At 66.4% G+C, this 43,215-nt stretch carries 43 protein-coding genes and 1 pseudogene (1 of these 44 running past the window's edge); 17 read left to right on the forward strand and 27 right to left on the reverse strand.

Annotation, left to right across the window (positions count from 1 at the left end; genetic code table 11):
- The 3 genes from NK1_RS15750 to NK1_RS15760 form a co-directional block, all read left to right on the forward strand.
- Positions 1-395, forward strand: partial view of a gamma carbonic anhydrase family protein gene (locus NK1_RS15750; protein WP_174552725.1) — the 3' portion only. Its footprint begins 124 nt before the window's first position; 395 of the gene's 519 nt are visible here — the last part of the coding sequence; its start codon lies off the left edge, out of view; it ends in the stop codon at positions 393-395.
- A 129-nt stretch (positions 396-524) separates the two neighbouring features.
- Positions 525-704: a hypothetical protein gene (locus tag NK1_RS15755; RefSeq protein WP_062999387.1), complete on the forward strand. Its 180-nt coding sequence runs from the start codon at positions 525-527 to the stop codon at positions 702-704.
- Between the two features lie 103 nt (positions 705-807).
- Entirely contained in the window at positions 808-1,428 is a 621-nt protein-coding gene (locus NK1_RS15760; RefSeq protein WP_063009354.1) for a TetR/AcrR family transcriptional regulator, read from the forward strand.
- A gap of 16 nt (positions 1,429-1,444) precedes the next feature.
- Here NK1_RS15760 and NK1_RS15765 read toward each other — a convergent pair whose 3' ends face one another.
- From NK1_RS15765 to NK1_RS15775, 4 genes and pseudogenes are all read right to left on the reverse strand, one after another.
- The gene (locus tag NK1_RS15765; RefSeq protein ID WP_245660561.1) at positions 1,445-2,953 is read right to left on the reverse strand and encodes an Eco57I restriction-modification methylase domain-containing protein; all 1,509 of its coding nucleotides are present in this window, start codon (positions 2,951-2,953) and stop codon (positions 1,445-1,447) included.
- A gap of 168 nt (positions 2,954-3,121) precedes the next feature.
- Positions 3,122-3,391 (reverse strand): annotated as a pseudogene (locus NK1_RS36055) (N-6 DNA methylase); the annotation flags it as partial.
- 212 nt (positions 3,392-3,603) lie between these two features.
- On the reverse strand, positions 3,604-5,280 hold the full coding sequence (locus NK1_RS15770) for a bifunctional metallophosphatase/5'-nucleotidase (RefSeq protein ID WP_245660550.1): 1,677 nt from the start codon (positions 5,278-5,280) through the stop codon (positions 3,604-3,606).
- 103 nt (positions 5,281-5,383) lie between these two features.
- A complete protein-coding gene (locus NK1_RS15775) occupies positions 5,384-6,625 on the reverse strand; it encodes a cytochrome P450 (protein WP_063009358.1) in 1,242 nt (413 codons plus the stop codon).
- 536 nt (positions 6,626-7,161) lie between these two features.
- Here NK1_RS15775 and NK1_RS34550 point away from each other — a divergent pair.
- Positions 7,162-8,682, forward strand: a complete 1,521-nt coding sequence (locus NK1_RS34550) for a nuclease-related domain-containing protein (RefSeq protein ID WP_157104291.1) — start codon at positions 7,162-7,164, stop codon at positions 8,680-8,682.
- Between the two features lie 264 nt (positions 8,683-8,946).
- Here the strand turns inward: NK1_RS34550 and NK1_RS15790 are convergent, their stop codons facing one another.
- From NK1_RS15790 to NK1_RS15815, 5 genes are all read right to left on the reverse strand, one after another.
- Entirely contained in the window at positions 8,947-10,404 is a 1,458-nt protein-coding gene (locus NK1_RS15790) for an amidase (RefSeq protein WP_063009452.1), read from the reverse strand.
- 500 nt (positions 10,405-10,904) lie between these two features.
- Complete coding sequence (locus NK1_RS15800; protein ID WP_063009366.1) at positions 10,905-11,315, reverse strand: hypothetical protein; 411 nt, start codon at positions 11,313-11,315, stop codon at positions 10,905-10,907.
- On the reverse strand, positions 11,315-12,598 hold the full coding sequence (locus NK1_RS15805) for a WXG100-like domain-containing protein (RefSeq protein ID WP_063009368.1): 1,284 nt from the start codon (positions 12,596-12,598) through the stop codon (positions 11,315-11,317). The genes NK1_RS15800 and NK1_RS15805 overlap by 1 nt, the downstream gene beginning before the upstream one ends.
- On the reverse strand, positions 12,595-12,870 hold the full coding sequence (locus NK1_RS15810; protein WP_167354268.1) for a WXG100 family type VII secretion target: 276 nt from the start codon (positions 12,868-12,870) through the stop codon (positions 12,595-12,597). Before NK1_RS15810 ends, NK1_RS15805 begins: the two co-directional genes overlap by 4 nt.
- A 37-nt stretch (positions 12,871-12,907) precedes the next feature.
- Positions 12,908-13,219: a WXG100 family type VII secretion target gene (locus NK1_RS15815; protein ID WP_063009372.1), complete on the reverse strand. Its 312-nt coding sequence runs from the start codon at positions 13,217-13,219 to the stop codon at positions 12,908-12,910.
- A gap of 108 nt (positions 13,220-13,327) precedes the next feature.
- Between NK1_RS15815 and NK1_RS15820 the strand changes: the two genes are divergently transcribed.
- Positions 13,328-13,735, forward strand: a complete 408-nt coding sequence (locus tag NK1_RS15820; RefSeq protein ID WP_245660552.1) for a Uma2 family endonuclease — start codon at positions 13,328-13,330, stop codon at positions 13,733-13,735.
- The gene (locus NK1_RS35760; protein WP_245660554.1) at positions 13,732-13,938 is read left to right on the forward strand and encodes a hypothetical protein; all 207 of its coding nucleotides are present in this window, start codon (positions 13,732-13,734) and stop codon (positions 13,936-13,938) included. The genes NK1_RS15820 and NK1_RS35760 overlap by 4 nt, the downstream gene beginning before the upstream one ends.
- A gap of 22 nt (positions 13,939-13,960) precedes the next feature.
- On the opposite strand, the gene NK1_RS15825 is transcribed toward NK1_RS35760, so the two are convergent.
- Genes NK1_RS15825 through NK1_RS15840 form a run of 4 tightly spaced genes read right to left on the reverse strand, consistent with a single transcriptional unit; the run spans position 13,961 to position 17,064 of the window.
- Positions 13,961-14,767, reverse strand: a complete 807-nt coding sequence (locus NK1_RS15825; RefSeq protein ID WP_063009374.1) for an ESX secretion-associated protein EspG — start codon at positions 14,765-14,767, stop codon at positions 13,961-13,963.
- A gap of 3 nt (positions 14,768-14,770) precedes the next feature.
- Positions 14,771-16,093 (reverse strand): hypothetical protein, encoded by a 1,323-nt coding sequence (locus tag NK1_RS15830; protein WP_063009376.1) that lies wholly within the window; start codon positions 16,091-16,093, stop codon positions 14,771-14,773.
- Positions 16,094-16,105: 12 nt separating this feature from the next.
- Complete coding sequence (locus tag NK1_RS15835) at positions 16,106-16,483, reverse strand: hypothetical protein (protein ID WP_063009378.1); 378 nt, start codon at positions 16,481-16,483, stop codon at positions 16,106-16,108.
- A gap of 11 nt (positions 16,484-16,494) precedes the next feature.
- Entirely contained in the window at positions 16,495-17,064 is a 570-nt protein-coding gene (locus NK1_RS15840; protein ID WP_084461011.1) for a DUF3558 domain-containing protein, read from the reverse strand.
- A 139-nt stretch (positions 17,065-17,203) separates the two neighbouring features.
- Between NK1_RS15840 and NK1_RS15845 the strand changes: the two genes are divergently transcribed.
- From NK1_RS15845 to NK1_RS15860, 4 genes are read left to right on the forward strand one after another with little or no spacing between them, the layout of a single operon-like run.
- The gene (locus NK1_RS15845) at positions 17,204-18,442 is read left to right on the forward strand and encodes a flavin-dependent oxidoreductase (protein WP_063009382.1); all 1,239 of its coding nucleotides are present in this window, start codon (positions 17,204-17,206) and stop codon (positions 18,440-18,442) included.
- The gene (locus NK1_RS15850; RefSeq protein WP_063009384.1) at positions 18,439-18,900 is read left to right on the forward strand and encodes a MarR family winged helix-turn-helix transcriptional regulator; all 462 of its coding nucleotides are present in this window, start codon (positions 18,439-18,441) and stop codon (positions 18,898-18,900) included. The genes NK1_RS15845 and NK1_RS15850 overlap by 4 nt, the downstream gene beginning before the upstream one ends.
- Positions 18,897-20,582 carry a CocE/NonD family hydrolase gene (locus tag NK1_RS15855; protein WP_063009386.1) on the forward strand — a complete coding sequence of 562 codons (1,686 nt, stop codon included), beginning with the start codon at positions 18,897-18,899 and terminating at the stop codon, positions 20,580-20,582. Before NK1_RS15850 ends, NK1_RS15855 begins: the two co-directional genes overlap by 4 nt.
- Positions 20,579-21,043, forward strand: a complete 465-nt coding sequence (locus NK1_RS15860; RefSeq protein WP_084461017.1) for a DUF3237 domain-containing protein — start codon at positions 20,579-20,581, stop codon at positions 21,041-21,043. Before NK1_RS15855 ends, NK1_RS15860 begins: the two co-directional genes overlap by 4 nt.
- Here NK1_RS15860 and NK1_RS15865 read toward each other — a convergent pair.
- Complete coding sequence (locus NK1_RS15865) at positions 21,040-22,302, reverse strand: cytochrome P450 family protein (protein ID WP_036509390.1); 1,263 nt, start codon at positions 22,300-22,302, stop codon at positions 21,040-21,042. The genes NK1_RS15860 and NK1_RS15865 overlap by 4 nt on opposite strands.
- A gap of 379 nt (positions 22,303-22,681) precedes the next feature.
- Positions 22,682-23,224 carry a hypothetical protein gene (locus NK1_RS15870; protein ID WP_063009388.1) on the reverse strand — a complete coding sequence of 181 codons (543 nt, stop codon included), beginning with the start codon at positions 23,222-23,224 and terminating at the stop codon, positions 22,682-22,684.
- A gap of 602 nt (positions 23,225-23,826) precedes the next feature.
- Between NK1_RS15870 and NK1_RS15875 the strand changes: the two genes are divergently transcribed.
- A complete protein-coding gene (locus tag NK1_RS15875; protein ID WP_063009390.1) occupies positions 23,827-24,144 on the forward strand; it encodes a helix-turn-helix domain-containing protein in 318 nt (105 codons plus the stop codon).
- Positions 24,145-24,520: 376 nt separating this feature from the next.
- On the opposite strand, the gene NK1_RS15880 is transcribed toward NK1_RS15875, so the two are convergent.
- Complete coding sequence (locus tag NK1_RS15880; protein WP_063009392.1) at positions 24,521-24,856, reverse strand: cupin domain-containing protein; 336 nt, start codon at positions 24,854-24,856, stop codon at positions 24,521-24,523.
- 71 nt (positions 24,857-24,927) lie between these two features.
- Between NK1_RS15880 and NK1_RS15885 the strand changes: the two genes are divergently transcribed.
- Positions 24,928-25,878, forward strand: coding sequence for a GlxA family transcriptional regulator (locus NK1_RS15885; protein WP_063009394.1), 951 nt, complete (start codon positions 24,928-24,930; stop codon positions 25,876-25,878).
- Positions 25,879-26,129: 251 nt separating this feature from the next.
- On the opposite strand, the gene NK1_RS15890 is transcribed toward NK1_RS15885, so the two are convergent.
- The 6 genes from NK1_RS15890 to NK1_RS15910 form a co-directional block, all read right to left on the reverse strand.
- Positions 26,130-27,383 (reverse strand): cytochrome P450 family protein, encoded by a 1,254-nt coding sequence (locus tag NK1_RS15890; RefSeq protein ID WP_063009396.1) that lies wholly within the window; start codon positions 27,381-27,383, stop codon positions 26,130-26,132.
- A gap of 13 nt (positions 27,384-27,396) precedes the next feature.
- Positions 27,397-28,650 carry a cytochrome P450 family protein gene (locus NK1_RS15895; RefSeq protein ID WP_063009398.1) on the reverse strand — a complete coding sequence of 418 codons (1,254 nt, stop codon included), beginning with the start codon at positions 28,648-28,650 and terminating at the stop codon, positions 27,397-27,399.
- Between the two features lie 172 nt (positions 28,651-28,822).
- The gene (locus NK1_RS15900) at positions 28,823-29,557 is read right to left on the reverse strand and encodes a MerR family transcriptional regulator (protein WP_063009400.1); all 735 of its coding nucleotides are present in this window, start codon (positions 29,555-29,557) and stop codon (positions 28,823-28,825) included.
- A 28-nt stretch (positions 29,558-29,585) separates the two neighbouring features.
- Positions 29,586-31,007, reverse strand: coding sequence for a serine hydrolase domain-containing protein (locus NK1_RS15905; RefSeq protein ID WP_218023124.1), 1,422 nt, complete (start codon positions 31,005-31,007; stop codon positions 29,586-29,588).
- 67 nt (positions 31,008-31,074) lie between these two features.
- The gene (locus NK1_RS35390) at positions 31,075-31,254 is read right to left on the reverse strand and encodes an NADAR family protein (protein ID WP_218023125.1); all 180 of its coding nucleotides are present in this window, start codon (positions 31,252-31,254) and stop codon (positions 31,075-31,077) included.
- Entirely contained in the window at positions 31,235-31,426 is a 192-nt protein-coding gene (locus tag NK1_RS15910) for a hypothetical protein (RefSeq protein ID WP_063009404.1), read from the reverse strand. Before NK1_RS15910 ends, NK1_RS35390 begins: the two co-directional genes overlap by 20 nt.
- A 753-nt stretch (positions 31,427-32,179) precedes the next feature.
- Between NK1_RS15910 and NK1_RS15915 the strand changes: the two genes are divergently transcribed.
- Positions 32,180-32,629 (forward strand): hypothetical protein, encoded by a 450-nt coding sequence (locus tag NK1_RS15915; protein ID WP_157104292.1) that lies wholly within the window; start codon positions 32,180-32,182, stop codon positions 32,627-32,629.
- Between the two features lie 449 nt (positions 32,630-33,078).
- On the opposite strand, the gene NK1_RS15920 is transcribed toward NK1_RS15915, so the two are convergent.
- Complete coding sequence (locus NK1_RS15920) at positions 33,079-33,879, reverse strand: nuclear transport factor 2 family protein (RefSeq protein ID WP_063009408.1); 801 nt, start codon at positions 33,877-33,879, stop codon at positions 33,079-33,081.
- Positions 33,880-33,979: 100 nt separating this feature from the next.
- Here NK1_RS15920 and NK1_RS15925 point away from each other — a divergent pair, with 100 nt between their 5' ends.
- Complete coding sequence (locus NK1_RS15925; protein WP_245660556.1) at positions 33,980-34,846, forward strand: class I SAM-dependent methyltransferase; 867 nt, start codon at positions 33,980-33,982, stop codon at positions 34,844-34,846.
- A gap of 127 nt (positions 34,847-34,973) precedes the next feature.
- Positions 34,974-35,921 carry an NADP-dependent oxidoreductase gene (locus NK1_RS15930; RefSeq protein WP_063009410.1) on the forward strand — a complete coding sequence of 316 codons (948 nt, stop codon included), beginning with the start codon at positions 34,974-34,976 and terminating at the stop codon, positions 35,919-35,921.
- Between the two features lie 8 nt (positions 35,922-35,929).
- Here NK1_RS15930 and NK1_RS15935 read toward each other — a convergent pair whose 3' ends face one another.
- The 3 genes from NK1_RS15935 to NK1_RS15945 all read right to left on the reverse strand — a co-directional run bounded on the left by NK1_RS15935 (position 35,930) and on the right by NK1_RS15945 (position 39,293).
- Positions 35,930-37,234, reverse strand: a complete 1,305-nt coding sequence (locus NK1_RS15935; RefSeq protein ID WP_063009412.1) for an NtaA/DmoA family FMN-dependent monooxygenase — start codon at positions 37,232-37,234, stop codon at positions 35,930-35,932.
- Between the two features lie 125 nt (positions 37,235-37,359).
- Positions 37,360-37,698, reverse strand: a complete 339-nt coding sequence (locus NK1_RS15940; RefSeq protein WP_063009458.1) for a 4Fe-4S dicluster domain-containing protein — start codon at positions 37,696-37,698, stop codon at positions 37,360-37,362.
- On the reverse strand, positions 37,698-39,293 hold the full coding sequence (locus NK1_RS15945) for an FAD-dependent oxidoreductase (RefSeq protein WP_063009414.1): 1,596 nt from the start codon (positions 39,291-39,293) through the stop codon (positions 37,698-37,700). The genes NK1_RS15940 and NK1_RS15945 overlap by 1 nt, the downstream gene beginning before the upstream one ends.
- A 244-nt stretch (positions 39,294-39,537) precedes the next feature.
- On the opposite strand from NK1_RS15945, the gene NK1_RS15950 reads away from it, so the two are divergent.
- Positions 39,538-40,866 carry an LLM class flavin-dependent oxidoreductase gene (locus tag NK1_RS15950; RefSeq protein WP_063009416.1) on the forward strand — a complete coding sequence of 443 codons (1,329 nt, stop codon included), beginning with the start codon at positions 39,538-39,540 and terminating at the stop codon, positions 40,864-40,866.
- Positions 40,867-40,894: 28 nt separating this feature from the next.
- On the opposite strand, the gene NK1_RS15955 is transcribed toward NK1_RS15950, so the two are convergent.
- Positions 40,895-42,271 (reverse strand): lipase family protein, encoded by a 1,377-nt coding sequence (locus NK1_RS15955; protein WP_245660557.1) that lies wholly within the window; start codon positions 42,269-42,271, stop codon positions 40,895-40,897.
- Positions 42,272-42,723: 452 nt separating this feature from the next.
- On the opposite strand from NK1_RS15955, the gene NK1_RS15965 reads away from it, so the two are divergent.
- Positions 42,724-43,215: MFS transporter (locus tag NK1_RS15965; protein WP_245660558.1), on the forward strand; the 492-nt coding region annotated here is incomplete at its 3' end.

The raw sequence follows: 43,215 nt of genomic DNA on the forward strand, positions 1-43,215 counted from the left end.
TCCGCGGCGATCTGGAGGACATCGAGATCGGCGCCGGCACCAACATCCAGGACGGGTGCGTCCTGCACGCCGATCCCGGTTTCACATTGCGGGTCGGCAGCGGAGTGTCGGTGGGCCACAACGCGATCCTGCACGGTTGCACGATCGGCGACGACGTTCTCGTCGGCATGGGCGCGACGGTCCTCAACGGCGCGGTGATCGGCGAGGGCAGCCTGATCGCCGCCAATGCCTTGATTCCCGAGGGGGCGACGATCCCGCCCGGCTCTCTGGTCGCGGGCGTACCGGGCAAGGTGCGGCGCGAACTCGGCGATGCCGAACGCGATCGCATCAAGCTCAACGCGGCGGTCTATCTGCACAATATGAGCACTCACCGCGAGACCGGCACCCAGCTGTGAGACGAGCCACACTGGTCAAGCGTCCAGGTTGATCTCTTGGTAGCATCGTCGCAGCATGTTCGCGGTCCGCGGCAGTGAATCATCGCCTCGGGCGGCGTACTGCGACGTGGGTATGCAGGAGGTTAGACGGTGTCGTACGAGCAGTCCGGTATGCACCGACCCAAGGGGCGGATCAGTGTGGCCGATATCGCGGCCCAACCCGGTGGCATCGAGGCGCTACAGCGCCGGGTCCACGAATTACGTTCCAGCGGAAGCGATTTCGCCGCGAACGCGATAGAGCAGGAAATGGCCGCGTTCAATCTGCGGTGAGCGCGGGCGGTCGGGGACGTCGGTGGCGGTCCGGCGCGATGAGATAATGATCGTCAGCCTTCCGCATCGACGCGGTCCTTTCGCCGACTCGACTGGAGACCCCATGCCCCCTGTTCCGTCCATCCTGGCCCGCATCCTCGAGAAGCCCCGCTCCGACGGTGAGCAGCTGCTCGAGAGCGCCCTGTCGGCCTTCCTGGACTTCGGGATCAAGCGCACCAGCATGGGTGAGATCGCGCGCCGCGCCGGCATCAGTCCCGCGACGCTGTATCGCCGCTTCGAATCGAAGAACGATCTGGTCGAGGCGGTGAGCGTGCGCGAGGCGCAGCGCTTCGTCGCCGATATCGAACAGCGGGTCGGCAGTATCACCGACAACGAGGATCAGCTGGTGGAGATCTTCGTCGTCTTCATCACCGCGCTCGCGCACAACGAGCTGCTGCAACGTCTGCTGCGCACCGAACCCGAGCTGATCCTGCCCCGACTGACCACCGACGCCGGCCCGATCCTCGCGGTGGGCCGCGCCTATCTGGGCGACAAGCTGCGCGGATTGCAGAAGACCAACGCCGAGTTGGATTTCGACGCCGACCTCGTCGCCGAAATCATGGCCCGGCTGGCGCAATCGCTGGCGTTGACGCCCGACGGGCTGATCCCGCTCTCGGACGCGGAGGCCGCCCGCGTCTTCGCCCGGCGGACCTTGCTGCCGATGGTCGGCGGCCACACCGCCTGACCGCCTCCGGGCGGGCCTACCCGGTCTCGCCGAGCCCGAACGCCGCTCCCACTCGCCTATCGAGCAGCGCGGCATCGGGTTCGGCACCGCCGTTCGCCAGTTCGCGAGCCAGATCGGTGAGCTGCTGTCCCGCATCGGTATTCGGGTCGGGCAACGGAAGCCGGGTGACATACTGCGTGATCCACCGTCGCCGCCCGGCATAGAGCCGATTTCCGCACACGGCATCGTAGAACCGCAGCCCGAGCGTCGAATTGGCCACTCCCATCAGCAAATAGGCGATCCGCTCGTCGCCGATATCGGCCAGCGACATCCAGTAGCAGTCCCCGTTCACCACCGCACCGCTGCGATCGAGCGCGAACCGCGGCGCCACACTGATATCCGGAAACACCACCTTCGGCCGGCACCACAGATGCGGCCGCTGCGGCACCCAGATCTCGAACCACTCCCGCCCGGTGCCGGTGAGGTACTCCCGAGCGGCCAGAGCGTCTTTGTGCTGAGCGAAATACGCTGCGGCACGCGGATATTCGTTCAAATCGATCGGTGTGCGGCACGAACAGGAAGCATCGTAGGGATACAGCACGCGGGTATCGTGGGCGCGGTCGATGCGCCACGGAACGAGATCGTGGTGAGTCAACAACCCCTGGAGCAGTTCGGGCTCCGGACAGCAGGGCCGATCCTCCCATTGATCCGAGATGAAGACTCGATCCGCATTCGTCTTGATTCCCACCCTGATGCGCGCGACCTCACCGAACGTGCGCCACGTGCCGGCGGCGATTCGCGCCAACCATTCATCCGTATCCGGTCGCGACATGCGCCACGGAGTAGCGGGATCGAAAGTGCGCCGCGGGTCGATCGGCGCCGCCTGCCCAGTCATCCCGGATTCATCCTCATGCTCGCGGCCGATCACGATGCTGCGATGCACCGGAACACCACCGGCATGTCGACTCGCGCCCGGATTCCCGCTTCGGCCTGTGTTGTCGTGTGCACCGGTCCACAGTGTTCCGGTCTCCACCGCAATGCGGCGCCCGGCGTGTTCGACCACGGAATCGGCCGGGCCGACCAAGGCATCGAACAGGTTGGCATCGCGTGCCGGTGCGCGCTCGGACTCGTAGGCAGTGACAAACCGGCAGGTCCGCTGCTCGTGCCCGCGCACAGCGATCGTCACCGCGGGTAGCACCGCCGCCTCGAACAGCCGAGTATCGCCGAGGTCGTAGAGCTCCACCGGCGTCAGCTCCGCATACAGCAGCGCCCGCAGATTCGCCCCCGCCTTCGTACTGAGAAACCGGTTGGCGCACAGCAGACCCAGCACTCCGCCGGGCCGCAACAACCGCGGAATCGTCGCGACGAACGGATGGGTCAAATCGATACGTCCCGACAGCCCGAACTGCTTGCTCAGCAGCTGCGCCGTCGCGCCGCCCAGCTGCTGAGTCCGCACATACGGCGGGTTCGTGATCACGGCGTCGAAGTGCGCGTCGGCCAACTCGGTTGCGGCACAGAGGAAATCACCCACCCGCCAATCGATCACGATACGATTCGACGTCGGCGTGGTATCCGCAGCATCGAAACATGCATCGACCGCGTCCGGCACCCGCGATTCGGCGGCGCCCTCCTCCGGCCAGACCTGCGGCGGGCTCCTGAATCGGCTGTTCCATGACACTCCCCTGGCCCGAGCTTCGTGAACCGCCGCGGCATTCAGGTCGTACCCCACCAGATGCAAAGAGGTACCCGGAAAGCGTTGCGCCGCAATGTATGCCACCGCCGACAACAACTCACCGTCCCCACAGGCGGGGTCGAGCACCGACAATTCACGTCCCGGCCGCACATGCGCGAGCATCCGCTCCGCGAGAAACTCCGCCAACCGCGGCGGCGTGTAATGCCGCCCGTGCCGTTTCCGCGCCCCACCCCCGCCCGGCTCCCGTCCCGCCCGGCGGTCTGCTGCTGGCCGCTCCCGCCCGCCGCGCATGTCCGCATTGTGCCTGCTGCGAGCACAAATGTGGGCGAACTCGACGTATCGCGCCCCGAAGGTCAGCCTCTACCGGCGCGATCAAGACGACCTGCGGCGTTGCCGTAGCGGTACGAGTCGTCCGTGGTCGCGCTGCGCGATCTCGGATTGGAAGCTCATGAAAACAAGATACGGCTGGACAGCACGCGGTGCTACGGCGTGCTACCCCGCACTCACCGGCGTTGGACGCGCTCCTCCGGCGGGCCGACCGCTCCCCGCTGACGCAGGTAGGTCTCCAAGGCGTCCAGGTCGGTCGGGCCGACGGTCGTGTCCGTTCCCCGCGTGAACACCGCGAATCCGTCGCCGCCGGAGGCGAGGAAGTTGTTGGTGGTCACCCGGTAGGTCGCGACCGGATTCACGGGCCGGTCGCCGATGCGGACGGAGTCGGCGATCACCTTGTGCCCAGGCGCGGCCTTGTCGTCGTAGGCGTAGGAGATGCCCGCGACCGAGAGCACGGCCGGTTTGCTCTTGTTGTCCCACTGCTGTTCCAGCAGATCCATGATCTGGCGGCCGGTCAGGGTGACGGTGACGACCTGATTGCCGAACGGTTGCGTCTCGTAGATGCTGCCGTAGGTGATCGGCCCGGGACCGATATCGGCGCGCACCCCGCCCGGATTCATGAACGCCGCCACGGCTTGCGCCGACTCGTGGGTGACGTCGAGCATCGCATCGGCGATCACCGCACCGAGGGGGGATTCACCGCCACCGCGATCGCTGCGCGTCAGTGGCGCCGTGGCGGTGCCCACGACCCGTTGCGCACGCGGCGCCGCCTGAGCGGAGAAGAACCCGATCAGCTGGTCGACCGCCGGATCGGGAGCGACATCGCGCGTGACCACCCGGTTCACCGCGTGCGCGGACACCTTCCCCTGGTCGAACCGCAGTGTGACGTCGGTGATCAGGCGGCCGTAGGACGCGGCCTGGGTCACGAGCTTGCCGTCGAATTCGCAGTTGTAGGCCTGATGGCTGTGCCCGGTGAGCAGCACCTGAACGGCAGGATCCGTATGCGCCGCCAATGCCGGCACATCGGGACTGATGTCGGCACAACCGTTGTAGTCGGTGGTCTTCGCCGGTGTTCCCTGGGCGCCGCCATCGTGCACCAGGGCGACAACGGTTTCCGCACCGGCCTGTTTCATGGCAGGCACGTACTTGTTGATCGCCTCGGCCTCCTCGCCGAAGGTGTAGCCGCGAATGCCTTCGGGGAAAACGAGATTCACCGTATCCGGCGTCACCACACCGACCACGCCGATCTTGTGCCCGCCGACCGTCAGCATCGTCCACGGCCGCACCCCCGCCGGCGGCTCACCGCGGGAGTCGGTGAGATTGGCGGCGAGGAAATCGAACCGCGCACCCGTGAACGGCTCCCCCGGGGAGCATCCGTCGAGCGCACAACCGCCCGCCCGCAACCGCCTCAGCTCGGCGACCCCGTGGTCGAGCTCATGATTACCCACCGCCGACGCCGCGACCCCCACCTGATTCAGGAAGTCGATCGTCGGCTCGTCGTGGAACAGCGACGACACCAGCGGACTCGCCCCGATATTGTCCCCCGCCGACACCACCGCACTGTCCGGATACGCCGCACGCAACCGCTGCAGATGGGTGGCCAGATACGCCGCCCCACCCGCGGTGTACTCCCCCGCCCGTCCGTTGCTCGCCTCCGGCGGTTCCAGATTGCCGTGCAGATCGTTGAACCCGAACAGATGCACCTCACCGGGCTGCGCCGACGGGAGGTCACCGGTGGACACCAGAGGTATCGCGCCCTGATGCGCGGTGTCGCTGCTCCCGCATCCGGACAGTGCGACCAGACTCATCGCGACGACGCCACCGGCCGCCATGCGCCGCAGAACACCCATACCGTCAGACTCTGACATACCGGAACGTCCCGGAAACGACGGTTCGGTGAACTCTGCTGTCGCCCTGCACTTCGCGGTCCCGGAACGGCCGATCGTACGCCCCTCAACTCACGGTGATCGGCAACGTCTCCCAGCCCCGCACCGTCGAGGTCGACGACAAGGTGATGTTGTCCCAGTCGACGTCCCAGGTCGGGAAGCGGCGCAACAGTTCCTCCAGCGCCACGCGGCCCTCGAGCCGGGCCAGCGCCGCGCCCAGGCAGAAGTGGGTGCCGAGGCCGAAGGTGCGCAGGTTGCTGATCTTGCGGTGGATGTCGAACCGCTCGGGGCTGTCCCAGCGTTCCTCGTCACGGTTCGCCGAAGCGACCAGCAGCATCATCGCGCTACCGGCGGGCACGGTGGTCCCGTAGAGCTCCACATCTTTCCTGACGTAGCGGCCGATGGCGTGCCCGGTGGGCTCGAATCGCAGCGTCTCCTCGATCGCGTTCGGGATCAGGCTCGGATCGGCGACGAGCTCGGCGCGCTGTTCGGGATGACGAGCGAGCAGTGCCCCCAGCCAGCCGATCAGCCTGGCGGTGGTCTCGTTGCCGGCTCCCGCGACGACCGAGACGTAGGTCAGGATCTCGTCGCGCGTCAGCGTCCGCGTCACGCCCTCGGTGTCGACGAATTCCGCGCGCATCAACTCGGTCATCAGATCGTCGGACGGATTGTCGGCGCGCCAGTCGATGTATTGCGCGAACTGCTCCGCATCCGGAATCGCCTTGTCGGAGATCTGCATCCCCTGTCCGGGTTCGGTGCGCAGCGCGCTGTCGGCCTTGTCGCGCACGGTCTGCTGATCGGCCTCCGGGATGCCGAGCAGCATGCCGATCACGCGCATCGGCACCTCGTTCGCGAACGCGGTCATCAGATCGAACTGATCTTTCCCGGCGAGCCGGTCCAGCGACCGGCGGCACAGGTCGCGGATCTGCGGCTCCAGCGACATCACCCGCCGCGGCGTGAACACCCGCTTGAGCAGCGCGCGATGGATGTCGTGCGCGGGCGGATCCTCCATCAGCAACGTGCCCGGCGGAATCTCGATCCCCGCCTGGATGATCTCCAGGATCGGCCCCCGCGACGACGAGTATGTCTCCCAGTCGAGCAGCGCCGGATCGATATCCGACGCGCGGCTGAGGGCATAGAAGTCATGCTTCTCGTTGTAGTAGAGCGGCGCTTCCGCCCGCATCCGCCGATAGATCGGGTAGGGATCCTTGGCGATCTCGCGGTCGAACGGGTCCCAGTAGACCGCGTCGGCGCTATCGGGCGCGGGGGCGTCGTCGAGTGCTGTGGCAGGGCTAGGCGTGTCAGGCATGCAAGCATTCTCTCTCAATGAGAATAAGAATTCCATAGCAGAGAATATCGATACCTCCCGTGAGGCGATTGCCGATGGCAAGGACTCCGGCTCTGTCGGCCGGTGGGCGGCCGTTCCGAGGCAATGCGATGCTCCGAGCAGCCGGCGACGAAGGTTCCTCGGTGTCGGCTTCGACTGCAAGCATCGGGCTCACACCCGCGCGGGACACCGATCAGCTGTATCGACCGGGCGCTGCCGACTGGTCGCCTGGCACGCAGGGCATCGCCCGGCGGTGACGCCGTGCCGTCCACCGACCAGCTGGAACGCCGAGCCGGACCAGGACCGCACGCATCCATCGAGCGATCAACTCGAGCCCACATTCCGTCCGGTCGGAATCTGTTGTCTCATCTCACTTTTCGATCGAAAATCCCCGCCGTAGCAGCCCACCAGCGACGACGCCGCGAAAGCCTTTGCAGCGCAGTGTTATCACGCGACTTTTCGTGGAAGCACTCGGTTAACGTTGATGTGTTCCAACGCTTCTGGAGGTCGAACCGGCCATGCTGATAATCAACGGCGACATCACCAAACCGAAGACCGAACAGCAGGTCGTCGAATGGCTCGCGAACTACGTCACCCATCCAGGAATCGCTGTCTCCGGCGTCTACGTCCCGAGGCTGGACGGCGGGAGCACCGAAGCCGGTCTTCTGGTTTTCACTCCGCACGCGGTGGCTGTCATCGAGGTCGACATGCTCCGCAAGAAGGCCCGCGGACCGCTGTCCTGTTCGATGAACGAGCGGTGGTCGGCCCCCGGCATCCACGGCGACCCGGTCCGACTCCGCGGCGACGACCTCAACCCGCTGCACCAAGTGCGCAGACCCGTCTCCGCGCTGAGAACCTTCGTCGCCGAACTGACACGCGGCCCGGAACCGTTCGTCGACGGCCTGATCCTGCTCGTACCCAAGTCCGGCAACACGCTCACCCTCGACAAGGGCCCGATGCCCGGCGGTTTCACCATCCTGCTCGGCGACAGCGCCTCCCAGCTGTACTCGTGGTTCGGCCGAACCGCCCAGCACCGCGATCGAACCCCGTGGACCGCCGAATTGGTCGTCACCGTGCTGACGGCCCTGCGAGTCGACCGCACCCGCGACGCCGAAAGCCGTCGACGGCTCTATGCGGACCTGGTGGCGGAGGGATTCCCGACCGAGGTGCCGAAGGTACGCAGGGAGGGAGACACGGAACCAGCTGCTTCGAACCGAGCACCCGCAGACGCATCGGCCGACCAGCCGAAACTGCCGGACATGGTCGGACCGAATTCGCAAGTGGCCCCATCCAGCTCGTACATCCCGCCTTCCCGGCCCGAGTCAAAGCCTGCGGCCCCGCCGACCTCGGTCCCCACCGTCACCTCGTCGGAGACCCCGGCCGCCCAGCCGGAGATGACGGAGCGGGTCGAATCGAATGCACAACTCGCCCCGGCGAATTCGCACATCTCGCCTGCGCGACCCGAGTCGAACCCGTCAGCCCCACCGGCCCCAGCATCCGCCTTCACGCCCTCGGACTCACCGGCCCCTCCGACATCGGCTGAACCAGTTTCGTCGACCTCGGCGGATGCCCCGACGCCGCAGCCCACAAAGTCCGCCCCGATCCCCCCGTCAGACCCTCCCCGGAGAACGGAAGAGCCCACCCGCACCGCTTCCCCGTCCGACACCGTCGCCCCCGCCACGCCGATCACGTCCCCCCAGGCTGACGCACCGGGGCCCAACCGGCACGAGCCAGGCCCAGCCTTCGCGAACTTCGACCCCCGAACCCAATCCCCAGCAAACCACCGCCTCCGCACCGCACTCCTGGGCACCGCCGCCGCCCTGATCCTCGTCTGCGGCATCGGCTACATGGCCGGAAAAGACCACCCCCGCGCCCAATCCGGCTCCCAACCGGCACCATCCCAGGTCCGCCCACCCGAGAGGACGACAACGCCGATCCCGACGTCGTCCGCAGCGGCCACTGACCGGCGGGGCACTTCACAGCGTTCGGCAACGCCTACGGAAGGGACAACCTGCTATCCGTTCCAAGCAGGCTGCTGAGCCCCTTCATTTTGTGTGGCCACCAGGTCGCTGAGATCCGAAAGTCGATCGGCTCACGCAGACGGAAGTCGCTGAAGCTTCGGGGATTGCAGGATAGAGTCTCGCAGATCGAGCGAGGCGAGGTGTCCGGCATCGACACGATCCGAGGTATGTCTCAGCTCTGGGTGGATCGGTCGACCTTGTCGTCACACTTGGCGACCGTACCTGGAAGGTCATCCGAGACGAGACCTCTCGCCTCCCTCGATTACTTCGCGTGGACACTGCCTATTCGAAGCCGGGCGGCGGGGTGAATCCGCCGAACTCCTGCTCGAGCAATTCGGCGAATCGCAAGGTCGTCGGGTCTTCGAGATAGGGCCCGATGATCTGCATGCCGAAGGGCAGCCCTTCCGGTGAGCGTCCGAACGGAGCTGCGGTGGCCGGGAGCCCGAGCAGGGTGGCGATACTCGCCCACACCAGGTTGTAGTTGTACGGGTAGGCGGTGCCGTCGATTTCGAGCGTGCGAGTGTCCATTGCCGAATGGTCGTGGGGGAAGGCGGGTGTCGGGGTGATCGGGCACAGCACCACGTCGAATTCGCCGAACAGCTGTCGCCACCGGTCGGCCAGGCCGATGCGGACGCGGTCGGCCTTGATCCAGTCGCCGTGACTGGCAACGAATGCACGTTGGATGACCGCCTCGACGGTGTCGGCCTCCGGCGGAATTTCGGCAACGACGGCTTGGATGGCCCGGATGGCGTCGGGCGGCGCATCGGCGCCGAATTGCGACATCAGCAGTGTGAAATAGGTTTTCGCCGTCAGCGTCAGGTCGGGCAGTAGCGCACTCTGCCGCGCGACCGAGGCACCGGCCTTCTCCAGTCCCTGCGCGATGCGGTCGAAACCGTCGCGAATCACGGTGGAGGTCGGCACCAGCGGATGACTGTCGATGATCAGCACGCGGAATTGTGCGAGTTCCTCGCCGCGCGGCGGTGGCAGCTCGAGCTTGTAGGCGACCGCGTCCACGTCGTCGGGCCCGGCCAAGAGCCGCGTCGCCAAGGTCAGGTCGGCAGCACTGCGAGTCATCGGCCCGACGACGGGGAGGTCCATCGGTGCCGCCAGCGCCGGGGTGCGCGGCGGTACGTGTCCGCGCCCCGGCAGCAGGGTGCGCGACGGTTTGTGTGAGTAGACGCCGCAGAAATGCGCCGGAACCCGCAAGGAACCGCCGATATCGGAGCCGAGCGCGAGCGATACGTATCCCGCCGCGAGCGCGGCGGCCGACCCTCCGGACGAGCCCCCGGGCGAACGGGTCAGATCCCAAGGATTGTTGGTCGTGCCGTAGATGTCGTTGTAGGACTGCCAATCACGCAGGAAGAACGGCACATTCGTTTTGCCGACGACAACCCCGCCCGCTGCCTTGACGCGTGACACCAGCACCGCGTCCTCGGCCGGCTCCCAGCCCTTCGCGTCCGGGAGTCCCCACGTGGTCGGCAGACCGGCGATATTGAACGATTCCTTCACCGCGACCGGAACGCCGAGTAGCGGAGCATCCTCGCCCCGCGCCAGCGCCGCATCGGCCTGTTTCGCCGCAACGCGAGCACGCTCGAAATCCCGCACCACAACGGCATTGACCTTCTCGTCGAACCTCTCGATCCGCGCAATGCTCAGTTCGAGCAGTTCGGTCGCCGAGATGGTCTTTGCCTGCAACGCGGCTACCTGCTCCCGCAGCGTCGCAAACTCCGGTCCGGGCATCAGTTCTCCTTGCATCTCCGGGTGCGTGCACACCTCGTGGTCGTGGCCGAAGCGTCGGTCCGGATGCGCCGCGACAGACGCTCTCCACACAACCTCATCAGAACGACATTTAGTCCCAGAGAAGATGTTTCGTGCTCCTTGCGAGGCACAGACTGCCGATCATGCCCTGTGCGAACCCGCGCCCCATCCGGATCGGTGTGCACATCGCCCCGCACCAACCGACACGGCTCCAGCACCTCGAATCAATCTCGTCCGAGTAGCCGCTCGACACTTGCCAACCCGATTCGCGCGTGGTCCGTCATCGCCTCGGAGGGGATCATCGAAGCAGTCTCCAGAACGGGACACTCCCCCATACCCTCCATCCCATAGAGCAGGTACGCGATGTGGTCGACGTCGGCATCATCGGATCGCCGCCCGATCTCGTCGAGGACGGCCAACAGTCCTGCGACGCCTCCACGTCTCATCAGGATGTTCGCACCAGCCGTCTCAAACTGGTCAGTTCACGAATGAAGGTAGGGATCATTTTCCCAAGGGTCACCATATTTTTCGTAGGGATCCCCCAGCGCGCGCAACCGCTCCCTGCCGGTCTCGGTGATCGCGGCGCGAAAGATTTCACACGCCCCTATCTCGTCCTCGGCAATGTCCAGATATCCCGGCGTGCCGTTGTAGCCGTGAGATATTCGATGGATGGCCTCATCGACGGGGACATCCCACGGCTCCCAGCTCCGGCCACCACCAGGAAAGGCCCCGAGCCGGATGTACCCGTTATCGGTCAACTCTTTGATAATGGCGAGTACATTAGAACGCGAATACTCATCCGGCGCCACCGCCTCGACTGTTCCATCGAATTCGCCGATAGGCGCCCAATCATCCGACACGTGATACAGAAGGAAGCTTTCCAACTTTTCCATCACGGTAAATGCACCTTCACTATCCTCTTGCGATCGGGATACTTGATTTCGATCGTAACCCCACCGGATTCACTCTTGTCACGGATCTTTATCTCAGTCCCATCTGGCAATCTTGATCCGCGCCCCGGGAAGCGTCCAACATCGATCTCCTCGCCATCACGAGTCAAATCCTCGTACAGTTGGCGGATCTCCGCATCCGTGTCCATCTCTCGGTTCGGCTTGTTCTTTCCCGGCCTTGTCCGAGAGTCGAGGCTACTCCTCACCTCGTCCGCACTCCGGGGCCCAGGTTTAGGCGCCGCCTTGCCCTTACCTTCCTTGACACGACTTCTCAGACGGCCGTACAGGTCCCGCACGGCCGTACGCGCCTTGACCAGAGCATCCTTGGACTCCTGCTTGAGTCCGGCTATCTGCAGGGCCTTGCGCCCGCGCCAGGCGGTGATGCCCTCCTTGATCTTCGTGGCCCAGTGCTTGACAGTGGCTGCTCCCTTGGCGGCGGTTACGGCGCCCGCACCGAAACTGATGAGGGACAGGCCGATTGTGATGGCGGCGTCGATCGCGAGTTCTTGGACAAGGCTTTCGAGGAAGCCTTTGATTTCGTCTCGGAGTTCCTTCAGGGCGTCTTTGTAGGCGCGGCAGGAATCGCGGATCTGGGTACAGGACGTCAGGAGGGCATCGATGTTGTCGGACAGGGCTTTCAGGTCGTCTTTGATGTGGACCGCATCCGGCGCGGTCACATCGTCGAACAATGTGGACGCGATGGTTACCTTGTCGCGGGCGTTGGTGTTCTGATAGATCGTTCCGAGCCGGTCCCAAGCGTCTGCGGCCTTCTCGAGCTTTCCGGTATCGCCGTCGGGCACGGGGATACCGATGTGGCTGGCCATGTCGATCCCGGCGTCGATGATGCCGTGGCCCGGACCGCCCGCCGATGCGGGGACCGAGAAGGGTCCGAAGACCGGAACTGGTGGATCGGCAGGTCGATCCGGCTGGGGCGTGCCCTTCAAGGTTGCGTCCGACTGTGCGTGGTTGAAGCCGATATCGTTCAACGCAGTGCCATACGCGTTGAGTGTGCTGTGGACGTCCTCGAAGAAGCCGACGGCCTCCCATGCCGCCGAGTTATAGGATTGGGCCCATTTCTGCCCATCCTGGTCCACGCCGGCCATGGATCCGCAAGTGGATAACTCGTTGAAGATGAACAGGAAGCTGTCCCGAAGCGCGGCCGCCGCATCGAAGCAATTTGTCGCGGCCTGATAGTAAGTCTTCGGATCTACGTCCAGCTTCGTCATACGCCGAGAATCTTCAGGTTGTCGGAGACGGCAGTCGTGTGCGCTTCGTGGACATGCTTGACGGCGTCCTCGAGTGTCTTCAGGCCGTGTGCGAGTTCAGCCGCACCGGACAACCATTCGCGGTGCGCCTCGCTGTAGGCCGTCGCCGCCGCACCGGTCCAATGTCCTTCGGCCTCTTTGGCTTTACCGTCGATCGCCTTCAACTGGTCGTCGATAAAACCGGCGAATCCTCGAATTCGGGCGGCAAGACTGTCGAGCTTGTCGAGGTCCACCGAGAATCGGCGTGCGTCCGGTGTCATGCGATCCCCCTCAGGACATGTTCAAGCTGATTCCGGTGGCCGATGATTGATCCGTCGTACGGAGAGTGTCGGCGGTTACGCCGAGCTTGGATGCCAACTCGACCAGCGCATCCCACACCTCGACCGCACCCTGATGAAACTCATCCCACCCAGCGGAGAAGGCGTCGGAGTTGTTACCGGTCCAGCTTTCCAATACCTCGCGGACGTCGGCTTCCAGGGCGGTCAACCCGTCGCGGCACTGATTCGCGATCCCGAGCGCCGCGACGCCCAGCGTCTTCACCTGCTCCAGGTCGGCCGAGACACCCGGTTCAGGATTGCTCATCGTTCCCCCTCTTCGTGACCCCTCCGGGACAACCTACCCGAGTACCCGGGGCGCCTACCATGACCGTATGTCCCAGCCGCGGATCGAGCGCCCTGACCTCCGGAGTTCATGACGTGGGAGGAACTCGAACAATTGCCCGAGGAGATCGCCGCGCAGATCGAGTTGTGGGACGGTCGCGTGGTGTGGGTCCGCCGGGGACCCGCGGAACACCAGATCTTCACCAATCGTCTGTGGGCTGCGCTCGAGCGGCACACCCGAGAGGTCAATCGCACCGTCCCCGACGAGGGTTGGCGAGTGACGACCGAGACGAACGTCTTTCTCGGCAGTAATGGGAAATCCGATGTCCTGACCCCTGATTTTCTCGTACATCGCTGCTTGGGGTCGCCCTACCAGGACATCCGCTCCGCCGATACCTTGCTCGTCGGTGAGGTGCTGTCGCCGTCCGACACGCAGTCCGATATGGAGGCCAAGAAAGCGCGCTACGCGGGTGCCGGTATCCCTGGTACTGGGAGGTGATCTCGGCCCGCACGGAGAGCGCGATTGCCACGATTCGTGCCCACGCCCTCGAAACCGGTCATGGCGACCTCCCTCCGGGAGTCCGGCCGCTGCATCCGGCCAACTACCTGCTCGCCGGCGAATGGTCTCCTGCCGATTCCGAAGAGGTGCGGATTGATTTCCCGTTTCCGATCGTCATCGGTTGGCGGGAACTCCAATACTGACGGCCGAGGTCCGAACTACGTCTCAGGCGTAACTCGGATCGTTGTCCTCACGGAATCCCTGGACCGTCGCGTCGATCAGGCGTTGCAGGTGGTTTTGGACGATGGATGTGTCGGCGGGGTCGGCGCGGAGGTCGTGTTTGGTGTGGCGGACGAGGTAGCGACCGTCCGAGTAGTCCATGATGTGGAAATCGCGGGCCGGGGTGGGGCGGCGGTCCCAGGCGGGGCCGGGGCAGACGGCGACGTGGAGGACGGTGCTGCGGGGGCGTTCGAAGAAGCGGGCGGCTTCGTCGCGTGGTGAGCGGGGTGCGTCGTCGTGGAATGCGGTGTAGGGGCGGTCGTCGTCGGTGAGGTCGGCGCGGTTGACCTGCAGGGCGGGGCGGGTGCCTCGCGGGTGGCCGGGGATGGCGGCGAGCAGGTGGCGGGTGAGGCTTTCGGCGCGCAGGAGCGACATCCGTACGGTCCCACCGGATTCCGGGTCGGATGAGGGTTGCTGGGTGACCAAGACCGCCTGCCGGTAGTGCACCGCCGCGTGGATGCGGACGCGGTGGCGCGGATCGCCCATCTGCTCGAGATCGCCCGAACCGTTCGACGCCGCGGCGAATCCAGCGATCTCGATGCGTGATTCGGGACCGTGGAGGATGCGCACCGCGGCTTCGGCGCTGTCGTCGATGCGGCCCGCGAGGTCGGCGGCTTCGGCTTTCCACTGGGCTTCCAGTTCGTCCGAGGTCTCGGCGTTGGAGCGGAACTGCAAGGGGTACGGCAGGACGTCGTGTCCGGCGGCACGCCACAGGACGGTGAAGCCGAGCGCGCTGAAAGTCCAACCTGCCATGGGCTATTCACCCAAGACCGGCGGGACGGTCTTCTGCCGTTGTTCCTCGGAAAGGCCGGTCAGTTCGTCGCCATTGTCCCGCGACACCAACTCCTCGCTGATCTTGGACTTGTGGGTCTTCTCGTCCTCTTTCTTCGACTTGGCGCCGGGCGGCATCATTCCGGGCATACCGTTCATCCCGGCTGCCCCCTTGCCCAGACCGGTAGCCAACCCGCGAGCTGTTCCTTGGCCCGGGGCCCCGGCCCTCGGCACCGATGTACCGCGACCGGCCGAATTACCCGAGCCGCCAACGGGTCCCGCCACGCCGGGTCCGCCCGAACCGTACGGGAGCCCGGTCCGTGGGTCGATACCGGACGGCGTCACTGCCGACGGGGTGGTCTGCGTGCCCGCCGCTGAAGGATCCCATCCAGCCGGGGTGGCGCTCGCCGAGGTGGTATTCGCCGGATTCTGCGCCGAGCTGGTCAATGTCGACGGATCGACAGCGCTCGGTGTGGTGGCGTCCCCCGGACCTTGATCGGGATTCGGCGGTTTGGGCTGATTGGTATCGCCAGGGCCGTGGCCCTCGTCGGGACCCTTCGAGGGCGGGCCTACCGGGGGAACTCCCGACGGCTTCCATCCCGTGTTGTCGTCGGGCGTGTTCACGGGATTGTAGGGCCGAGGCGCCAACGGCACCTGCGTGTCACTCTCGCGCACGGCCGGGTAGAACACGTTGTTGATCAAATGCTCGTTCGCCGCGTTGGCTTGAGTTTTGCGGTGATCGTTCAGTTTCCACGTCGGGCCGGGCACCCAACCGGCAAGATCGCTGGTCCAACTCGTGTGCGGGGTCGGCTGCGCGGCAGGTTTGGTGATCTCCACCGCCGAGCGAACCAGCTTCACCTTCTCGCTGACCAACTGGGCGGAGCTCACCAGATCTTTCTCTTTGTCCGTGAAACTCTTGATGCCCTCGGCGGTCTTCTGAGCCGCCGCGCCCTGCCACTTCTCCTGAATGGCCTTCTGAATCTGCGGCCCGAAAGTGTTGTGCCCGTTCTCGATTTTGTTCCGCAGCCCCTCCCAGAAGTTGTGCAACGTCACCACCGTGCTGGGCTGCATCTTCTGAATACGGTCGTACAGATTGTCGATATTCTGCGGGTTCTTGTATGCGTCCGGCCCGACCTGCGGGTTCTGGTACTGCCCTCCGAATCCGCCGTTGACGATCTGGTTGATCCGGTTGCGCGCCGCCGTCGCGTCCGGGCTCTGATCGCCCTGCGCATTCGCGAACGAGTCGGGCGGGCCGCCCTTGTGCTGCTCCCAGAGGGCAGCAACCAGCGGGACGAGTGGAAGTACCATGTGCTCCCCCGATCAGTGGTTTCCGGAGCCGGCGATGGTGCCGGCGTTCTGCTGGTCGTGGTCGACGAGGCGGTCGACGGAGTGCTTGATGGTGTCGCGAATCAACTCCAGCACCTGGATGTGTTGATCGAAGGCCGAGTCGAAGTCCCCCTCGCCGCCGACAGCCTTGGCACCTAACATCTTTGACAATTGGTCTGCTGCCGGAAAATCACCCAGGCCGGTGACGTTGGACATCTGCAGCAACATGGCCTTGCATTCCTTGTACACCTGCAGTTGATCTTCGCAGGCTTTCAAACAATCGCGGGAGACCGACGGGTCGAGGTCCAGTCGACCAGCCTGTGACTCGCCCGCGAGATACTTCCACAGCGTCACGTCTTCGTTCTGCCCCATGATCTCCCCTATCAGGACGGAAACAGCGGCACGAGTGCAGAGGCGGCGCTGATCGCGTGGCTGCACGGCGGCTCTGCGGCACGTGAGCTCATGTTGTACATGGACACTTCGAAGGTCCCTCGGCTTCCAGGGAAGGCCACGTAGCAGTTCGTACCGTTCTTATCCGATGCGGTTCGGTACTGGAAGCCTTTCCTCCCGGCGACCGTGACTTCCTGGAAGTCGATGTTGTCCGACTTCTTCTTCAAATCGTCGATCGTGAAGATCGAAGACCAGACTCCGAGTGTGTAGTAATAGTCCGGATTGTCGTGCCAGGAGCACAGCTTCCATCCGTCGACAGGAACGCCACCTATGTTGACAGCGCGGGTAGCCGGGTCCATCCCCGCCTGTCGCAGCACGTCATCCGTTACCTGCGTGCACGGGTCCCACAACGCCGCAGTCGCCACCTTCGGATCACTCGTCTCCGGCGAGGCCGTCCCCGAAGTCGACGAGGAACACCCGGCCCCCACCAACACCGCCGCAGCCGCCAGCACAGCCGTAGCCGCCTTACGTATCACCGATGCCTCCCGTTGATCCCCGCGCACACGTCCTCCTGGAGTCTAGGACGCACTCGACGGCCACTCGGTTCCACTTATTGATCATCACAAGAGAAGAGGACGCCGGGCGCACCGCAGAAGACCCACCCATTGACCAGGAATAGTTTTGTTGCAAAACTGTCCGCCCATGAGGATCGTGATCGTCGGCGCCGGCATCGGTGGCCTGGCCGCGGCCCTGAGCCTGCATGCGGCCGGGTTCCGGGATGTGGCCGTGTACGAGCGCGCCGATGTGTTGCGGCCGCTCGGCGTGGGGATCAATCTGCTCCCGCATGCCGTGCGTGAGCTGACCGAACTCGGCCTGGGCGAGCGGTTGGCCACGCTGGCCGTGGCGCCGCGAAAACTGGCCTACTACAACCGGTTCGGACAGGAGATCTGGTGCGAGCCGCGCGGCCTCGAAGCCGGATACCACTGGCCGCAACTGTCGGTGCATCGCGGCAGACTGCAGATGGCGTTGCTCGACGCCGTGCGTGAAAGGCTGGGCGCGCGAACCGTCCGCACCGGACATCGCCTACTCGCCGCGGACTCCGACGGTCGCGCCCACTTCGCCACGGCCACAGGCGAATCCACTGTAAATGCCGATCTGATAATCGGCGCCGACGGCATCCATTCGGCCCTCCGCCACCAGCACCAGCCGGACGAAGGCCCACCCGTCTGGAACGGACTGACGCTGTGGCGCGGGACAGCGAAGCTGCCCGGTTTCCTCGACGGTCGCACCATGATCATGGCCGGTGGCGCCGAGCAGAAGTTCGTGGCATATCCGATCCGCGACGCGATCAATTTCATCGCCGAGCGCCGGACAGTCGGATTCGGCGAACAGAATGCCGATTGGAATCGCGCGGTCGCACCGGCGCAGATAGTGGATCTGTTCCGAGACTGGCGCTTCCCGTGGCTGGAAGTACCCGAATTACTGAGTACCGCAGACGAAATCCTCGAATATCCGATGGTCGACCGCGACCCGCTCGACCGCTGGACATACGGGCGCACGACGCTGCTCGGCGACGCGGCACATCCGATGTACCCGAATGGTTCGAACGGGGCCTCACAAGCCATCCTCGATGCCCGAACCCTCGCGTTCCACCTGGCCACCGCGCACACCCCCGACGCAGCTCTCGCCGCCTATGAGCAGGATCGACGCCCGGCCACGACTGCCCTGGTGCACAGCAACCGAAAGCAGGGCCCCGAGCAGGTCATGGTTCTCGCCCACGAACGCGCGCCGAACGGGTTCGCGCACATTCACGACGTCATCTCGCCGAAGGAGTTGGCCGCCATCGCCACCGGCTACAAGAAGGCCGCCGGGTTCGATCGCGACACCCTCAACCACCGGCCTTCGCTGACCCCACCATTCAACGAGGGGGACGTCTCGTGACCGACCTCGATCCCGCCCGGCTGGCATCGGTCATCTCACCGCTGCGCCGAAGCTTGCTCTCCGCCGCCCGTGCCGCCGAACATCTCCCGGACATCCCGGATGCGCAGATCGAAATCGTGCGCGCCCTGCCGCCCGGCACCGTCAGCACCTCGAGCGAACTGGCCGAACGACTCGGGCTGAGCCGCCCCACGGTCAGCAATCTGCTCACCGCGATGGAGGCCAGCGGCTTGGTCGAACGCCGCCCCCGGCCCGGCGACCGCCGCCATGTCGAAATCGCGACGACCGCGCGGGCCCACAATCTGTTCGCTCGCTTCGACCAGGCCAGCGGCGCTCTCATCAACGCCGCGGCGGCGACTCTCGATCCCGAGGACCGCGCCGCGCTGGCCACCGCACTCCCCGCGCTCGAACGCCTGCGCGAGGCTCTCCAACGACTCCAGACCACGGAGGAAACCGAATGAGCACGCCCCGCCAGCGCCTTTCGCGGTGGATTCAAGCGCGGATCATCAAGGGACTGGTTCCCGGCCCGCACGACATCGCCGTCCGCAAGAACCTGCGCGTCCCGATGGACGACGGTGTCGAGTTGCTCGCCGATCTGATCACGCCGATCGGCAACCCCGATCCGAAGCTGCCCACAATCGTGATCCGTGGCCCGTACGGGCGCCGCGGACCCGTCGCCGGCCATGCCCGCGCCCTGGCCCGCGAAGGTTTTCCCGTGCTGTTCCAGAGCTGCCGCGGCACCTGGGGTTCCCGCGGTGTGTTCACCCCGCAGATCGATGAGCAGCGCGACGGTATCGCGACCCACCGCTGGGTTCGCGAACAAGACTGGTGCACAGGGCCGGTGGTCACCTTCGGAGCCAGCTATATGGGCTTCACCCAGTGGGCAGTGGCGGGAAAGCTGCAGAAGGAGGATCCGGACATCGCGCCCGATGCCCTCTGCCTGGTCGTGACGATGCCCGATTTCGGGGCCATCACCTGGGACAACGCGGCCTTCGCACTGCGCAACGCGCTCGGCTGGACGCAGATGATGGACCGGATGATCCACCGTGAACTGCTCGCCCTGGTGCTGGGTCAGCTGCGCCCGGATCGCAAGCTGCGCAAGGCATTCGACGTGCTCCCGCTGTCCGGCGGTGATGTCGCCGCGAACGGTCGCACGGTGCACTGGTACCAGGACTGGGTCGGTCACGAACGGCTCACCGACGAGTATTGGACTCAGCAGTCGCATACCGCCTCGGTCCCCGATGTCACCGCGCCGGTGTACATGATCACCGGCTGGTACGACATCTTCCTGCCGTGGCAGCTGCGCAACTACGCACAGCTCGCCGAAGCGGGACGACCACCGCGCCTGACTGTCGGCCCGTGGGGGCATCTCACCCGAGATATGGGCGCACCGACGGTCGCCGAGACGGTGGAATTCTTGAAAGAGCATTTCGCCGATGCTCCGAGCAAGCGGGTAGCACCGGTGCGCGCCTATCTCACCGGCGCCGAACAATGGCACGACCTGCAAACCTGGCCGCCGTCCGGCACGGCGAGCGAAACGCTGTACCTGCACGCCTCACGCAAGCTCGGCCCGGATCGCCCGGAAGGCGGCATCACCGGCTACGTCTACGACCCCGCCGATCCCACACCCGCCGTCGGCGGCCCCAGCCTCGGCCCGACCTCGAACCCGCTCGACAACGCCGCACACGAGCGCCGCGGCGACGTCATCGTATTCCGTGGTGAGCCGCTTACCACCCCCGTCACCGTTGCCGGAGAACCGTTGGCGCGCATCAGCTTTCGATCGTCGCAACCCAGCGCCGACATCTTCGTCCGGATCTGCGATCTCCACCCGGACGGGCGATCGATGACCGTATGCGACGGTATCCGCCGCATCGGCAGCATCGCCACGACCGATACGGACCCGGCACCGGACGCGGACGGTTTCCGCGACATCGAGGTGCGGCTGTGGCCCACCTTCCACCGGTTCGCAGCCGGCCACCGCATCAGCGTGCAGATCAGTTCCGGCGCCCATCCGCGATACGCGCGCAATCCCGGATCGGGCGAGCCGGCCGCCACCGCGGCCACCATTCACTCTGCAACACAAGAGATTTCACACGCCGCAGTGTCTCCGTCGCGGATCGAACTGCCGGTGTGGTCATCGTGAGCGCCCCGGCAGTGCCCGGCTTGGAGGTGGCGTTCCGAGTGGAGGCACGCCTGGGCCCGCCGGAGGACCACGGCGTGACCCGCGCCGGCCACCGCCGCGTCGTACCGATCGTCGGCGGCCGGATCAGCGGCCTGTTCGAGGCCGACATCCTTCCCGGTGGTGCGGACTGGCAAGTGATCCGCCCGGACGGCGCCATCGAGATCGACACCCGTTACTCGGCGCGCACCGCGGACGGCGCCCACATCTACCTCCGGACCTCCGGCATCCGCAGCGGAGCGCCGGAGGTGCTGGACGCATTGTTGCGCGGCGATCCGGTCGACCCGTCGGACTACTATTTCCGTCTGGCCGTGCGGTTGGAGACGTCGAATCCGCAGCTCGCTGGACTGGAACAGTCCCTCTTCGTCGCATCGGCGATTCGGGAAGCGACCACGGTCCGCTACACCGCCTACCGCCTCACCTAGACCAGATGCAGCCGAGGCGACGGCGGGAACGTGACCGGCAGTGCCGTCATCGAGCGATGGAACGGCCCAGGCCGCCAACTGATCTCACTCGGATCGACAGCGAGGCGGATTTCCGGCAGCGCGTCGAGCAGCTGATCGATCGCATCCTGCACCACCAGATACGCCACCGAACGCGCCGGACACGCATGCGGGCCCGCCCCCCAGGCCAGATGCGAGCGGTTACCGGTGCGATCGCCGCCCGCGATCTCCGGATCGTTGTTGCACGCAGCCAGACTGATAATGACCGGTTGATTGGCAGGCAGCCAGGTGGTGTCGATCAGAATCGGCTGGCGAGGATAGGTCATGCAGAAGTTGGCCAGCGGCGGATCGGTGAACAGCACTTCGTCGAGCGCATCGCGCGTCGACAGGCTGCCCGCGAGGATGTCGCCGCCGAAACGCTCGTCGGTGATCATCAGCAGCAGGGTGTTGGAGATCAGATTCTGCTGCGGTTCGATGCCTCCGCCGTAGAAGACGATCAGGTTGCGAACCATCTCCTCGTCGTTGAGCTTGGCCGGATGGTGGGCCAGATGCGAGGTGACGTCGTCGGCGGGCGCGGCGCGGCGCAGCTGCACCTGCTCCATCAGCGCCTGACTCATATGGTCCATCCCCCATGCGGCGTTCACCGTGTCGAAGATCGCCGCCATCCCGGTGGCCACGCGCCGGCCCAGATCCGCCGAACAGCCGACCATACGGTTCAGCACCTCGAACGCCAGCGGAAATGCGTATTGCGACACCAGATCCGCCGAACCCGACTCGCAGAACTCGTTGATCAGCGGGATGGCGATCTTCTCGACGGTGGTGTGCAATTCGTGCAGGTCGACCCGGTCGAAGGCCGCCGTGAACGCCTGCCGATACCGCGCATGCGCACTGCCCGCGCTGCGGATCACGTTCGGATACCACTCCATGATCGGCCGCACCGGGCAATCCGCGGGAACGGTTCGCTCCCACGCCCGCGGGTCGGCCGGGAAGTGGTCGGGATCGTTGAGGATCTGCAACGCGGTGTGATAGCCGATGACCAGCGTCGCGGGCACGCCGGGCGCCAGCTCGATCGGCACGATGGAGCCGAAGCGGCGGCGCATCGCCTCATAGGCACGATGGGGATCGGCGACGAATGCCGGTGTGTCCAGCACGATTCGGGGGCCGTCGGTGTCGAAGGGGGTACCGGCCTGATGAACAGGGCAGCCGGGGGCCGCAGCCAGGTCGGAAGGTGGGGTTGACAAAGGGGGTGACTCCAGAGAATGAACCAACAAGCGCGGCAGGGGATTCGCCGTCAGCCGACAGCGTCACCTCGTGCTTGGTGAGAATAGGGGCTGCGGCAGCCCTCCAGCTAGCGTTTTCGTAAAACGGACAGGCATCCTGTGAGCAGAAGGCGCGAACCCTGCGGCGGCCCTATTCGGGTGCGCACGACGGCGAACGATGTGGGCTGAATTTTTCGTGCAAACCTCGGCCGATGAGTGAGTTTTCCGCGTAATCAAGGCGAGTTTGCACGAATAATTCACCCACAGCGACGGGTCAGTCCGAGTCATCGCGAACCTGACCGGGTCCTGACCGACGCTGCTGCCGCATCGAGAGCTTCGCGCGCCCTCTGATCGCGTCGAATCAGTCCACCTCGTCCAGTGCCGACAGCGCTGCGCTCGCCGCGAGCCCGGCCAGGCAGCCGGGGAAACAATCACGGTGGATCTCCCACAATCGGCGAGCGCAATCTCGTTCGAGGTGAGTGGGCTCCCAGGTGCAGTCGTTCAACGGTGGTGGTTCCACGGCATACGGTTCCGTCGTTCCGGCGAGCCACAACCGGGGCGGTGCGACGGTGGCCAGATCGAAGTCGGCACTCACACGTTCGGGCCGATCGTCGACGTGGGCCAGGTCGTAGACGAGGACGGCCGACGCGTCCATCCCCGCCGCGATCGCGAGGATGTCGCCGATTGGATCGCGGGCACCCGCCGGCGGGGGCAGTGTGCAGAGCCAGCGAAACCCGAGATGGTGAGCAAGACATTGGATTTCGATATCGTGCCGAGCTGTGTCGGACCCCGATATCTCGGTGCGTAACAATCCGACAGCCTTGCTGCGCGCCACCGACATCACCGCCAGCGCACCGGCAACATCCCGCAAGGCCTTCGCTTCCCCGGTAGGAATCCAGCCCAAGCCCTGTTCCTTCGCGATGGATTTCCGAACAGGGGCTCGCCTGACACGGCCAGGAAGACGGTGCCGAGGGTCCTCCATCGGAGCGGCTTCCGCGCCGTGATCAGGCGAGGATGCGACGACAGGTTCTTCGGATCGGTTCCACTTCGGATGCAGTTCACGCGCCTGAGCCAGGGCCGTACCGGGCGCGAACCGCCGGATCTGTTCCGGAGTTGCGCCGGTGTCGAATACGGCCGATATCTCGATGCGGCCCCGTGGGTCCCGGGTCGATCGCCATACCGCACGCAACCCCTCGGCCTCGGTGATACGCTCACCAACTGCCGCGTGATCCTCTCCGCGTATGCGCGCCAACGGGTTTGCCTGCCCAGGCCGTTCCACTCGATCTGCTGTCATCACTGGCGATGCCTTGGTTCGATGGGAGGGGCCGAAGGCTGTTCAGCACGCCCCGCCCCAGATGCAGTCCCAGCACAGCGAATTCGTCGTGAACGGACAAGCAAGTGTGGATAATCCGCTGGGATTCATCAGAAGTCCAAGCTCGTCGTCCCAGAACCCCGCGGCGTCCATCCACAACCCCGGACCACCGCATCCAAAGGAGGCAGCTCGCCATGGTGGATATCAGTTCGACGCTCCCCCGCCGTCAGCTCGGCCGGTATCTACGGGAGCTCCGTCAGGGATCCGGCCTGACGATCGCGGAGCTCGCGCGCCGCATCGAACGCGGTGCCACCACGGTCCAGCGGCTCGAGACCGGCACCGCCGACCGGATCCGGCTGTGGGACGTCGACGCGATCTGCCAAGTCTGCGGCACGGTCGGTGTGCGCGACTCGAAGAACCCGACAGGGCCCGCGCTCGCCTTCGCTCCGGCGGACTGGGATGCCTTCAACGCAGCCGTAAAGCACGGCGGCCTCATCGCTCCGACCGCATAGCGGCCCCGCCGCGCATAGTCGCGATCATGTCGACCGGCTAGGAATTGCCATGCGTTTCGTAGGCCACGAGCCTGCGAAACGCGTTCTGGCACATATTGATAGAACCAAGCAGAGCCGGCGGATGAGCATCGAAACCGACGTGTTCCTCCGGCCCGGCCATGACGGTGCTGCACCGCCAACTACATCCTGGCCGGCGCCTGGTCCGCCACCGCCGTGGGTGCGGTGACCATCGATCACCCGTTCCCGATCAGTATCCCCTGCTCCGACCCAGAACTCCGAGTCGTGTGACGGCCTCGGGGCGTAAGCACCATCCAGGCTGGCCGACCCCAACCGCAGCGGCGACAGACCGCCAGGATTCGGCTCCTGAGTTGCCTGACTACCCCTCGGGATAGAAGAGGAAGAGCGTGCACCCCGTCTCACTTGCCGGAACGTGCCAGCTTCCCGCCGGGGCATGGATGAAGGTGCCGGCCGGATAGTCCCGGGCGCCGTCGTTGAAGGTGCCGGTCAGGACGTAGACCTCCTCGGGCCCGGGTTCGTGCACGTCGCGGCGGGGCCAGGAGGTGCCGGGGTCCATCTCCAGGACGTGGGCGTGGGCGCCGTTGTCGCCCTTCCACAGTTGGCGTAGGCGGATGCCGGGGAAGAGTTCGCGGCTCGGAGCGTCGGCGACGGTGGTCCAGGTGTAGCCGGGCTGGGTGAGGATTTCGGGGTTCATATCTGTCACGGTGCCGGATGCGGCGATACCCGGACAGTGTCTGAGATGACGTTGAGGGGTACATTCTTGCCATGCATCGTGTGGTGGCGTTGGTGCGGCCGGTGCAGTCGACGTTCGAACTCGGTTGCGCTGTCGAGGTTTTCGGTACACAGCGGGACGGCGTGCCGCAGTACTATGAGTTCGAGGTGTGCACGGAGGCGCCGGGGGCGGTGCCTACGACCGCGGGTTATGCGATATCGGTGACGCGGGGGTTGGCGGCGCTGGACTCCGCGGACACCGTGATCATTCCGGGGTGGCTGCCGGTGGAGACGCCGCTGTCGGGACCCGTGCGGCAGGCGCTGGTCCGGGCGCACGACCGCGGGGCGCGGCTGGTCACCATCTGTTCCGGGGTGTTCGCGTTGGCGCGGACCGGGCTGTTGGACGGGCGTTCGGCCACGACCCATTGGGCTCGGGCAGGGCAATTGGCGCGGGAGTTTCCGCAGGTTCGGGTGGAGCCGGATCGGCTGTATGTCGACCACGGCGATGTGGCCACGAGTGCGGGAGCGGGTGCGGGAATCGACCTGTGCCTGCACCTGGTTCGCACGGATCACGGGGCCGCGCATGCCGCACTCATCGCGCGGCACATGGTCATGCCACCGCATCGGGACGGCGGTCAGGTTCAGTACGCGCCGCCGTCGCCGGTCGAGGACGGATTCGACGGTCTGTTGAAGTGGGCCGAGGCGCGGCTCGAGACATCGTTGTCGGTGGCCGATATGGCCGCGCAGCTCAACGTCTCGCCGCGTACGCTGGCGCGCCGGTTCGCCGACCAGGTAGGCACCAGTCCGGGTGGGTGGCTGCTGGAGCGTCGGGTGGCGCGGGCGCGAGTTCTGTTGGAGGACACGGACTTACCGGTCGACGCCATCGCGGTCCGGGTGGGGCTGGGCTCGGCGGTCAATCTGCGTCGCCGCTTCCGCGACCAGGTCGGCACCACGCCGGGCGCGTATCGGCGCGCGTTCCGCACACCGGCCGTAGGAAAAACGTAGATATCGCCGCCGAGAAGGACGCACGCGGGTTCCACCCGTGGGGTGATGCCGTCGGAGGATCGGGTGTCGAGCTCACCGTAGGTCAGGTGATCACACGCCGTGCGCGCATCGGCGAGTCTTTGGGCCAGCGGGTCCGCATGGGTCGCTCACCGGCCGGCGCGGCCGCGATGATCGCCACAACCCACCTGCGCGTCGGCTCGCATAAAAGATGGCCCCGTCCCGCATGGGTCGAGGCCATCCTTCGGCTCCGATCAGAATTCGCGCGCCGTCCGGTAGACCGGAATTTCGCGATGCCCATTGGTGACAATGCTCGGAATCGGCTTCAGCTCCGCAGCATCCACCGCGAGTTCCAATTCGGGAAAGCGCGAGAACAATGCAGGAAGCGCTATCGCCGCCTCCAACCGCGCCAGCGGCGCCCCCAGACAATGATGCACCCCGTACCCGAACGCGAGGTGTTCCTTCGACCGCCGCCCGGCATCGAACACATCGGCATTGTCGCCGTGCACTTTTCGATCCCGGCCCGCACCCGCCAAGGACGCGATGATCACGTCACCCCGGTTGATCCGCACACCCGGAAAATCGGAATTTCCGGCGATGTCGATGTCCTCCACCGCGAAACGCATCGGCATATGCGCCAGCGGGGCGTTCCATCGAAGTCCTTCTTCGATCACCTCGGACCACGGCGTTTGTTCCGCGATGGCCGCCTTCCGTTGTTCGGGATGAGTAAGGAGACCAATGATGCTGTGGTCCAACAGATTCGCGGTGGTCTCATGCCCGGCCGTGATGATCAGCAGCAGCGTATCGCGCAACTCCTGCTCGTCGAGCCGCGACCCGTCCGCGTCGTCGTGGGCGTTCATCAGCACGGTCGTGAGGTCGTCGCCGGGATTGTCCCGCTTGTACTGCAGAAGCTGGTCCATGAGGACGAACAGCGCGCCGAAATGCGCACCTACTTCGGCGGGATCGAGACTGGTGTCGAGAATGCCGTCCGCGTGGATGCGCAGTTGCTCATCCATCCCGGCCGGAACTCCCATCAGCTCACCGATGACGCGAATCGGCAACTCGGTGGCGAAACCCGCACGCAGATCGACGGTTTCGCCATCGGGAACAGCGGACAACTCGTCGAGCAATTCGGTGACGAACGCGTCGATCCGCGGCCGGAGCGCCTGCGTGCGTTTGTTCGTGAACGCCGGCGCGACGAGTTTGCGCAGCCGTTGATGCTGCTCGCCGTAGGTGGTGAGCATATTTCTCGCCGCCACCCACGGAAACATCACCCAGTCGGGCCCGATCTCGCCGTCGATGAACCGCGGCCAGTGCTGGTGAGCGTCCTTGGAAACGCGCGGATCGGTGAGCAGCTGCCGGAGCACGGCGGCGTCGGTGACCGACCAGGCCGGCACACCGCCGGGAAGCACCACCTCGGTCACCGGGCCGCGAGCGCGAATGCGGGCCAGCTCGCCCTGGATGTCGGCGGCACTGGGATCCAGCACCAGCGGCTGCGTATCTGTCATCGGAGACCCTCCATCAGGTGAGACGCATCGGCGGGCATGCGGGAAACACCACCGGCAGGGCTGCCAAGGCGCGGTGAAACTGCCCGGTCCTCCAAGTTAGTTGCTGCGCAGGAACTTCCGGGCGAATATCCGGAAGCGCATCGAGCAGCAGATCGATGGCCTGCCGCGCGATCGTCTGCGCGAGCGGCTGCGCCGGGCACGAGTGCGGGCCGACTCCCCACGCCAGATGAGACCGGTTTCCCCGCCGGTCGCCGCCGACGATGTGCGGGTCGGTGTTGCATGCCGCCAAGCTGACGACCACCGGCTGATCGGCCGGCAACCACACGTCGCCGATGAGTTGCGGCTGTCTCGGATACGTCATGCAGAAATTGGCCAGCGGCGGATCCGCGAACAGGACCTCGTCGATGGCATCGCGGGTATCCATGGCACCGCTGAGCACGTTGCCGCCGTACTCTTCGTCGGCCATCAACAGCAGCAAGGTATTCAGGATCAGATTGCAGGTCGGCTCCGTGCCCGCCGAGAACAGCAACGCGGCCTGGTTCACCATCTCCATCGGGTCCAGGCCCTCCGGGTGGGTCAGCAGTCGCGAGGTGAGATCGTCACCGGGGCGCTCGCGCTTCTGCTCGACCACCCCGAGCAGCGCCTCGATGAACCGCTGCTGACCTTCTTCGGCGCCGACCCCGTCCAGCATCGCGGCCATCCCCTGGTAGGCCGCCGATGCGGCGTCGTCGGGGAAGCCCATCAGCTCGCTGAGAACCCGAAAGGTCAGTGGGAAGGCGTAATCCATCCGGAGATCGGCGGTGCCGCGCTCGCAGAAGGAGTTGACGAGAGCGTCGGCGGCGCGTGCGACCGCGCCGTGGACCTTGTGCAGATTGACGGTGTCCAGCGCGTCGGTGATCGTGCGCCGGTAACGGGCGTGTTCCGCGCCCGCGGTGCGCAGGGCGTTCTGCCGATAGCCGAGCATCGGCGTCACCGGGCAGTCCGGCGGAGCGTTCTTCTCCCACCGGCGCGGATCGGCGGGAAAACGAGCCTCGTCGTTCAGAATCTGCAGTGCCGCTTGATATCCGATCACCAGAGTGGCCGGCACCCCGGGTGCCAGCTCGATCGGTACCAGCGGCCCACGCCGGCGCATGGATTCGTAGGCGCCGTGCGGGTCCGCCGCGAAGTCGGAGGAATCGAGCCGGAACTGTGGTTCCGCGGAGCGCGCCGGAGAACCATGGCCGGACGCCCGGCCGCTGTGGTGCACCGCGTTTGCGTCGTTCAGCATGCGTCCCCCGCGCGAGATGTTGCGTGTCCTGTCCGATGTCCTGCGAGATTGCCTGCCATTCGTTGTATGGGCACGGCGGACACCCTAGCGGAAACCGTTGTACTTCAATGTTTTTGACAAAACAGCCAGCGCGGTAGCTTGTTGCGTGCGGGTAGCTGCTCGGCGGCGAGCGTTACCGCTCCTCGCTGGGCTCCCGCATCAGCTCGGCGAGCCGGTCCCACGCCGGAGACGACGCGCCGGGCTGCGACTGGACCGCCAGGCGGGCGATGGTCGCATCGTGATCCGGCACGTCGCTCGATCCATTATCCCTGCGCCCGAACCACTCTCGCGTCCGCGCCGCCAACTCTGGTAGCCGCGGATCCTTCGGGGAGCAATCGTAGACGGCGTCGTAGTCGAGATAGATGGCGCGGAATTCGGGATCGGTGAGCAGTTCGCGCTTTTCGGCGATCCACGCGGCGGCCGCTGCGGGTGAGGCGGTCTGCATGAGGATCCAACCGTCCCGTTCCAGCTGAATCTGCCGCTCGCTGACGCCGAGTTCGCGCAGTTCGTCGAGATGATCGGCGACGTCGGCGGAGACGTAGAGGCGGTCTCCGCCGCGCAGCTGCATGAGTTGTTCCCGGGTGCGCCGCAACTGCTCGATACGTTGTTCGAGGTCGTGGTCGATCTCGGTGAGGGCCGCCGCGAGGGCGCGGGAGTCGGCGTCGAGCAGATCCTTGACACGGGCCAGCGGCACCCCGGCGTGGGCCAGTGTCCTGATCTTGACCAGGTCGATCGCGTGCTGCGCGGTGTAGCGACGATAGCCCGAGGCGTCGCGGTCGGGTTCGGCGAGCAGACCGCGCTGGTGATAGTGGCGCACGGCCTTGACGGTCACGCCCGCATAGTCCGCGAGCTGTCCGATCGTGAGCATAGGGACATCCTTCCGCGCGCCGGGGCGGTCAGGAACGCCGGGTCAGGCGGCCGCCGGCATTGCGGAAACGGGCACGGCCGTCGCGAATGTCGTGATACGAGACCAGCAGCAACCGCAGATACCCGTCGAAGATTTCCGGCGGATAGCCCACGGGCGCGAACAGACCGGGCCGGACCGGAACATAGCGTTGCGGCGGTGCCGACGTCCCGCCCCCGGCGAATGCGGTGAAGATGCGTTCCTGCGTCGCGTCGTCGGGTTCGTAGGTCACGCGCTCCTCGAGCTGCCCGTCGACGATGTCGACATCGACGCGGAGCTGGCCCGACCGGTAGGTGCCGGCGTACGGGGTGAGGTCGAACTCCGCATCGAATTCATCGATGAGCGCGGGGATTTCGATGCCCAGATGTTCGATCAGCAGCCACCGCAGCAGCCGGTCGTGCAGCACGATCGCTCCGGAGGTGTTGCCGAAGGCGGTGAAGACCAGGTCGTGTTCGGGGACCACACACAGAATGGACACCCCGCCCGGTGAGGCGCCCGACATCGCCAGCACCGTGGTGTCGCCGAACGGATACCGCACCCAGCCGAGCCCCATCGGGGGAACGTTCGGAGTGCGCATATCGTGGGCGACTCGTTGCATCGTCGCCGTCGATTCCGCGGACAGGATCCGAACGCCGGTGGGCGCGACGCCAGCGGCGAGGTGGGTGCGTCCGAACGCCAGCAGGTCGGCGACCGTGCCGATCGGGGTGCCGCCGGCCGGTCCCCAGGTGTCGGGGAGCATGAACATGCCGGTCGGCTCGACGCTCCCGGTGACGGGATCGATGAAGTGGCCGACCGCCGTGCTGCGCAGAATCGCTTGTCGCGCAGAGGCACTCGACGTCGTCATGCCGACCGGGTCGAACAACTCCCGCTGCAGCAGGTCCGGGTAGGGCGTTCCGGTGACCACCTCGAGCAGGCGGCCCGCCACGATCATGCCGCCGTTGGAGTAGCTGAGCTGCTCGCCGGGTGCGAACAGGGCGCCGCACTGCGCGAGGCCCTCGAGGTAGTGTTGCAGCGCGTCGCGGCCCTCGGCATCGGGGAAGAACAGGTCCGCGTCGATACCGTTGGTGTGTGAGATCAGGTGCCGGACCAGTATTTCGTCCGCGGCGCCCGGTTCCGCGAGCGCGAATTCGGGCAGGTAGTCCACCACCGGCGCATCGAGTTTCAGCAGTCCGCGTTCGACCTGTTGCAGTACGAGCGTGGTGGTGAGCACCTTGGTGACGGAACCGAAGAGGAACCCGGTGTCCTCGCGCATCGGGGCGCCGGTGGCGAGGTTCGCGGTGCCGTGCGAGACGAGAATCTGTTCGCCCGCGTGAAAGACACCGGCGACGTAGCCGGGGAGCTTGTCGGATTCGCAGAAGGCGACCACCTGCGAGCGGACGCGGTCGGCGATGGTGTGCAGTGCGTTGTCGTTCATGCGGGCCATCGTCGAACCTTGCCCCTGGGTCAAGGTCAAGCCCGACGCTGGATTTTTTCGCTCGGCCTTACTGCCGCACAGCGTCGCGGGCGTCCATCAGGGCGAAGCCCAGCAGGTTGAGTCTCTTCCACTGCGCCGGATCCTCGGCGCGCGGATCGTCGACGGCCAGGCCGATGCCCGCGGAACGGCAGGCGATCCACACGAATTTCCCTGCGAGCAGGGCGGTTTCACGGCATGTGGTAGACACATCCGCCCATTCCGAGGTAGTCCCGGAATTCACAGATCAGATTGCTCAGGGCATTCGCCGAGCCCGAGGCCGAACCCGTGCCGGTCGTGTCCGCGGAGGCCGACGGTGCGGCCGCGAGCGGCAGCGCCAGGGCGGCAGTGGTCAATGCGGCGGCGGCGAATCGCTTGCTCATGGGACTTCTCCGTATCGATGAGTGTCAGGGCCGACTGCGGCCCTGGAGACACTTCGAAGCGTAAGAAGCCCTGGGAGAGCCAGACAGCCCCGAGTTTCCAGGTCTGGTGACCTTCCAGGTCTGGTGACCTTGGTGATTCGGGTCGCAGAGCGTACGGCCGGGCGCATGCACTACATCGACTCATGAGAAGGCGCCCGAGCGCCGAATACTCGAGCAGAATTTTCTCGTCGAGCGCGTGCTGCTCTCGGAATTGAGGCGCACACTCACCGCGGCGGAAGCCGAGCATTATCGCGCGGTACAACCCACCGCGGCGACGCGTTGCGGACTTGCGGTGATGCCCAGAGAAATTCGCGCTGTGACGCCACTGCTGGAGCGGCTTTCCCGAGAACAGGCTTTACCGGCGCGCCGTCCGACACTCCGCGCGGCGAACCGAACAATACGGAAGACCTGCACGGCTGTCGGTCGAACAGCTTATTGTGGACGCCGTCCAGCCCCGCGAAAATCGGTAGCCGTTCTGCGGCAAGTCGGCCGACCACTCGAACCTGATGAGACCGTGACGGTTTCGGAAAGCGTGCGATGAACAGGCGTGCAGTTCTTTCACCGTTCGTCACGATGTCGATCTGCTTGCTGACGATGGGCGTTGTCGGCTGCGGTGGTTCGGCCGGTGAGACGGTCGGCGACAACGAGGCGGTCTCCGACGTGCGGAGTGTCGGGACAGCCTCGCCCGCAGGAACATCGGCCACGCTGTCGAATATGGCGATGCCCGGCGTGGCGGTGGCCGATGCCCGGTCGTACTTCGCCACCTCCGGCGGGATCGATGGTTACTACTTCACCACTCCGGCCGGGCGATGGCATTGCGCGATCGTCATCAGCGGTGACCCACATATGGCCGGATGCCAGCCCGCGACGAACACCGGCGCGGGAATCGGCGTGAAAGGCGCTCCGACGGTGGAGAGCCACCACTCCCACAAACAGGTCCCGCCCGACACGATCATGATCGAGCGGGGCAGCGACCCCCGCTTCGCGGTACTGGGGCAAGCGGTGTTCCGGCAGACGCCGGACGGGGCAAAAGTGTTGCCTTACAACACATCCCTGTCGGCCGATGGCTTCACCTGTACCGCCCGAGACTCCGGCGTGTCGTGCCGAGACGATGCCTCCGGAAAGGGGTTCACCTTCTCCACCGAAGGCTTTGCGATGAACTGAGCCAGCACGCACACCACCAGCCGGAAGGCGAGAACAGCCGGCCCGACGATCAGCAGGGCCACTCGGAGGACGACGACCGCCGCGGCCACCGCCAGCGAGCCCAAACCCAGCCCGTCCGGAGAGCCGTAACCGTGCCGGACCGAGAGCGCCGTCATCACCGTGTGCAGGGCGAGGTACAGCGCGAGCAGGATCAAGGGAATGCGCAGCGGCCGAAGGGCTGCGAGCACCTGGGTCGTGTCGGGACGTTTCATCGGGCGAGCTCCGGACCGGACGTGAGGAAGGCCAGCACGAGGGCATTGCCGATCACGCCGCCGGTCGCGAAACGCAGACGCTCTCCGCTACGCACCGGTACGCCGAGGAGATCGGTAGTGCCGCAATCGAGCCGCCACTCCGCCCCCGCGAGCGCCTCAACAGCAGTTCATCGGCGAACACGACCTCGGCAAACCGGTTCAGTCCTCGGCGACGAAGCCGCGCAGTGCGACCACCCGCCGGCCGTCGACCTCCAGTTCCGCGATACCTCGTTCGGTCGGGGTGCGCACACTGACGGTTACGAATCGGCCAGCAGCGATCGTCTTGCCGACCTCGAGTCCGCGCACCCGCTTGACGAATTCGGCATGGCCCACATCGGAACCGGCCGGCCATTCCACCACCGCGCCTGGGCTGAGTACCGCGCGCACACCGGCGACGTCACCGCGACCGGCCGCTTCCAGCAATCCGGTGGCGGCGCGTTTGCCTGCCGCGCCGACCCGGAGGAAACCGCGGCTGAAACCCACAGCGCCACCGATGCCTTGGTTTCCGAGCAGCTGCGGCGCGAGTTTCGTGGCCGCGGCGAGCCCGCGCCCGCCGGCGGCGAGCAGTTGACCGACCATCACCGGCAGCTCCCAGTGCGCGTAGAGGCGGGCGATCTTCCATTCGCCGCCGACGCGTATCAGGTCGTAGCGCAGGTGCATCGGCACGTGCAGGGTCACACCGGTGGACATGGTGGTGTCGAGGACGAGGTCGCGGAAGACCGTGGTACCGCGTACGACGTCGTGGTCGACATGAAAGACGATGTCGTTGGGGCCGATGAAGGTGTCGTAGAAGCGTTCGATCGCCGCTCGGCCGATGTGCGGGCGCGAGCCGACCGGATCCTCGACCCGGCCGTCGGGTGCGAACAGATCCACCCAGGCCGCACGATCGTGCACCGCGACCGCCTGCGGGGATCGTTCCACCGTGGCGAGCAGTTCCGCCGCCGACGCGTTCGCGGACATCGTTCCTCCAGACTCTCGGCTGCCCACAATCTATAACGCGTTCCAGTTTCATACCGGGTAACCAGCGAACCCACGGCAAGTGCGCGTGACGGATCTCGCGATGATCAGGCCGCGACCCGGGCGTACGGTGACCGGTATGCAGGTCGGGCAACCCAGCAGAACCGCGATGGCCACCGCACAGGCGCGGGCCTATCACCAACTCGCCGATGAACCGCGGATCTTCACCGATCCGCTGGCGGTGCGGATCGTCGGCGAACAAGCGGCTCGCGACAACCCCTTCGACAAGGGGGTGGATCCGGAACTGGCCCGGCGGCGCCGGCTGTTCCTCGCCACCCGCAGTCGCTTCGCCGACGACACCGTCGCGGAGGCGGTCGCCGGTGGAACCCGCCAGGTGGTCGTGCTCGGCGCGGGGATGGATACCGCCGCCTACCGCAATCCCCACCCGGATGTGCGGTTCTTCGAAGTCGACCACCCCGACACGCAGGCGTGGAAGCGAAATCGGTTGTCCGAAGCGGGAATCGATGTTCCCCACTCGATGACCTTCACCCCGGTGGACTTCCACCGCGACAACCTCGCCGACGCGCTGGCACAGGCGGGACTGGATCGTGCCCGCAGCGCGGTCTTCGTCTGGCTCGGCGTGGTGGTCTATCTCGAGCACGACGCCATCGCCGAGACGCTGCGCTATATCGCGGGCCAGGGCGGCGGTGCGGACCTGGTGTTCGATTACTCCTACCCACCCGACGCGGGTCAGCAGGCTCGCGGGAAACGCGTTGCGGCCGTGGGCGAACCGTGGGTGAGCTTCTTCACCGAAGAGCAGATGCGGAGCGAACTCGAGTCGGCCGGATTCACCGACATCGAGGACCACTCGGGGATCGCGCTGGTGCGATCCTATGCCGACCTCCCCGCCGGCGGACCGGCGCTTCCGGGCCCGCATCTCGTTCGCGCGAGAACGGCTGTGAACGGCTGAGTCGACCGACGGCTCGCGAAAGCAGCTGCGGTACTGCACGCATCGCTGTCTTCGCACCCCTCGGAACAAATCTCCGGTAGAAGGCGGTTGGCCCGGGAGATAGCAGAATGCGAACTCGGGAGGTGCGATGCTGGCGATCGGATTCGAGGAGCCGGGTGGTCCGGAGGTACTGAAACCCGTCGAGGTGCCCGAACCGCACGCCGGTCCCGGCGAGGTGCGGATCCGGGTGGCGGCCGCGGCCGTGAACCCCTCCGACACCGTGACCCGGTCCGGCATGGCGCACGATCGCTACCGGGAGGTGACACCGCCGTACGTCCCCGGCTGGGACGTCGCGGGCATCGTCGACGAGGCCGGCCCCGAGACCGGCTGGCACAGTGGCGATCGGGTCGTCGCGATCACGCTACCGGTACTCGAAGGGGGCGGTGCCTATGCGGAGAAGATCGTGGTACCCGCGGGACAGGTGGCCCGCCTGCCCGAGAGAAGCGACTTCGTCTCCGCCGCAACGCTTCCGATGAACGGCCTCACCGCCTGGTTCGCCCTGGACGTGCTCGACCCGCGCGCGGGGCGCACCATCGCGGTGACAGGTGCGGCCGGCGCCGTCGGCGGTTACGTGATCCAGCTGGCGAAGACGCGCGGCTACACCGTGATCGCCGACGCGAAACCGGCCGATGAGCAGTTGGTCCGCGATTTCGGCGCCGATGTCGTCGTGCCGCGCGGCGAAGACCTGGCCTCCCGCATCCGCGCCCACGCTCCCGACGGCGTGGACGCGCTGATCGACACCGCGCTCCAAGGCGATGCGGTGCTGCCGGCCGTGCGCGACGGCGGTGCGTTCGTCATCCTGCGGCCCGCGGCCCTGGGCGGCGGAGCCACTCCGGAGCGCGGCATTTCGGTCCACCTCGTGATGGTCGCCGACCATCTGGACGAACCACATGCGCTGAGCGAATTGAGCCGCCTCGCCTCCGAAGGCGCACTCACCCTGCGTGTGGCCCGGACCTTTCCCGCCGATCACGCAGCCCGAGCGCATGAGCTGCTCGAAGCCGGCGGTGTCCGGGGCCGGATCGTCCTCGAATTCTGAAGAGCGCGTCAGGCGTTTCGCGGCGGCAACGGAGGAAGTTCGAGGTTGTCGCGCAACGTCTCGCCCACGTAGTCGGAGCCGACGATGCCGCGGCGGCGAAGTTCGGGGAGCAGGCCCTCGAGCAGGAAGTCGCGGTTGCGCGGGTCGTCGAGGCCGCCGAGGCCGATCACGTCCAGGACGCCGGCGTCGTAGCGTTCCTGAATCGCGTCGGCGAGTTGTTCGGGAGTGCCGGCGGCGGCCCAATGGCCGGTGTCCTTGGCGGCGATGATCAACTCACGCAACGTTTTTCCGGATCGAGCCAGGGCGGTGAAGATTTCCACGCGGCCGCGGCGCCGGTTCACCGCGTGCACATCGGGCAGCAGCGAGTCCGGGATCGGCCGGTCCAGCGGCAACTCGGACAGGTCGATCTCGCCGCCCAGCATATCGGCCAGCGCGTGGCGGCCCGCCTCGAAATCGGTGGCCTCGGCCCGTTCACGAACCAGCCGCCGCGCTTCCTCTTCGGTGGCGCCGTAGGTGGTGTGCAGCGAGCTGAAGATGTACGGCAGTCCGTCGGCGCGGCCCACATCCGCTGCGCGCGTGCGGATTTTCTTCGTGTAGGTGAGCGCGTCGTCGAGCGTCGCCAGTGAGGTGAAGACCACCTCGGCGAACCGGGCGCCCAATTCCACGCCGCCCTCGGATTGCCCCGCCTGGAACTGCACCGGGCGTCGCTGCGGCAGCGGCGGAATGTTCAAGGGGCCGCGCACGGTGAAATAGCGTCCGGAATAGTCGATCGGGCGTACCAGCTCGGCGTCCAAAACCGCGCCGCCGTGGCCGTCCGCAGTGAGCGCGCCCGGCTGCCAACTGTCGAACAGCGCGTTCGCGACTTCGAGGACTTCGGTCGCGCGGGCGTAGCGTTCCTCCGGGCTGGGCAGGTCCCCGGCGCCGTAATTCTCCTCGCCCAGAGAGGAGGTCACCGCATTCCACGCGGCGCGCCCGTTGCTGATGTGGTCGAGCGTCCCGAACAGTCGCGCCAGGTTGTAGGGATGGTGGAAAGTCGTTGTGACCGTGGCGATCAGGCCCACATGCCGGGTCACCGCGCTGAGGGCCGACAGGAAGATCAGCGGCTCCTGAGCCCCGATGGCGCCCTGCGCGCCGAAACTCAGCAGATCCGCCGCGAACAAGGCGTCGAAGCGGTGTTCCTCGGCGAGTTTCGCGACACCCAGGGCGTCGTCGAGCGTCGAGCGCCGCGGATCGATGGCGGCATCGTAGATTTTCGGCGAACCACTGACTCCGGTGACGATCTTCAGCGGCCGGCGTCGCGCACTGCTACCCATCCCCCGACGGTATCGATAGCCGCCCTCGTCGCCACCGGTTGCATTCAGCCGGATCATTTCGGCCGAATCGGGAATTACGTTGCGAGCCTGTCTGTTTCGCCTTGCCGCGCGTGAGTTGTTCGTGCTCACGCTCCCGAGGGCCGCGGCGCCGGGCCGGGTGGAAGTTCCGGCCCCACCGCCGTCAGGCTTCCTGGCCGGCGCCCCTTACCCCAGCCGATTTTGCGCCGATACGCGCCGATGTGCTCACGCGGGACCTCCTGTTGCGGCGGCAGCGGCGTGGATTGCGGATCCACATACAGCGCATCGGTGGGGCAGTACGCCTCACACATGAAGCAGGTCTGGCAATCGGATTGCCGTGCGATGACCGGGATTCCGTCGCCACCACGATCGAAGACGTTCGTCGGGCAGACATCGACACATTTGTCGCACGCGATGCAGGCCGGAGCGTGAACCAGTTCGATCATCAGGCCACCGCCGCGACCGCGGGAGTATCGGCCGACCGCAGCGCCGCCGCCACCGTCCACACCTCGTCGAGCCCGCCGCTGAGGATGTGGTGGTGCTGTGCGGGATCCAGCTCCGGATGGTCGGCCCGTTTGCTCATACCGCGAGATTCCGTGCGCGCCAATGCCGATCGGTACATCAGCCGGCCGACCGCGGTGATCGCGGCGGCCTCACGTGCCCGCACGCGGTCGGCGCCGGTGGCCCGCAGCCCCGCGGCCGCCTCCGTCCACACCGCGTCCAGGGCGGCCAACGCCGCACGGACCCGGTCGCCGTGGCGCAGATAATTCTTCTCCACCGGTAGCAGTTCGGCGCGTGCCGCGGCGAGCACCTCGTCCGCGCCGATGCGCCCGGACCCGGTGGGCCGCAACCCCGTTCGCCCGCCCCGTGTCAAACCGTCCGGACGGCCACCGCGACGCGCGAATCGCGCCGCACCCCGTCCCGCCCAGCTGCCCGACGACATCGCCCATGCCGCATTGTGGCTGCCGCCGCCGGTGAATCCGCCGCAGATGCGTTCGCGGGTGGCCGCGTCGCCCGCGGCGTACAAGCCGCTCACCGAGGTCGCGCACTCGTCGCTGACCACCTCGATCCCGCCGGTGCCGCGCACCGTGCCCTCGGCCAGCAGATCCACCTCGAAGCGCTGGGTGAACGGGTCGATGCCGCGGCGATCGAATTGCAGGAAGAAGTTCGGCTGTCCGCGTCGCATCTGCTCCTGCGTGGTTCGGTCCGCCCGATCCAGTTGCGCGAACACCCTCTCCTGCAACAGGGTCCGCGCGATGACCGACCGTCCCTGCACCGATCCGGCGCCCTCGAGAATGCTCCCGTCCTCGTGGAAGAAGGTGGCGTAGCGGTAATAGGCGGTCTTGGTGACGGTCGAACCCTTCGCGGCGATGCCGTAGGCGTTGGAGAATTCCATCCCGGAAAAGCGTGCGCCCACCTCGGCGGCCATGAGTGTGCCGTCACCGGTGTCGACGTTGGTGCCGAGCGCGCGTGACAGGAAGGCGCAGCCGCCGGTGGCCAGCACCACCGCACCGGCGCGCACGCGGTAGTCGCGGTGCTCGTGCAGCAGGTAGCCGGCCGCGCCGCGGACCGTGCCGTCCCGATCGACCAGCAGTTCCAGGGCCGGGGCGTGGTCGACGATCCGCACGCCGAGCCGCTGCACCCACGCCCGCATGCGGCGCATGTATTCCGGGCCTTGGACGCCGGTGCGAATCGGATTGCCGGTGCGCGGGTCTACCGGGAACGGGTAGCGGCCCTCCTCGGCCAGCCGGTGCATATTCGCGTAGGTCTGGTCGAGCACTCGGTCCATCCAGTGGTGGTCGGCGAGGAAGCCGCCCAGCTCCTCGCGACTGGCCTTGGCCGCCGCGCGCGCCGCCGGATCCGGCGCCACGTACCAGACGCCGGTCCCCGCGGGCGCGGTCGCGCCGCTGGTGCCGCAGTATCCCTTGTCGACCAGCACCACCTCGGCCCCGGCCTCACGGGCGTGGATCGCGGCCCAACAGGCGGCCGGTCCACCGCCGATCACCAGCACATCGGCATCGATCTGCCATGCCTCGCTCATCGCCGTACTCCTTCGAAAACGGGGCCGAAACCGTCGCCGGACAGATGCCCGACAGAAATACTCGCCCGCACCCCGGCGGCGGAGAATCCTTACGATCAGCAGGATTCTGTGGTGAAGTAGCCAGGTCGGCGCAATTCGAATCACGCCCCGCACAAACCGTTTACGCGACCGCACCCGTTTGGTTGACTGCCGTCGCCCGGTCCGCAGACCGGGTTCATCGCGACTATCGGACGGGTGTGCTCGTATGAGTGAACGGCAATTGCATCTGAACGCCTTCATCTATCCCGCGGGCCACCACGAGGCCGCGTGGCGGCATCCCGACAGCAGGCCCGACCGGATCTACGACGTGACCTATTACCAGGAGATCGGCCGCACCGCCGAGGCCGCCACGCTCGATGCGGTGTTCTTCGCCGACGGCCCCGCGCTGCGCACCGATGTGCGCTACAACGCCGCGCCCGGCCTGGAACCGATCACGCTGCTGACCGCGATCGCCTCGGCCACCACGCATCTGGGCCTGATCGCGACCGCGTCCACGACCTATTACGAGCCCTACAATCTGGCCCGGCTGTTCTCCTCGCTCGATCACATTTCGGGCGGGCGCGCCGGATGGAATATCGTCACCACCGGAACCGACCTCGCCGCGGCCAATTTCGGCCTGGACCGTCACCCCGATCACACCGAACGTTATGCGCGCGCACGCGAATTCGTCGACGCGGTCGTCGGATTGTGGAACAGCTGGGACGACGACGCGGTGCTCCTCGATCGTGCCGCCGGCATCTACGCCGATCCCGACAAGATCCATCGCATCGATTTCCGCGGCGAATATCTGCGCGTGCGCGGACCGTTCAACGCCGCACGCACTCCGCAGGGCCATCCCGTACTGGTGCAGGCCGGCGCCTCCAACGACGGACGGGCCTTCGCGGCACGCTACGCCGAGGCCATCTTCACCGCCCATCAGCGACTCGAGGACGCCCAGACGTTCTACGCCGACATCAAGCGCCGGGCCCGGGAGTTCGGTCGCGACCCCGAACATGTGAAAATCCTGCCGGGTATCAGCCCGTTCATCGCCGATACCGAGGCGCGGGCGAAACAACTGCAACGCGAATTCAACGAACTGACCGTGCCCGAATACGGTCTCGGCCAGCTGGAAAGCCTCGCCGGGGAATCGCTGCGGAATCTGGCGCTCGACGAACCGGTGCCCGCGGAATTGTTCGCCGACGCCGGTGATGTCACCGACAATGCGGCCAGCCGCCGGCAGGTGATCGCGGGCATCGTCACCCGCGAGCAGCCCACACTGCGCGGACTGCTGCACCGGCTCGCGGGTGCGCGCGGGCACCGGGTCTTCGCGGGGACGCCCGAACAGGTCGCCGACACCATCGAGGACTGGTTCCGCCACGGCGCCGCCGACGGATTCAACGTCATGCCGCCCTACTATCCGGGCGGACTCGAGGTGTTCACCAGCACGGTGGTGCCGATTCTGCGCAGCCGCGGGCTGTTTCGCACCGAATACACCGGCACCACGCTGCGCGACCACTTCGGATTGCCGCGCCCCGGGTCGGCTGCGGCGAACTGAAACCGAAATCTCTCCGCCGCACCGTGTTTCAGCGGGCGGGACATTCATTCGGCGCGGGCACACCGCGCAGTCGCTGATCGAGCCAGTCGATCGCGCCCGGGAAACCGGCCATCAGGGTGATCGAATGTTCTCCCAGGACGCTGCGGAAGACGGCGGGAACGCCACGAGCGCACTGCGTGCGGAACAGATCGGTCGACTCGACCTCGGGAATCCAGATGTCGAGCAGGCCGTGGTAGATGTACAGCGGCGCGGCGGATTTCCGGTCCCGCAGATCGGTGGCGGCGAACAGCGCGCGGGCCGCCTCGGTGTCGAGCGGATGGGCGGTGTCGGTCGCCAGCTCGATCGGCACGCCGGTCACGCCCAGCGGCCCGTTGCTGTCGCCGCAGGTGTCCTTCACCGGGGAGGTGGCCAGCCACTCCCCCAGATGGTTGAGCTGATCCAGCAGTTCCGGGTGTTCGCGGGCGAAGGCCAGCGCGACGACCATCAGGATTCCCGACGCGATATTGCCGTTGAAATGACGGGCCACCTCGCCGTAGTCGGTGGCCAGACCACCCACCGACACCCCGACGATCGACCCCGCCAGTTCCGGCGCGTACTCGCCGAGCAGCATATCCGCCGCATAGGCCGCGATCGCACCGCCGGAATAGCCGCCGATCGCGAACTTGCTGTCTCCCAACGTCTTCGGTTCGACCGTGCGCACCGCGCGCATCGCGTCGAGGATCACATGCCCGGCGACATGTGGTTCGGCATAGGCCATCCACGGGCCCTCGTGGTCGGGAACGAGAACTCCGTAGCCGCGCGAGAGGCCCCACCACGTCGTGGGCGGGAAGAGGTCACCCGCGCTGAATTTGGGATGCAATCCGTGCGCCAGGGCATAACCGGGGGTGCAGCGCAGGCCGAGCGAATTGATCGGGATGGCGTTCACCAGCACGGGGCGCTGTCCGGGACCGGTCCAGTTCGCGGCGGGAATCAACAGGGTCGCCGTGCCGAACGAGGGCGCACCGGTCGCGCCCGTGGAACGGAATTTCAGCTGCAGCGCGCGGGCGATCGGCACCACGGCCAGCGGCGCGGCCGTGGCGGTCACATCCCGGACCTCGATCGGGTCACCGGGGCGCATCGCCTCGAGTCCGGCCGGCCACTGATCGAACAGCGGATCGCCGGCCGGCGGCGACAACACCGACCGCCACAGCGCGGCGAGCTCGGGCGGCAGTTGGGCGTTGGGCGGCGGGGGCGCGGGCGGCAGATTCGGCGCCGGGATCGTGCGATCGATCCACTGCTGCCATTCGGTCGAATCCGTGGGAGCAGGGCCGTCGTCCGCACGACCGAGCGGTGGGCGAACCGTCATCGACACCAGCAGGGCACAGGCCGCGAGCACGACGATCAGCAGCGTCCGGGCTCGTTTCACAGCAACCTCCACAACAGATCGACCAACCCCGTGCCGGGGCGGTAGTGACTGGAGCCGAGATCGGGTTCGAAGGACCCGCCGGGAACAACGATATCCCCAGCTGACGGCACCTGCGCGCAACTCACCGCCATCCCGCCGACCGGATCGCCCGCGAGGATGCCGACCGCGAGAACGGCCGTTGGGAGGAACCGCCGGCACGGTTTGGATGCCACAACGAAAACCACTGCGCCCCTTTGTGAATGACTGCCCCGACGCAGCCACACCCTACGGTCGGCGCGGGCGGCGCGGAGCCGATCGGACCACGGTCGTGCACAACTCACGAAGCCGGAGCGTCGATATCGGTGCCCGGCACAACGGGTGGACAGGTGAAACGGGCAATTTTCATCAAATGTGCATGATGCACCTAATATGTATGATGCAAACTTCGGCTCGTGATATTCGAGGAGTAGGGCGTGGAGAAAGCACATACCGCCGGGCGTTCCGGCGCGATACTGGCGGTGCTGGCATTCGCCGGCATCGTCGTCTCGCTGACGCAGACGGTGGTCGTGCCGTTACTCGGCCAGCTGCCGCAAATCCTGCACACCAGCCCGGCCAACGCCACCTGGGTGGTCACCGTGAGCCTGCTGGCCTCCGCGGTCACCACACCGGTGTCCGGACGATTGGGCGACCTCTACGGCAAACGCCTCGTGCTGCTCGGCTCGACGGTGCCACTGCTGGCCGGGTCGGTGATCTGCGCGGTGTCCTCCTCGCTGTGGCCGATGATCGTCGGGCGCGGCCTGCAGGGTATGAGCGCCGGCATCGTGCCCGTCGGCATCGCCGCACTGCGCGATCTGCTGCCGCGCGAACGCCTCGGATCGGGTATCGCGCTGATCAGCTCCTCGCTCGGCATCGGCGGCGCGCTGGGCCTGCCGATGGCGGCCGCGGTCATCCAGTACTCCGACTGG

Origin of the sequence: Nocardia kruczakiae NBRC 101016 (assembly GCF_001612965.1) — a bacterium.
In the GTDB taxonomy this organism is placed as follows: domain Bacteria; phylum Actinomycetota; class Actinomycetes; order Mycobacteriales; family Mycobacteriaceae; genus Nocardia; species Nocardia kruczakiae.

Coding starts and splice junctions, on each gene's coding strand:
- NK1_RS15920 (WP_063009408.1), bottom strand. CDS start 33,879: ATGTCCGCGAACGCGTCGGCGGCGGAACTGCTCGCCACGGTGGAACGA.
- NK1_RS15905 (WP_218023124.1), bottom strand. CDS start 31,007: ATGAACGACAACGCACTGCACACCATCGCCGACCGCGTCCGCTCGCAG.
- NK1_RS15880 (WP_063009392.1), bottom strand. CDS start 24,856: ATGAACCCCGAAATCCTCACCCAGCCCGGCTACACCTGGACCACCGTC.
- NK1_RS15820 (WP_245660552.1), top strand. CDS start 13,328: ATGACGTGGGAGGAACTCGAACAATTGCCCGAGGAGATCGCCGCGCAG.
- NK1_RS15885 (WP_063009394.1), top strand. CDS start 24,928: ATGCATCGTGTGGTGGCGTTGGTGCGGCCGGTGCAGTCGACGTTCGAA.
- NK1_RS15830 (WP_063009376.1), bottom strand. CDS start 16,093: ATGGTACTTCCACTCGTCCCGCTGGTTGCTGCCCTCTGGGAGCAGCAC.
- NK1_RS15945 (WP_063009414.1), bottom strand. CDS start 39,293: ATGAGCGAGGCATGGCAGATCGATGCCGATGTGCTGGTGATCGGCGGT.
- NK1_RS15770 (WP_245660550.1), bottom strand. CDS start 5,280: ATGGGTGTTCTGCGGCGCATGGCGGCCGGTGGCGTCGTCGCGATGAGT.
- NK1_RS15890 (WP_063009396.1), bottom strand. CDS start 27,383: ATGACAGATACGCAGCCGCTGGTGCTGGATCCCAGTGCCGCCGACATC.
- NK1_RS15935 (WP_063009412.1), bottom strand. CDS start 37,234: ATGGGTAGCAGTGCGCGACGCCGGCCGCTGAAGATCGTCACCGGAGTC.
- NK1_RS15910 (WP_063009404.1), bottom strand. CDS start 31,426: ATGAGCAAGCGATTCGCCGCCGCCGCATTGACCACTGCCGCCCTGGCG.
- NK1_RS15790 (WP_063009452.1), bottom strand. CDS start 10,404: ATGCCCGGACCGGAGTTTGCGACGCTGCGGGAGCAGGTAGCCGCGTTG.
- NK1_RS15915 (WP_157104292.1), top strand. CDS start 32,180: ATGGCGATGCCCGGCGTGGCGGTGGCCGATGCCCGGTCGTACTTCGCC.
- NK1_RS15855 (WP_063009386.1), top strand. CDS start 18,897: ATGAGCACGCCCCGCCAGCGCCTTTCGCGGTGGATTCAAGCGCGGATC.
- NK1_RS15900 (WP_063009400.1), bottom strand. CDS start 29,557: ATGCTCACGATCGGACAGCTCGCGGACTATGCGGGCGTGACCGTCAAG.
- NK1_RS15925 (WP_245660556.1), top strand. CDS start 33,980: ATGATCAGGCCGCGACCCGGGCGTACGGTGACCGGTATGCAGGTCGGG.
- NK1_RS15940 (WP_063009458.1), bottom strand. CDS start 37,698: ATGATCGAACTGGTTCACGCTCCGGCCTGCATCGCGTGCGACAAATGT.
- NK1_RS15760 (WP_063009354.1), top strand. CDS start 808: ATGCCCCCTGTTCCGTCCATCCTGGCCCGCATCCTCGAGAAGCCCCGC.
- NK1_RS15845 (WP_063009382.1), top strand. CDS start 17,204: ATGAGGATCGTGATCGTCGGCGCCGGCATCGGTGGCCTGGCCGCGGCC.
- NK1_RS15775 (WP_063009358.1), bottom strand. CDS start 6,625: ATGCCTGACACGCCTAGCCCTGCCACAGCACTCGACGACGCCCCCGCG.
- NK1_RS15800 (WP_063009366.1), bottom strand. CDS start 11,315: ATGGAAAAGTTGGAAAGCTTCCTTCTGTATCACGTGTCGGATGATTGG.
- NK1_RS15835 (WP_063009378.1), bottom strand. CDS start 16,483: ATGGGGCAGAACGAAGACGTGACGCTGTGGAAGTATCTCGCGGGCGAG.
- NK1_RS15815 (WP_063009372.1), bottom strand. CDS start 13,219: ATGAGCAATCCTGAACCGGGTGTCTCGGCCGACCTGGAGCAGGTGAAG.
- NK1_RS15895 (WP_063009398.1), bottom strand. CDS start 28,650: ATGCTGAACGACGCAAACGCGGTGCACCACAGCGGCCGGGCGTCCGGC.
- NK1_RS15805 (WP_063009368.1), bottom strand. CDS start 12,598: ATGACGAAGCTGGACGTAGATCCGAAGACTTACTATCAGGCCGCGACA.
- NK1_RS15875 (WP_063009390.1), top strand. CDS start 23,827: ATGGTGGATATCAGTTCGACGCTCCCCCGCCGTCAGCTCGGCCGGTAT.
- NK1_RS15930 (WP_063009410.1), top strand. CDS start 34,974: ATGCTGGCGATCGGATTCGAGGAGCCGGGTGGTCCGGAGGTACTGAAA.
- NK1_RS15825 (WP_063009374.1), bottom strand. CDS start 14,767: ATGGCAGGTTGGACTTTCAGCGCGCTCGGCTTCACCGTCCTGTGGCGT.
- NK1_RS15950 (WP_063009416.1), top strand. CDS start 39,538: ATGAGTGAACGGCAATTGCATCTGAACGCCTTCATCTATCCCGCGGGC.
- NK1_RS34550 (WP_157104291.1), top strand. CDS start 7,162: ATGCTGATAATCAACGGCGACATCACCAAACCGAAGACCGAACAGCAG.